General features: G+C 67.4%; 55 protein-coding genes, 1 pseudogene and 1 riboswitch (1 of these 57 running past the window's edge). Of the genes and pseudogenes, 20 read left to right on the top strand and 36 right to left on the bottom strand.

All coding sequences use genetic code 11. The features are described 5' to 3' along the window. On the bottom strand, window positions 1-1543 hold the 5' portion of the coding sequence (locus EJI01_RS20650; RefSeq protein ID WP_126838998.1) for an LPS-assembly protein LptD. Its footprint begins 848 nt before the window's first position; only the first 1543 of its 2391 coding nucleotides appear in the window; it begins with the start codon at window positions 1541-1543; its stop codon lies beyond the left edge, outside the window. Between the two features lie 94 nt (window positions 1544-1637). On the opposite strand from EJI01_RS20650, the gene EJI01_RS20645 reads away from it, so the two are divergent. The 5 genes from EJI01_RS20645 to EJI01_RS20625 are packed head-to-tail and all read left to right on the top strand — an operon-like array spanning window position 1638 to window position 6566. Beyond that, window positions 1638-2732 carry an aminoglycoside phosphotransferase family protein gene (locus EJI01_RS20645; protein ID WP_126838997.1) on the top strand — a complete coding sequence of 365 codons (1095 nt, stop codon included), beginning with the start codon at window positions 1638-1640 and terminating at the stop codon, window positions 2730-2732. Further along, the gene (locus EJI01_RS20640) at window positions 2729-3463 is read left to right on the top strand and encodes a 16S rRNA (uracil(1498)-N(3))-methyltransferase (protein WP_260602554.1); all 735 of its coding nucleotides are present in this window, start codon (window positions 2729-2731) and stop codon (window positions 3461-3463) included. The genes EJI01_RS20645 and EJI01_RS20640 overlap by 4 nt, the downstream gene beginning before the upstream one ends. 47 nt (window positions 3464-3510) lie before the next feature. Beyond that, window positions 3511-4869: a M20/M25/M40 family metallo-hydrolase gene (locus EJI01_RS20635; RefSeq protein ID WP_126838995.1), complete on the top strand. Its 1359-nt coding sequence runs from the start codon at window positions 3511-3513 to the stop codon at window positions 4867-4869. Between the two features lie 31 nt (window positions 4870-4900). Further along, window positions 4901-5380, top strand: coding sequence for a YidB family protein (locus EJI01_RS20630; protein WP_126838994.1), 480 nt, complete (start codon window positions 4901-4903; stop codon window positions 5378-5380). 10 nt (window positions 5381-5390) lie between these two features. Beyond that, on the top strand, window positions 5391-6566 hold the full coding sequence (locus EJI01_RS20625; protein ID WP_126838993.1) for an MFS transporter: 1176 nt from the start codon (window positions 5391-5393) through the stop codon (window positions 6564-6566). Here the strand turns inward: EJI01_RS20625 and EJI01_RS20620 are convergent. Together EJI01_RS20620 and EJI01_RS20615 are read right to left on the bottom strand one after the other, a co-directional pair. Then, entirely contained in the window at window positions 6563-7414 is an 852-nt protein-coding gene (locus EJI01_RS20620; RefSeq protein ID WP_126838992.1) for an alpha/beta hydrolase, read from the bottom strand. The genes EJI01_RS20625 and EJI01_RS20620 overlap by 4 nt on opposite strands. Continuing rightward, the gene (locus tag EJI01_RS20615; protein WP_126838991.1) at window positions 7411-8904 is read right to left on the bottom strand and encodes a M20 family metallopeptidase; all 1494 of its coding nucleotides are present in this window, start codon (window positions 8902-8904) and stop codon (window positions 7411-7413) included. Before EJI01_RS20615 ends, EJI01_RS20620 begins: the two co-directional genes overlap by 4 nt. Before the next feature lie 92 nt (window positions 8905-8996). Here EJI01_RS20615 and EJI01_RS20610 point away from each other — a divergent pair, with 92 nt between their 5' ends. After that, window positions 8997-9830, top strand: a complete 834-nt coding sequence (locus tag EJI01_RS20610; protein WP_409513972.1) for a DUF72 domain-containing protein — start codon at window positions 8997-8999, stop codon at window positions 9828-9830. A 12-nt stretch (window positions 9831-9842) separates the two neighbouring features. Here EJI01_RS20610 and EJI01_RS20605 read toward each other — a convergent pair whose 3' ends face one another. Beyond that, complete coding sequence (locus EJI01_RS20605) at window positions 9843-10382, bottom strand: polymer-forming cytoskeletal protein (RefSeq protein WP_126838990.1); 540 nt, start codon at window positions 10380-10382, stop codon at window positions 9843-9845. A gap of 163 nt (window positions 10383-10545) precedes the next feature. Here EJI01_RS20605 and EJI01_RS20600 point away from each other — a divergent pair, with 163 nt between their 5' ends. Beyond that, window positions 10546-11463 (top strand): ion transporter, encoded by a 918-nt coding sequence (locus EJI01_RS20600; protein ID WP_126838989.1) that lies wholly within the window; start codon window positions 10546-10548, stop codon window positions 11461-11463. On the opposite strand, the gene EJI01_RS20595 is transcribed toward EJI01_RS20600, so the two are convergent. The 4 genes from EJI01_RS20595 to EJI01_RS20580 form a co-directional block, all read right to left on the bottom strand. Continuing rightward, on the bottom strand, window positions 11408-11995 hold the full coding sequence (locus EJI01_RS20595; RefSeq protein ID WP_126838988.1) for an IMPACT family protein: 588 nt from the start codon (window positions 11993-11995) through the stop codon (window positions 11408-11410). The genes EJI01_RS20600 and EJI01_RS20595 overlap by 56 nt on opposite strands. A 10-nt stretch (window positions 11996-12005) precedes the next feature. After that, on the bottom strand, window positions 12006-12593 hold the full coding sequence (metW, locus tag EJI01_RS20590; RefSeq protein WP_126838987.1) for a methionine biosynthesis protein MetW: 588 nt from the start codon (window positions 12591-12593) through the stop codon (window positions 12006-12008). Further along, entirely contained in the window at window positions 12590-13744 is a 1155-nt protein-coding gene (locus EJI01_RS20585) for a homoserine O-acetyltransferase (protein WP_126838986.1), read from the bottom strand. Before EJI01_RS20585 ends, metW begins: the two co-directional genes overlap by 4 nt. A gap of 119 nt (window positions 13745-13863) precedes the next feature. Beyond that, entirely contained in the window at window positions 13864-14430 is a 567-nt protein-coding gene (locus tag EJI01_RS20580) for a TMEM165/GDT1 family protein (RefSeq protein WP_126838985.1), read from the bottom strand. Between the two features lie 9 nt (window positions 14431-14439). Next, window positions 14440-14625: riboswitch (yybP-ykoY riboswitch) on the bottom strand. Between the two features lie 246 nt (window positions 14626-14871). On the opposite strand from EJI01_RS20580, the gene EJI01_RS20575 reads away from it, so the two are divergent. Then, entirely contained in the window at window positions 14872-15402 is a 531-nt protein-coding gene (locus tag EJI01_RS20575) for an RNA recognition motif domain-containing protein (RefSeq protein ID WP_126838984.1), read from the top strand. Window positions 15403-15482: 80 nt separating this feature from the next. Here the strand turns inward: EJI01_RS20575 and EJI01_RS20570 are convergent, their stop codons facing one another. The 4 genes from EJI01_RS20570 to EJI01_RS20555 are packed head-to-tail and all read right to left on the bottom strand — an operon-like array spanning window position 15483 to window position 18446. Beyond that, complete coding sequence (locus tag EJI01_RS20570; protein ID WP_126838983.1) at window positions 15483-16256, bottom strand: SDR family oxidoreductase; 774 nt, start codon at window positions 16254-16256, stop codon at window positions 15483-15485. Further along, window positions 16253-16900, bottom strand: coding sequence for an LPS export ABC transporter periplasmic protein LptC (gene lptC / locus EJI01_RS20565; protein ID WP_126838982.1), 648 nt, complete (start codon window positions 16898-16900; stop codon window positions 16253-16255). Before lptC ends, EJI01_RS20570 begins: the two co-directional genes overlap by 4 nt. Beyond that, window positions 16897-17445: a KdsC family phosphatase gene (locus EJI01_RS20560; RefSeq protein WP_126838981.1), complete on the bottom strand. Its 549-nt coding sequence runs from the start codon at window positions 17443-17445 to the stop codon at window positions 16897-16899. The genes lptC and EJI01_RS20560 overlap by 4 nt, the downstream gene beginning before the upstream one ends. Next, a complete protein-coding gene (locus EJI01_RS20555) occupies window positions 17445-18446 on the bottom strand; it encodes an SIS domain-containing protein (protein WP_126838980.1) in 1002 nt (333 codons plus the stop codon). Before EJI01_RS20555 ends, EJI01_RS20560 begins: the two co-directional genes overlap by 1 nt. A gap of 69 nt (window positions 18447-18515) precedes the next feature. On the opposite strand from EJI01_RS20555, the gene EJI01_RS20550 reads away from it, so the two are divergent. Beyond that, window positions 18516-20501, top strand: coding sequence for a monovalent cation:proton antiporter family protein (locus EJI01_RS20550; RefSeq protein ID WP_126838979.1), 1986 nt, complete (start codon window positions 18516-18518; stop codon window positions 20499-20501). Between the two features lie 24 nt (window positions 20502-20525). On the opposite strand, the gene EJI01_RS20545 is transcribed toward EJI01_RS20550, so the two are convergent. The 8 genes and pseudogenes from EJI01_RS20545 to rpmH all read right to left on the bottom strand — a co-directional run bounded on the left by EJI01_RS20545 (window position 20526) and on the right by rpmH (window position 26059). Further along, the gene (locus EJI01_RS20545; protein WP_185878988.1) at window positions 20526-21101 is read right to left on the bottom strand and encodes a hypothetical protein; all 576 of its coding nucleotides are present in this window, start codon (window positions 21099-21101) and stop codon (window positions 20526-20528) included. A gap of 279 nt (window positions 21102-21380) precedes the next feature. Next, a pseudogene (locus tag EJI01_RS29695) lies at window positions 21381-21452 on the bottom strand (zinc-ribbon domain-containing protein); the annotation flags it as partial. An 18-nt stretch (window positions 21453-21470) separates the two neighbouring features. Beyond that, window positions 21471-21938, bottom strand: a complete 468-nt coding sequence (locus EJI01_RS20540) for a Crp/Fnr family transcriptional regulator (protein ID WP_126838977.1) — start codon at window positions 21936-21938, stop codon at window positions 21471-21473. A gap of 85 nt (window positions 21939-22023) precedes the next feature. Beyond that, on the bottom strand, window positions 22024-23430 hold the full coding sequence (gene mnmE / locus EJI01_RS20535) for a tRNA uridine-5-carboxymethylaminomethyl(34) synthesis GTPase MnmE (protein WP_126838976.1): 1407 nt from the start codon (window positions 23428-23430) through the stop codon (window positions 22024-22026). Window positions 23431-23499: 69 nt separating this feature from the next. Then, complete coding sequence (yidC, locus tag EJI01_RS20530) at window positions 23500-25179, bottom strand: membrane protein insertase YidC (protein WP_126838975.1); 1680 nt, start codon at window positions 25177-25179, stop codon at window positions 23500-23502. Next, window positions 25176-25466 (bottom strand): membrane protein insertion efficiency factor YidD, encoded by a 291-nt coding sequence (gene yidD / locus EJI01_RS20525; RefSeq protein WP_185878987.1) that lies wholly within the window; start codon window positions 25464-25466, stop codon window positions 25176-25178. Before yidD ends, yidC begins: the two co-directional genes overlap by 4 nt. Next, entirely contained in the window at window positions 25463-25849 is a 387-nt protein-coding gene (locus EJI01_RS20520) for a ribonuclease P protein component (RefSeq protein ID WP_126838974.1), read from the bottom strand. Before EJI01_RS20520 ends, yidD begins: the two co-directional genes overlap by 4 nt. A 75-nt stretch (window positions 25850-25924) precedes the next feature. Further along, on the bottom strand, window positions 25925-26059 hold the full coding sequence (rpmH, locus tag EJI01_RS20515; RefSeq protein ID WP_007834827.1) for a 50S ribosomal protein L34: 135 nt from the start codon (window positions 26057-26059) through the stop codon (window positions 25925-25927). Between the two features lie 283 nt (window positions 26060-26342). Here rpmH and dnaA point away from each other — a divergent pair, with 283 nt between their 5' ends. The 7 genes from dnaA to EJI01_RS20480 all read left to right on the top strand — a co-directional run bounded on the left by dnaA (window position 26343) and on the right by EJI01_RS20480 (window position 34648). Then, window positions 26343-27722: a chromosomal replication initiator protein DnaA gene (dnaA, locus tag EJI01_RS20510; protein WP_126838973.1), complete on the top strand. Its 1380-nt coding sequence runs from the start codon at window positions 26343-26345 to the stop codon at window positions 27720-27722. Window positions 27723-27991: 269 nt separating this feature from the next. Next, window positions 27992-29098, top strand: coding sequence for a DNA polymerase III subunit beta (dnaN, locus tag EJI01_RS20505; RefSeq protein ID WP_126838972.1), 1107 nt, complete (start codon window positions 27992-27994; stop codon window positions 29096-29098). Window positions 29099-29209: 111 nt separating this feature from the next. Then, window positions 29210-31828 carry a DNA topoisomerase (ATP-hydrolyzing) subunit B gene (gyrB, locus tag EJI01_RS20500; protein WP_126838971.1) on the top strand — a complete coding sequence of 873 codons (2619 nt, stop codon included), beginning with the start codon at window positions 29210-29212 and terminating at the stop codon, window positions 31826-31828. Between the two features lie 193 nt (window positions 31829-32021). After that, window positions 32022-32489, top strand: coding sequence for a hypothetical protein (locus tag EJI01_RS20495; protein ID WP_260602549.1), 468 nt, complete (start codon window positions 32022-32024; stop codon window positions 32487-32489). 108 nt (window positions 32490-32597) lie between these two features. Continuing rightward, on the top strand, window positions 32598-33062 hold the full coding sequence (locus EJI01_RS20490; RefSeq protein WP_126838969.1) for a carboxypeptidase regulatory-like domain-containing protein: 465 nt from the start codon (window positions 32598-32600) through the stop codon (window positions 33060-33062). Beyond that, complete coding sequence (locus EJI01_RS20485; RefSeq protein WP_260602548.1) at window positions 33059-33370, top strand: hypothetical protein; 312 nt, start codon at window positions 33059-33061, stop codon at window positions 33368-33370. Before EJI01_RS20490 ends, EJI01_RS20485 begins: the two co-directional genes overlap by 4 nt. Before the next feature lie 93 nt (window positions 33371-33463). Then, window positions 33464-34648 (top strand): metallophosphoesterase, encoded by a 1185-nt coding sequence (locus EJI01_RS20480; RefSeq protein WP_126838968.1) that lies wholly within the window; start codon window positions 33464-33466, stop codon window positions 34646-34648. Here EJI01_RS20480 and EJI01_RS20475 read toward each other — a convergent pair. The 7 genes from EJI01_RS20475 to EJI01_RS20445 form a co-directional block, all read right to left on the bottom strand. Next, window positions 34617-35063: a PaaI family thioesterase gene (locus EJI01_RS20475; RefSeq protein ID WP_126838967.1), complete on the bottom strand. Its 447-nt coding sequence runs from the start codon at window positions 35061-35063 to the stop codon at window positions 34617-34619. The two genes, EJI01_RS20480 and EJI01_RS20475, sit on opposite strands and share 32 nt — an antisense overlap. After that, window positions 35060-35473: a MerR family transcriptional regulator gene (locus EJI01_RS20470; RefSeq protein ID WP_126838966.1), complete on the bottom strand. Its 414-nt coding sequence runs from the start codon at window positions 35471-35473 to the stop codon at window positions 35060-35062. The genes EJI01_RS20475 and EJI01_RS20470 overlap by 4 nt, the downstream gene beginning before the upstream one ends. 56 nt (window positions 35474-35529) lie before the next feature. Next, window positions 35530-36018, bottom strand: coding sequence for a polyhydroxyalkanoate granule-associated phasin (locus EJI01_RS20465; RefSeq protein ID WP_126838965.1), 489 nt, complete (start codon window positions 36016-36018; stop codon window positions 35530-35532). 109 nt (window positions 36019-36127) lie between these two features. Beyond that, window positions 36128-36733, bottom strand: a complete 606-nt coding sequence (locus tag EJI01_RS20460) for a UdgX family uracil-DNA binding protein (RefSeq protein ID WP_260602546.1) — start codon at window positions 36731-36733, stop codon at window positions 36128-36130. A gap of 14 nt (window positions 36734-36747) precedes the next feature. After that, the gene (locus tag EJI01_RS20455) at window positions 36748-37710 is read right to left on the bottom strand and encodes a lysylphosphatidylglycerol synthase domain-containing protein (protein ID WP_126838963.1); all 963 of its coding nucleotides are present in this window, start codon (window positions 37708-37710) and stop codon (window positions 36748-36750) included. Beyond that, complete coding sequence (gene clsB, locus EJI01_RS20450; RefSeq protein ID WP_126838962.1) at window positions 37707-38936, bottom strand: cardiolipin synthase ClsB; 1230 nt, start codon at window positions 38934-38936, stop codon at window positions 37707-37709. Before clsB ends, EJI01_RS20455 begins: the two co-directional genes overlap by 4 nt. A gap of 2 nt (window positions 38937-38938) precedes the next feature. Continuing rightward, window positions 38939-39667: an endonuclease/exonuclease/phosphatase family protein gene (locus tag EJI01_RS20445; RefSeq protein WP_126839050.1), complete on the bottom strand. Its 729-nt coding sequence runs from the start codon at window positions 39665-39667 to the stop codon at window positions 38939-38941. 261 nt (window positions 39668-39928) lie between these two features. Between EJI01_RS20445 and EJI01_RS20440 the strand changes: the two genes are divergently transcribed. Continuing rightward, on the top strand, window positions 39929-40357 hold the full coding sequence (locus EJI01_RS20440; protein ID WP_126838961.1) for a serine/threonine protein kinase: 429 nt from the start codon (window positions 39929-39931) through the stop codon (window positions 40355-40357). A 61-nt stretch (window positions 40358-40418) separates the two neighbouring features. Here EJI01_RS20440 and EJI01_RS20435 read toward each other — a convergent pair whose 3' ends face one another. The 7 genes from EJI01_RS20435 to EJI01_RS20405 all read right to left on the bottom strand — a co-directional run bounded on the left by EJI01_RS20435 (window position 40419) and on the right by EJI01_RS20405 (window position 48231). Then, window positions 40419-40973, bottom strand: a complete 555-nt coding sequence (locus EJI01_RS20435) for a Spy/CpxP family protein refolding chaperone (protein ID WP_126838960.1) — start codon at window positions 40971-40973, stop codon at window positions 40419-40421. A gap of 140 nt (window positions 40974-41113) precedes the next feature. Beyond that, window positions 41114-42184, bottom strand: coding sequence for a flavodoxin family protein (locus tag EJI01_RS20430; protein WP_126838959.1), 1071 nt, complete (start codon window positions 42182-42184; stop codon window positions 41114-41116). A 218-nt stretch (window positions 42185-42402) separates the two neighbouring features. Continuing rightward, window positions 42403-43305, bottom strand: a complete 903-nt coding sequence (locus EJI01_RS20425) for a pirin family protein (protein WP_126838958.1) — start codon at window positions 43303-43305, stop codon at window positions 42403-42405. Window positions 43306-43376: 71 nt separating this feature from the next. Then, complete coding sequence (locus tag EJI01_RS20420; protein WP_260602545.1) at window positions 43377-44663, bottom strand: biosynthetic peptidoglycan transglycosylase; 1287 nt, start codon at window positions 44661-44663, stop codon at window positions 43377-43379. Further along, window positions 44660-45235 carry a hypothetical protein gene (locus EJI01_RS20415; RefSeq protein WP_126838957.1) on the bottom strand — a complete coding sequence of 192 codons (576 nt, stop codon included), beginning with the start codon at window positions 45233-45235 and terminating at the stop codon, window positions 44660-44662. Before EJI01_RS20415 ends, EJI01_RS20420 begins: the two co-directional genes overlap by 4 nt. Beyond that, the gene (xrtQ, locus tag EJI01_RS20410; RefSeq protein WP_126838956.1) at window positions 45213-46148 is read right to left on the bottom strand and encodes an exosortase Q; all 936 of its coding nucleotides are present in this window, start codon (window positions 46146-46148) and stop codon (window positions 45213-45215) included. Before xrtQ ends, EJI01_RS20415 begins: the two co-directional genes overlap by 23 nt. A 10-nt stretch (window positions 46149-46158) precedes the next feature. Further along, window positions 46159-48231, bottom strand: a complete 2073-nt coding sequence (locus EJI01_RS20405; protein WP_126838955.1) for a VIT and vWA domain-containing protein — start codon at window positions 48229-48231, stop codon at window positions 46159-46161. Window positions 48232-48425: 194 nt separating this feature from the next. Here EJI01_RS20405 and creD point away from each other — a divergent pair, with 194 nt between their 5' ends. Together creD and EJI01_RS20395 are read left to right on the top strand one after the other, a co-directional pair. Then, window positions 48426-49832: a cell envelope integrity protein CreD gene (creD, locus tag EJI01_RS20400; RefSeq protein ID WP_126838954.1), complete on the top strand. Its 1407-nt coding sequence runs from the start codon at window positions 48426-48428 to the stop codon at window positions 49830-49832. Next, window positions 49829-52171 carry a penicillin-binding protein 1A gene (locus EJI01_RS20395; RefSeq protein ID WP_126838953.1) on the top strand — a complete coding sequence of 781 codons (2343 nt, stop codon included), beginning with the start codon at window positions 49829-49831 and terminating at the stop codon, window positions 52169-52171. Before creD ends, EJI01_RS20395 begins: the two co-directional genes overlap by 4 nt. Before the next feature lie 4 nt (window positions 52172-52175). Here EJI01_RS20395 and creC read toward each other — a convergent pair whose 3' ends face one another. Then, entirely contained in the window at window positions 52176-53612 is a 1437-nt protein-coding gene (gene creC / locus EJI01_RS20390; RefSeq protein WP_126839048.1) for a two-component system sensor histidine kinase CreC, read from the bottom strand. 26 nt (window positions 53613-53638) lie between these two features. After that, window positions 53639-54385, bottom strand: coding sequence for a two-component system response regulator CreB (creB, locus tag EJI01_RS20385; protein WP_126838952.1), 747 nt, complete (start codon window positions 54383-54385; stop codon window positions 53639-53641). A 76-nt stretch (window positions 54386-54461) separates the two neighbouring features. Between creB and EJI01_RS20380 the strand changes: the two genes are divergently transcribed. Beyond that, the gene (locus EJI01_RS20380; RefSeq protein ID WP_126838951.1) at window positions 54462-55403 is read left to right on the top strand and encodes a YcjF family protein; all 942 of its coding nucleotides are present in this window, start codon (window positions 54462-54464) and stop codon (window positions 55401-55403) included. Window positions 55404-55499: the final 96 nt, after the last annotated feature.

The following is a 55499-nucleotide window of genomic DNA, read 5'->3' as shown; positions in this document are numbered from 1 at the left end:
ACGCGCGCGGCTCCAGCGTCTGGCGGAACGCGCGGCCGAAGAAGTTGGCGTCGCGCTCGAAGATCATGCCGCTGTCGAGGCTGAAGGTCGGCACCGTCCTGCTGGCCGAGCTTGCGCCGTTGGCGAGCGGCGCCTCAAACTGGTAGGAAGTCGTATGCAGCTGCACCTTCGGGATGACGAAGGTGCCAGGCGTTAGGAAGGGCCGGCTCAGCGACGCCAGCGCAAAGGCCCGCTCGCCGTTGGGCTGCCGCTGCTGCACCGGGTCGCCGCGGAAACGCGTGTAGTCGGTGTTGAGCGAGAAATCGAAACCGTGCCAGTCGTACTTGTTGTAGTTGGCGGTGATCTGCGGCAGCCGGTCGTAGGGCGGAAGGATCGGCGAAGGCGCGTACTGCAGCGTCTGGTAGCTCAACGTGCGCACGGCGCCGCTCCAGTCGCCCTTGCTCCAGTTGAGCGCAGCGTCGTTGGACAACAGCCGCTGCGTCAGCGAGGGCGTGCGGGTGAAGTCGCGCCAGTAGTCGTCGTCGCTGACCCGGTTGAAGTTGATCGTGGCGCCCAGCGAGTCCAGGCCGTAGGACTTGGCATCGAAGGCCTGCTGGTGGTGCGTCCAGATGCCCCAGCGCTCGCGGTTGCGCAGGGTGTCGGTCGGCATGTAGTCGATGCGGGCCTCGCCGCTGTACGTCTCTTCGAGGTAGCGGAACTCGGTGCCGAGGTTCAGGCCGCGCTTGCTCATCACGTTCGGATAGAAGGTCGCGTCGCGGTTGGGCGCGATATTCCAGTAGTACGGCGCGGTGATATCGACACCGTTCACGCTGTCGATGCCGATGGTCGGTGGCAGGAAGCCGCTCTTGCGGTCGTTGCCGAGCGGAAAGCTCAGCGACGGAAAGGGCGGCGTGCTGACGCCCATGAAGCTCAAGCGCGCATCGGTGGCAACGCCGACGTTCTCTTCGGTGTCGGTGGTGAGGGTCGCGGCGCTCAAAAGCCAGGCAGGCATCCAGCCGGGATAGTCCTCGCGCCGGCAGGTGGTGTAAGTTGCGCGGCGGGCGACCGAGACATTGCTGTCGACGAAGTCGATACGCTCGGCATCGCCTCCCCCGCCCGTCGCCAGGAAGCGGTAGCGCACGTTGTTGAAAAAGCCTTCGAAGGTCTCGAGCTTGAGCTCCAGCTCGGGCCCTTCGTAGACGTTGCCGGCCTGGTTGATGCGGACGTTGCCGCGCGCCTTGGCGAGGTCGTCGGGCTGGTAGTACTCGAGCCGGTCGGCATGGATCACGATCTCGCCGCGGCGCAGCGACGCATTGCCCTCGACCACCGTTTCGAGGTCGGGCCGCCCTGAAATGCGGTCGCCGTCGACAAAGCTCGGCAATTGGCCCCGCTGCGCCTGCGGGATGGTCTCGACGAGTTGCGGCGTGCGCTTGAGCGTGAGCGGCGCGTCCGCACCGGCGTCCTGTGCCGACGCGCTGTGCGCTTGAAGCAGTGCAAGCGACAGCACGGCCAGCGGCAAGGGCGGGCGGCACCGGCGCCAGGCGGCTCGGGTCAGGTCAGGCATCGGTACGGAACGGAGAAAATCTTCGGGGGAATGGCGCCAGCGGCTGGCGGGTTGCGGGGGTCCGCGCCGGGCGGATTTGTAGAATCGATTATCCATGACAGCTTCCCCGCCCCCGGCCAGCGGCGCCGCGACGCCTTCCTACCCATTCAGCTGGAGCGATCCGGAGCGCGCCAAGGCATTCGCGCAATGGCTCGAACGCATCGCAGAGCGGCATCGGCTGTTGCCCGCGACCGTGCGCCTCGCGTCGGCCGACGCGAGCTTCCGGCGCTACTTCAGGATTGACGCCAGCGAGGACGCGCCGACGCGGATCGTGATGGACGCGCCACCTGCCCAGGAGAACAGCGCCCCCTTCGTGCACGTCGCCAAGCTGATGAGCGCGGCCGGCCTCACCGCGCCGCAGGTGCTCGAATGGGATGAGGCCCAGGGCTTCCTGCTGCTCGACGACCTCGGCCGGCAGACCATGCTCGAGATGATCGACCCGGCCGATGCGGATGCGGCACGGCCGCTCTACGCCCAGGCGGTGGATGCGCTGATCCGCTGGCAGCTGGCGTCCAGGCCCGACGTGCTGCCGCCCTACGACCGAGCGCTGCTGGAGCGCGAGCTGGCGCTCTTTCCGGAGTGGTACATCGCGCGGCACCGCGGCGTGCGCGTGGAAGGCCGGCTGCAGGAGCGCCTCGAACGCAGCTTCAACCTGATCGTCGAGAACAACCTGGCTGCACCGCGTGTCTACGTGCATCGCGACTTCATGCCGCGCAATCTGATGATCACGGGCGGGCCGACGCTGGGCGTGCTGGATTTCCAGGACGCGGTCCATGGCCCGATCACCTACGACATCGCGAGCCTGACGCGCGATGCTTTCCTCAGTTGGGACGAGGACTTCGTCCTCGATGTCACGGTGCGGTATTGGGAACAGGCGCGCAAGGCCGGGCTGCCGGTCGACGAGGACTTCGGCGCCTTCTACCGCGCGGTCGAGTGGATGGGCCTGCAGCGCCATCTGAAGGTGGCGGGCATCTTCGCGCGGTTGACGCTGCGCGACGGCAAGCCGAGGTACCTGGCCGACACCCCACGCTTCATTGCCTACATCCGGGCGACTGCCGGCCGCTATCGCGAACTCACGCCGCTGTTGCGCGTGATCGACGAGGTCGAAGGCACGCAGGCCGCCACCGGCTTTGCGTACGGGCGGATGTGACGCCGCGCTTCCACTGCGCCATGGCCTTGGCCGCGCACAGCGCGCTGGCGCTGCCGCCCGGCGCCGCGCGCCATGTGCAGGTGCTGCGCATGCAGCCGGGCGATGAGCTGACGCTGTTCGACGGCAACGGCGGCGAGTACGCCGCCAAGGTGGAGCGCATGGGCCGCAGCGAAGTGACGGTCCAGGTCGAGAACCACCTCGCCGTCGAGCGAGAAGCGCCGCGCGCCGTGCACCTGGCGATCGGCATGCCGGCCAACGAACGCATGGACTGGCTGGTCGAGAAAGCCACCGAACTCGGCGTGGCGAGCATCCAGCCGCTGATGACCGCCCGTGGCGTGTTGCGCCTCGCCGGCGAGCGCGCCGACAAGAAGCGTGCGCACTGGGAAGCGATCGCCATCGCCGCCTGCGAACAATGCGGCCGCAACCGCTTGCCGCTGATCCACCCCGTGCGCGCCCTGGGCGGCTGGATCGATACGCCGCCGATCGACGACGCGGAGCGCTTCGTCCTGAGCCTGGCCGAGCGCAGCTGCAACATGCGCGAGATCCGCGAGCGCGCGTCGACTACCGCGCTTCGCGGCGCATGCGTTCTGAGCGGCCCCGAGGGCGGCCTGAGCGCCGCCGAGGAGCAGGACGCGATCGCGCGCGGCTTCGCGCCGCTCACGCTCGGGCCGCGCGTGCTGCGCGCCGAAACGGCGGCCCTCGCGGCGCTCGCATTGCTTGCGGGCCAGTGACCAGAATCTTCTTTCTTCCATCCCATCGCGCCCAAGGCCCCCAACGCATGTCTCCTCTCCATTTCGTTCCGTCACGCTTCGCGCCTGTCGTGCTCGCCGCCCTTTGCGCTGCGGGCAATGTCCATGCGCAGGCAACGGCCGTGGCGCCGACGCCCGCACAGGTGAAGCCGGCCGTCGACCAGGCCTACGTGCAGCTCCTGGCAGCGCCTGCCGTCAAGCAGCTGCTCGATGCGGTCAAGGCCGACCATGAGCGCTCGATCGAGGACCTCAAGCTGCTCACCGAAATCGAAGCGCCGCCCTTCAAGGAGCAGAAGCGCGCCGAGGCCTTTCTCGCGCGCATGAGGGCGCTGGGGCTCTCGGATGCGCGGATCGACAGCGAAGGCAATGTGGTGGGCCTGCGCAAGGGCACGGGCAACGGTCCCAAGCTCCTGGTCTCGGCCCACCTCGACACAGTCTTTCCCGCCGGCACCGATGTCAAGGTGAAGGAGCGCGACGGCAAGCTCCACGCGCCCGGCATCTCGGACGACACGCGTGGCCTCGCGGTGCTCCTGTCGTGGCTCAAGGTGCTCAACGACAACAAGGTGCAGACCGTGGGTGACCTGCTCTTCGTCGGCAACGTCGGCGAAGAGGAGCTGGGCAACCTGCGCGGCATGAAAGCCATTTTCCGGGACCACCTCGACATCGACGGCATGGTGGGCGTGGAGCCGGCGCCCGACGGCACCGTGCTGGTCCTCGGCACCGCAAGCCATCGCTACGAGGTGAGTTTCAAAGGACCCGGCGGCCACAGCTATGCCGCCTTCGGCCAGGTGCCGAGCGCGATCCACGGCATGGGCCGCGCGATCGCCAAGATCGCCGAGATCAAGACGCCCAGCTTTCCGAAGACCACCTTCACCGTCGGCACCGTCGGCGGCGGAACTTCGGTCAACACCATTGCACCCGACGCGCGCATGGCGGTCGACATCCGCTCCGACGAGATGGGCGCGCTGCTCGACACCGAGAAGAAGGTGCTGGCTGCGATCGAGGAAGCGGTGGCGGAAGAGAACAAGCGTTGGAACGTCACCACCCTGAGCGTTTCCAACAAGCTGATCGGCGACCGGCCGGGCGGGCGCACGCCCTCGGATTCGCCGATCGTCGAAGCGGCAATCCGCTCGAACAGCGCCTTCGGCCACAAGACCCTGCTGACCGGCGCCAGCACCGACGCCAACGTGCCGATGTCGCTCGGCATCCCAGCCATCATCATCGGCGGCGGCGGCAAGACCGGCGGCTTTCACTCGCTCTCTGAATGGATCGACGTGACAGACGGATGGAAGGGCGCGCAGAATGCGCTGCTGACCGTGCTGGGGCTGGTCGGCGTGCAAGGCGTGAGCGAGCCCCTGCTGCCGAAGCGTCCGCCGCGGTCGAAGTAGGCCATCTCCCCCATTACTTCAGGAGCCCGACATGGGATTGCTCGATTCGGTACTCGGACAGGTGCTCGGCGGTACCCAGCCACAGGCCCAGGAGGGCAGCCTCGGCAGCCTCGGCAGCCTCGGCGGCATGGGCGGCGGACTCGGTGATCTCGGCGGTCTCGCGGGTGCGCTCGGCGGGCTGCTCGCCAACAACGGCGATCAGGGCGGTCTGGGCGGCCTGGTCTCGAAGTTCGAGCAGGCCGGCATGGGCGACGTGATCGGCTCCTGGGTTGGCAAGGGCGAGAACGCGCCGATCTCGGGCGGCCAGCTTCAGGACGTGCTTGGCAGCGACGTGATCTCAGGCATCGCGCAAAAACTCGGCATCAATGCCGCGACGCTGCTGCCGATGCTGGCCGCGCTGCTGCCCACGCTGATCGACCAGCTCACGCCGAAGGGCCAGGTGCCGGCCGAGGGCATCGGCAACCGGGACGACCTGCTGGCCTCGCTCAGCGGCCTGCTGCAAAAGGGTTGAAGACTTCTCGATGAAGCGCAATCTCTGGCTGCTCGCCGTTTGCCAGGGCTTGTTCCTGACCAACAACGTCACTTTCATCGCGATCAACGGCCTCGTCGGCCTGGCGCTCGCACCGCGCGGCTGGATGGCCACGCTGCCTGTGATGGGCTACGTGGTCGGCGGCGCACTCGCCACCGGGCTGGTGGCGCACACGCAGCAACGCTTCGGGCGGCGCCACTCGTTCCAGATCGGCCTCGCGGTGGCCTTGGGCTCGACCCTGTTGTGCGCGCAGGCCGCGGTCTGGAAGGACTTCTGGCTGCTGTGCTTCGCCACGGTGGTGGCTGGCTACTACGCTGCGAATGCGAGCCTCTACCGCTTTGCCGCCGCCGAGCTGACCATGCCCGATGGGCGCGAGAAGGCGGTCTCGCTGGTGATGGCCGGCGGACTTCTCGGCGCCGTGGCGGGCCCGAACCTGGCAGCCGTCACGCGCGACTGGTTCCCGGTGCCCTTCGCCGGCGCCTACCTGGCACTCGCGGCGGTGGCGCTGCTCGCAATGGGCCTGATGCACTTCATCGACTTTCCGGCCCCGCCGCCGAAAAGCAGGAGTGCCGGCGGCCGCTCGCTGGCCGAGATCGCACGCCAGCCGGTGTTCATCGTCGCGGCCGTGTCGGGTGCGCTCGGCTTCGGCGTGATGAACCTGCTGATGGCCGCGACGCCCATCGCGATGCAGATCTGCAGCCTGCCCTTCGACGACATCGCGCTGGTGCTCGAATGGCACGTGATCGGCATGTTCGCGCCAGGCTTCTTCACCGGCCACCTGATCCGCCGTTTCGGCGCGCTGCCGGTGATGGGCGTGGGGCTGGCGCTCAACCTCGGCTGCATTGCGGTGGCGCTCTCGGGTGTGGACCTGCATCAATTCCTGATCGCGCTCTTCATGCTCGGCGTGGGCTGGAATTTCCTCTTCACCGGCAGCACGACGCTGTCCTTGTCGGCCTACACGGCTGAAGAAAGGGACCGCGCCCAGGGCGCACTCAACTTCTGCGTATTCGCGACGCTGGCACTGAGTTCATTCGCCTCGGGCGTGCTGGTCACCACGCAGGGCTGGCGGCTGCTGAACTTCGGCTCGCTGGTGCCGGTGGTGCTGACGGGCGCGGCGCTGCTGTGGCTCGCGCGTCGCCAGCGCAGTACAGCGGCTGCGACCGTCTAGAAAGGCGGGAAACGTTCGTCGAGCCAGCGCCTGAGCGTCTCGAACACGAGCGCCGCATCGCGCTCGTTGAAGATCTCGTGATAGAGCGCCGGAAAGCAGGTCGCGCTGAGCACCAAAGCCGGCGCGGCGGCAGCGAAGGCGCGGCTGGCCGCAGGTTTCACTAGGCGATCGTCGCCCGCATAGATCAGGAGAGTCGGCACCTGCCATTGCGGCGCGGCTGCTTGAACGACGGCACCTTCGTCGGCGAGAAAGCGCGCGAGCCGGGCGCCGATGCGATCGTGGCACAGCGGATCGTCGCGGTAGGCCTGCACCACGGCCGGGTCGTGCGAGAGGTAGTTGTCGTCCAGCCCGTTGCCCACGCGCAAATCGGGCGCCAAGCGCGACAGCAGCGCGATCAGCAACTTCTGGATCGCGCCGAGGCCCGGGTCCAGGCCCGGCGACGAAAGCACCAGCGCATCCACCTTGCGCATCGCCCTCGCCACGAAGCTGGCCGCGACCAACCCGCCGAGGCTGTGGCCCAGCAGCACCAGCGGCACGCCGGGATGCGCTCGCCGCGTGTCGTCGACCACAAGCGCGAGATCGTCGACCAGCCGCATCACGCTGGGCAGGCCGCCGCGCGGGCCGCTCGATGCGCCGTGGCCGTGGTGGTCGGCGGCACGCGCCGCAAAGCCCCAGTCGTTGAGCCGCTCGGCCACGTGTCGGTAGCGGCTCGCATGCTCGCCGAGGCCATGCACCAGCACGACGACGGCTCTCTCGGCATGGCCGGAGGGAAGCGGCCACTCGTGCTGGACCAGCGTTTCGCCGTCCGGCGTGCGCAGCGCGCTGTTCTGCGCGGGCTGCGGCTTCAAGCGGCGAGGGCGTGCGCCGCCGGCAGCGCGGCGATCACTTCGGCCACCGCTGCCGTCAGCTTCTTCGCATAGGGCACGTGCAGGAATTCGTTGGGGCCGTGCGCATTGCTCTTGGGTCCGAGCACGCCGCAGACCATCATCTGTGCCTTCGGGAAACCGACGCTCAGCATGTTCATGAGCGGAATGGTGCCGCCCTGGCCGATGTAGCCGCAGTTGGCGCCGAAGTGCGCCTGCGACGCGGCGTTGAGCGCGCGCTCGAACCACGGCGCGGTGCCCGGCGCATTCCAGCCGGTGGCGCCGCCGTTGCTGTCGAAAGTGACCTTGGCCTGGTAGGGCGCGTTGTCCTCGAGCAGAGTCTTGAGCTGCTGCACCGCCTGGTCGGCATCGACCAGCGGCGGCAGGCGCAGCGAAAGCTTGAAGGCGGTGTAGGGACGCAGCACATTCCCGGCATCCTTCAATGCCGGGAAGCCTTCGGCGCCGGTGACCGAGAGCGTCGGCTTCCAGGTGCGGTTGATCAGCGCTTCCACGGGGTCGCTGGTGGTCGGCAACGCGAACGCAGTCGCGCCGCCGCAGTCGTAGTGCGCCCACGGAAAGCGCTTGTAGACCTCGTCGCCGAGGATGGCTGCGGTGGCCCGCGCCTGAGCGAGCCTCTCGGCCGGCACCTCGCAATGGAAGCTCTCCGGCAGCAGGCGGCCGGTCTTGCTGTCCTCGAGACGGTCGAGTACCTGCCGCATGATGCGGAAGCTCGAGGGCACGAGGCCGGAGGCGTCTCCCGAGTGCACGCCCTCGGTCAGGATCTCGACCTTCAGCGTTCCGCTCGCCATGCCGCGCAGCGAGGTGGTGAGCCACAGCTGGTCGTAGTTGCCGGCACCCGAGTCGAGGCAGATCACGAGGCCTACCTCGCCGAGGCGCGAACGCAGCGCATCGACGTAGGGCAGCAGATCGTAGGAGCCGGATTCTTCGCAAGTCTCGATCAGGCCCAAGATGCGGGGATGCGCCACGCCCTGTGCCTTGAGCGCCTGCAGCGCCGCCACGCTCGCATACACCGCGTAGCCGTCGTCGGCGCCGCCGCGGCCGTAGAGCAGGCCGTCTTCGTATTTCGGCGTCCATGGGCCGAGGTCGTTGCGCCAGCCGGTGAACTCGGGCTGCTTGTCGAGGTGGCCGTACATCAGCACGGTGTCCTTCATCTCGGTGCCGGTGGCCGGCACTTCGAAGAAGAGCACCGGGGTGCGGCCTTCGAGCCGCACGATCTCGAGCTTCAGGCCCTCGACCTTCTGCGCCTCCACCCACCTGGCGGCGTTCTGGAGAACGGTTTCGAGATAGCCGTTCTGCACCCAGTCCTTGTCGAAGCCGGGCGATTTCGCCGGGATCGCGATGTAGTCGGCGAGCTGCTTGACGATGTCCTGGTCCCACTTGGACGAGACATCGGACAGGGCGCGCTCGGCGTCGAGCAGGTCCGAGGGGATTTCGCGGTGCAGGGGAGCGTTCATGGGGTCTCCGCGGGTGAGAAGGGGGAGTGGCGAATTATGGGCGCAGCTCGCCAAACCCGCAGCCCTTGGGCTAATCTCGCCGCTGCTTCAAAGTGGCGGCTTTATCGAAAGGCGAGATCTTGAGCAGCACAAACAAGCGCATTCGCGTGGGAATCGGGGGCTGGACCTATGAACCCTGGCGCAACAACTTCTATCCCGCCGGGCTGCCCCAAAGCCAGGAGTTGAGCTACGCCAGCCGGCAGCTCACTGCCATCGAAGTCAACGGCACCTACTACAGCAGCTTCAAGCCGCCGACCTTCAAGAAGTGGCATGACGAGACGCCCGACGATTTCATGTTCTCGCTCAAGGCATCGCGCTTCGCGACCAACCGCAAGCAGCTGTCGGCGGCCAGCGAGTCGATCGCGCGCTTCGTCGAGAGCGGCATCGCCGAGCTGGGCAAAAAGCTGGGCCCGATCGTCTGGCAGTTCATGCCGACCAAGGCGTTCGATGCGGAGGACTTCGAGGGCTTTCTCGCGCTGCTGCCGAAGAAGGAGGGCAGCCGCACGCTGCGCCACGTGCTCGATGTTCGGCACGAGAGCTTCATGACGCCGGAGTACCTGGCGCTCGCGCGCAAGTACGAGGCCGCGACGGTCTTCACCGACGCGGACAAGTTTCCGTCCTTCGCCGACCTGACCGGCGAGTTCGTCTATGCGCGCCTGATGATGAGCGACGCCAAGCTGAAAACCGGCTACGCGCCGAAGGCGCTCGATGCATGGGCCGAGGCCGCCAAGACCTGGGCCGAGGGCGGTTCGCCGGCTGCGTTGCCGCGCGTCGAGAAGGCCGCGCCGAAGGCGGGCGCGGCGCGCGACGTGTTCATCTACTTCATCAACGGCGCAAAAGAAAAGGCACCGGCCGCAGCAGGTGCCTTGATTCAGCGCCTGGGCTGAACTGAAGTCGCGTCAGGCCGCGGCTTGCAGTGCGGGCTTGGCACTGCCGCTGCTGGTGCTGCCGGCGGATGCGCCGAAGCTGATCTCGCCGGACAGTTGGCCGCCTTCTTCGACCACGATCTTGCCGTAGCGGATCTTGCCGGTGACCTTGCCGGTGGAGTGGATGACGAGCTTTTCGCGCACCGTGAGATTGCCGTCGAAGAGGCCGCGGATCTCGGCGATGTCGATTTCGGCCGAGCCTTTGAACGCGCCTTGTTCGGCGATTTGCATGACACGCGAATCCATCGTCGCTTCGACCAGGCCTTCGACCACGAGCGTGTCGCAGTCGGTGATCTCGACGCCCTTGAGCTTGATGTTGGGGCCGACGGTGAGCTTGCTGCCGCCTTCCTTGGCTGTGCTCGCTGCCGCATTGGCCGCTTGAGCCGACAAATTCGAAGGATTGACCGGCGTGCCCGAAAGGTTGGTGCCGGAACCCATCAGCGGCGCGGGACGGGAGGGGAGGGAGTCGGCGTCGCGATCACGCTTGCCGAAGAAGGGGGACTGTGTGGCCAATGGGGAGCTCCTCAAAAGGGCTATCGTAAGAAGGCGCTTACGGCGCTTCGCACTTCATTGCGCAAGAAGCGTAACTGAATACGTCTCGAACACGCATCGTTGGGAACTTTCGTCTGCGTAGGGCCGCATCGACAATGGCAGCGCTCCTCACCTCAGACCCTGAATGATGATCTCAAACACTGCATCTGGTTCCACTGTGTCCGATCCGGTTCACGAGGATGCGCGGTTCGGCAAACCCGCACACGGTTGGCGGCGCGTGCTCTTCGCGGTGATCTTCGAATCCGAATCGCGCGCAGGCCGGCTGTTCGACCTGATCCTGATCGCGGTGATCGTGGCGAGCGTGACGGTCGTGATTCTCGACAGCGTGCAGTCCGTCCGGCAACGCGCGGGTCACGTGTTCGGCGTGCTCGAATTGGTGTTCACCGCGCTCTTCACGCTCGAATATCTGGGTCGGCTGGCCTGCGTGAAGCGGCCGCTGCGCTATGCGGCAAGCTTCTATGGCGTGATCGATCTGCTTGCGCTGCTGCCGACATTCCTGGTGGCGCTCGCGCCGGAGTTCGCTTACCTGATCGATGTGCGCGTGCTGCGTCTTCTGCGCGTATTCCGCATCTTCAAGCTCTCTCGCTATTCGGTCGAGTACCGCGCGCTGGTGACGGCGGTCGCGGCCAGCCGCCGCAAGATCACGGTCTTTGTCGGCTTCGTGATGCTGGTGGTGTTGGTGATGGGCACGCTGATGTACGTGGTGGAGGGACCGACGTACGGCTTCACCAGCATTCCGGTGGCGGTGTACTGGGCGATCTCGACCATGGCGACGGTGGGCTTCGGCGACCTGGTGCCGAAGACCGACCTCGGCCGCGCGATCGCCTCGGTGATGATGCTGCTGGGCTGGGGCGTGCTCGCAGTGCCGACCGGCATCGTCACCGCCGAGATGGCGCGGCGCGGACCGGAGGAGGGGCCGGTCGCGGTCGCACCGCGCGGCGTGTTCGCGATGGCGGTGCCCGAGTCCGCGGCGCCGCGCCGCCGCCTCACGCCTGCTGCCAGACGGCGCGCCCTTGCCCAGCATCATCGACCCTGGCGATGAAGCCGGCAGCTTCGGGCTCGGGGAGCATCAACGAGAAGTGCACCATGCTGTCGTGGCTGACCTGGACGAGCGTCGCACCCGCCGACGCGATCTCGCGGCGCAGCAGCCCTTCGAGCGCGTAGGGCACCGCGCACTGCAGGCTGCGCTGGCGCACCAGCGGCACCAGCACCGCGCCGGCGAGCGCCCGCGCGACGCTATCGGTATAGGCACGCACCAGCCCGCCCGCGCCGAGCTTGATGCCGCCGAAGTAGCGAACCACCGTTGCGAGCACACCTTCGAGTTCGTGATGTCGCAGCACTTCCAGCATCGGCCGGCCGGCGGTGCCACCGGGTTCGCCGTCATCGTTGGCCGCGGACTGCCCTCCGGCCATCAACGCCCAGCAGACATGGGCCGCGCCAGGATGTGCGCTGCGCAGTGCATCGACGACGGCCTGCGCCGCCGCACGGTCGATGACCGGTTGCACGCAGCCGATGAATCGGCTCTTTTTGACGAGCAGCTCGCTGTGCTGCGGCGCGGCGAGCGTGAAGGGCATCGTTCGCCCGCTAGCGTTCGCGTTCGAACTTGAAGACGGCGGTGCTGGCACGTGCATTCGGGAGCCAGCGCACCTCAACGCCCTCCTGCAGGCCGAAGGCATCGAGCACGCGCAAGCGGTTCTTGCGCGCGAGCACCTCGAAGTCCTTGAAGGTACCGACGCGGATGTTGGGTGTGTCGTACCACTGGTAGGGCAGGCGCCGCGTGACCGGCATGCGGCCGCGCGCGATGCTGATGCGGTTCGGCCAGTGCGCGAAATTGGGGAAGGCGACGATGCCGGTACGGCCGACGCGCGCGGTCTCTCGCAGCATCACTTCGGCATTGCGAAGGTGCTGCAGCGTGTCGATCTGGAGCACGACGTCGAAGGAGGCGTCGTCGAACAGCGCGAGGCCTTCGTCGAGGTTGAGCTGGATCACGTCGACGCCGTGCCGTATGCATTGCAGCACGTTGCCGTCGGCGATCTCGACGCCGTAGCCGCTGCAGCCGCGCTCCCGCTGCAGCAGATCGAGCAGCGCGCCGTCGCCGCAGCCGAGGTCGAGCACGCGCGAGCCTTCGGGGACGAGCCGGGCGATCACGCGTTGGGTGTCCAGATCGCTCATGCTGTCGCTCCCTCCTTGGCGATACGTTCGAAGTACGAGCGCACCACGCTCATGTAGCGCACATCGTCGAGCAGGAAGGCATCGTGTCCGTGCGGCGCGTCGATTTCCGCGTAGCTCACGTTGCGGCGGTTGTCGAGCAGGGCCTTCACGATCTCGCGGCTGCGTGCCGGCGCGAAGCGCCAGTCGGTGGTGAAGCTCACCAGCAGGAACTTGGCCGTGGCTTGCGCCAGCGCGGCGCGCAGATCGCCGCCGTGCGCGCGCGCAGGATCGAAGTAGTCGAGCGCGCGCGTGATCAGCAGGTAGGTGTTGGCGTCGAAGTACTCGCTGAACTTGTCGCCGTTGTAGCGCAGGTAGCTTTCGATCTGGAATTCGACCTCCTGGGTCGAGTAGAGAAAATCCGCGCTCGACACGTCGCCCTCGACCGCGCTGCGCAGAGCACGACCGAACTTCTCGTTCATGAGGTCGTCGCTCTGGTAGGTGATGTGACCGATCATGCGGGCGATGCGCAGGCCGCGCTTGGGGATCACGCCACGCTCGTAGAAGTGGCCGCCGTTGAAGTCGGGGTCGGTCACGATGGCGCGGCGAGCGACCTCGTTGAACGCGATGTTCTGCGCCGTCAGGCTGGGCGCACTGGCGATCACCACCGCATGGCGCACGCGTTCGGGGTATTGCAGCGCCCACGACAGCGCCTGCATGCCGCCGAGGCTGCCGCCCATCACCGCCGCGAGCGTCTGGATGCCCATCGCGTCCAGCAGCGCAGCCTGCGCGCGAACCCAATCCTCGACCGTGACCACCGGAAAATCGGCGCCATAGACGCGCCCAGTCGCAGGGTCGACATGCATCGGCCCGGTGGAGCCGAAGCAGGAGCCGAGGTTGTTGACGCCGATCGCGAAGAAACGATCGGTGTCGACGGGCTTGCCGGGGCCGATCATGTTGTCCCACCAGCCCTCGGATTTGTCCTGGCCTGCGTAGACGCCGGCGACATGGTGCGAAGCGTTCAGCGCATGGCAAACGAGCACCGCGTTGCTGCGATCGGCATTGAGCGTGCCGTAGGTTTCGTAGGCCAAGGTGTAGTTGGCAATCGATGCGCCGCTGCTGAGAGGCAGCGGGCCTGCGAACGGCATCGATTGCGAGGAGACGACCAACGACATGAATGATGAAAAAACCCGGCCTCGCCAAAAACGAGCCGGGTCCGGCATCCGTCTTTAGCTGCATTTGTTAAGCGCCCGCAAGCTGGAGCAAATCGGCGCGTCCGGCAAGTATATGCGGCTCAGTCCCAACCGATCAACGCGGCGACGCCGAGCATGAGGAACAGCACGGCAGTGACGCCATGGACCAGGCGGATCGGCACGCGCTTCACGATGCGCTCGCCCAGCCACACGACCGGCGCATTGGCCAGCATCATGCCGAGCGTGGTACCGAGCACCACCCAGACAAAGGCGCTCGCGTAGCGCGCGGCGAGCATGACGGTCGCGATTTGCGTCTTGTCGCCCATCTCGGCCAGGAAGAAGGCGGTCAGGGTGGTGCCGAACACGCCGAAATGCGAAGCCCTCGGCATGTCGTCCTCGTCGAGCTTGTCGGGGATCAGCATCCAAAGCGCCATCGCGATGAACGAAGCACCCAGAATCCAGCGCAGCACGTCGGGTCCGAGCGTGTGCGTGGCCCAGTTGCCCACCGCGCCTGCGAGTGCGTGGTTCAACACGGTCGCGGTGAAGATGCCCAGCACGATCGGCCAGGGCTTGCGGAATCGTGCGGCGAGCACGAGTGAGAGCAATTGGGTCTTGTCGCCCATTTCGGCGAGCGCGACCACGCCGGTCGCAACGAGAAAAGCTTCCATGAGAAAGGGGTTCCTTGGGCCGAAGGACGAAGACGCAATTGACCGTGCAACGCCTTCGGCCAAATCCGAAGTTGCACGGTCAAAGGTCTCGCCAGGTGGAACACTGCCTGCGCCATGTCCTGCACGGGGCACGACAAGTCTGTTGACGCAAACCCTTCTCGCGATGGAAGGCGGCTACTCCCCAATGACGGCGCGATTGTAGTGCGGCATCGAGGATTCTTGTAAGCGTGCGCTAGCTTTCGAAAATTTTTGAGCGCGGCGCGGTTGCGGGCAAATTCCTACTTGCGCTCGAAGCATTTCACACATAATGCACGAGCCTCCCTTCAGATTTCGGGGCGGTGATTCGGTGATCGGACAGTTTCGCGCGGCTCGGCGGATTTCGTTTGGGTGGTGCTCTCGGGACTCCATCGCTTTTCTTGATGTGTTTATAGGAGTCCCTTGATGGGCAACAAACTGTACGTCGGCAACCTGCCTTATTCGGCGCGCGACGATGATCTCCACAATGCCTTCAGCCAGTTCGGCACCGTGGCAAGCGCCAAGGTCATGATGGAGCGCGACTCCAGCCCCCCGCGCTCCAAAGGCTTCGGATTTGTTGAAATGGGCAGCGATGCAGAAGCGCAAGCGGCCATCAAGGGCATGAACGGCCAGGACATGGGCGGCCGCAGCGTCGTCGTGAACGAAGCGCGCCCGATGGAAGCCCGTCCGCCGCGCAGCGGCGGCTACGGCGGTGGCGGTGGCGGCGGATATGGCGGCGGCGGTGGTGGCGGCTATGGTGGCGGCGGCGGCGGCCGCAGCGGTGGGGGCGGCGGCTACGGCGGTGGCGGTGGTGGTGGTGGTTACGGCGGCGGTGGCCGCAGCGGTGGCGGTGGCGGCGATGGCGGTTTCCGCAGCCCGTACGGCGCTGGCCCGCGCGGCGGTGGCCGCGGCGGCTACGGCGGTGGCGGCGGCAACGGCGGCAACAGCGGGTACTGAATTCGCCCCCAGCAAGCATCACAAAAAAGGCTCCCTCGGGAGCCTTTTTTGATGGTGACACGACGCGAACAGCCTGAAGGCTATTCGCCACGCCGCTTCTTGCGCCCGCGGCCCTGCACGGCGCGGTCGAACAGGGAGTTGGGCAGCAAGCGCATGAGCTTGGCGACCACGCCCATCTGCCACGGAATTACCCGGTAGCTGGCGCCGGCCTCGATCGCGCGCAAGGCCCGATCGGCGAAGTCCTCCGCCCGCATCAGGAAGGGCATGCCGTAGCGATTGCCTTGCGTCAGCGGGGTGTCGACATAGCCCGGGCAAAGGGTGACGACCTTGACGCCGCTGGCGCGCAGCTCGCCGCGCAGACTCTCGCAGTACGCCACCACGCCCGCCTTGCTGGCGCAGTACGCACCGTGGCCGGGAAGGCCGCGAATCGACGCGACGCTGCCGATGCCGACCAGCCGGCCGCTGCCGCGCGCCCTCATCGCGGCAACGAAAGGATGGAAAGTCGCGGCCAGGCCGACGTTGTTGATCGCAAAGGTCTGCGCGAGCACGTCGAGATCGCCGCGGTCCTCGGTATCGATGCCCACGCTGATGCCGGCATTCGCGATCACCACGTCCGGGACACCCTGGTGCGCGATGCAGTCGGCGCCCGCCGCGACGATGCTGTCGGTATCGGCAACATCGGCACCGTAGATCCGATAGCGCTGGGCATCGATCTTGGCGGCGCGGGCCCAGGTTTCGATCTCGGCCGTGCGCCGCGCCACCAGCGCGAGGCTGTAGCCAGCTTGGTAGAAGCGCGCCGCCAGCGCCTGGCCGATGCCGCTCGACGCACCGGTGATGAACGCCAGGCGCGTCAATGCTTCGCCCCGGGCGCTGCGGCCGAAGGCATCAGCAGGCCTCGAACGCGGCCTTGGAGGTTGGCGACGCCCGTCAGGTTGTCGTAGTCCAGCGAATCGGCCGTGAACTGGTCGGCGCCGCGTATCAGAGTGACAGGCTTGTGCGACTTGACGCGCTCCGTGTCCAGGAAGGCGTGCAGGAATTCGCCGCGGAATTCCAGGCGCGGCATGATCTTGCCGCCGGCCGAGACGGCAGCTTCGCGTACCACGATCGCGTTGCCGAAAAGCTGGATCTCGCTGCCGTCGCCGTTCGACAAGCCGCGATTGGCGGTCGCGCGGGTCGTCAGTCCCTCCGGAGAAATGGAGCGCAGCCGGACCTGGTCCACCTCCATCGTGTCGTTGTCCGGATAGTGCCGGCCTTCGGTACCGAAGAGCTCGCTGCGCAGTTCGCCGTTGGGCAGGAAGTTCTTGACCACGAAGCCGCGCATGAAAAAGTCGGGCTCGTGCTTGGGCGCCTCCTTGGCCACCGGCTCGAGCAACTTCGGCGCGTTGCGTACCAGCCAGTAGGTGCCGAGCGCCAGCGCGGCCGTCAGGATGATCGGCAGGTAGATGGTGACGCGATCGAAGCCATCCCGCAGCAGATTCCAGACCGCTTTCGCCTTCATGCCGCCGGGCCCCGCGCAACGTCCAGAAGCCGGCGGTAGTGGCCGCCCGCCGTGAGCAGCAGGTCGCAGAATTCGCGCGCCGCACCTTCGCCGCCGCGCGCCGCGGTCACGTGGTGCGCGATGGCGCGCACCTCGGCATGGGCGTTGGCAGGCGCCGCGGCAAATGCGGCGCGGGTCAGCACGGGCAGGTCGGGCCAGTCGTCGCCGATGGCGGCGGTCTGCATCCAGTCGAAGCCGAGCGCTGCGAGCATGGCCTCGGCCGCCGGCAGCTTGTCTTCGGTGCCATAGCGCACGTGCTCGATACCCAGCGCCTGCAGGCGCACGCGCAGCGGCTTCGAGTCGCGTCCCGTGATCACCGCCGGCGTGATACCCGCGACACGCAGCAGCTTGAGGCCGTAACCGTCGAGGATGCTGAAGCGCTTGAGGGTTTCGCCCTGCTCGCTGAAATAGACGCCGCCGTCGGTCAGCACGCCGTCGACGTCGAAGAAGGCGACGCGGATGTCCTGCGCGGCGAGCAAGGCCTCCGCCTTGAATTCGAGCGCCATCAGATGACTTTCGCGCGCATCAGGTCGTTGATGCTGAGCGCGCCGATCAGGACGCCGACGGCATCGACCACCAGCACGCTCGTGATGCGGTGCTGTTCCATCAGCTCGGCAGCCTCGGCCGCCAGCGCATCGGCACGCAGCGTGCGCGGGCCCCGATGCATCACGTCGGCCGCGGTCATGGCGCGCAGGTCCGCGCCGGTCTCGACCTGCCGGCGCAGATCGCCGTCGGTGAAGATGCCGATCGCGCGGCCTTCGGGATCGACCACGGCCGTCGCGCCGAGGCCCTTGGAACTCATCTCGCGCATGATCTCGCTGAGGCTGGCGCCGGGCCCGACGCGCGGCACGTCGTCACCGGAGCGCATGACATCGCTCACATGGGTGAGCAGCTTGCGGCCGAGCGCGCCGCCGGGATGCGAGCGGGCGAAGTCTTCGGTGCCGAAGCCGCGCGCATCGAGCAAGGCGACGGCGAGCGCGTCGCCGAGCGCCATCTGCGCTGTGGTGCTGGCGGTGGGCGCCAGGTTGAGCGGGCAAGCCTCTTTCTCGACGCCGCTGTCCAGCACGATGTCGGCATGGTGCGCCAGCGTCGAATCGGAGCGCCCGGTCATCGCGATCAACGGCACGCCTTGGCGCTTGACCACGGGCAGGATGGTGGTGAGCTCCTCGACTTCACCGCTGTTCGAGATCGCGAGCACGAGGTCGACCGCCTTGATCATGCCGAGATCGCCGTGGCTCGCCTCCGCCGGGTGCACGAACATCGCCGGCGTGCCGGTCGATGCGAGCGTGGCCGCGATCTTGCGGCCGACATGGCCGCTCTTGCCCATGCCCATGACGACCACGCGGCCCCGTACCTCGAGGATTTTCCGAACGGCATCCACGAAACTCGCGCCGACGCGCTGCTTGAGACCGAGCACGGCCTCTGCCTCGATATCGAAAGTCATACGCGCCCGCGCGAGCATTGCGTCGGGTTCGGCCGCGGAGGCCAGGTCGGGGCGGGAGCTCATCGCGGGATTTTATCGGTCAAGGGCTTCGGCAGTCTGAACTGAGGGGTTCACATTCAGTAGCATCGGCCCATGTCGTCGTTCGATCTCACGCTGATGTATCTCCTGGCTGCGGTGATCGGCGTGGTCGTCTGCCGCTACCTCAGGCTGCCGCCGATGCTCGGCTACCTGCTGGCCGGCGTGCTCATCGGACCGCACGCGCTGGCGTTCGCGGAGAACTCCGAAGCCATCAGGCACCTGGGCGAGTTCGGCGTCGTGTTTCTGATGTTCGTGATCGGGCTGGAGTTCAACCTGCCCAAGCTGCGGGCGATGCGCAAGCACGTGTTCGGCCTCGGGCTGCTCCAGGTGATGCTGACGATGGCGATCGCGACGGCGGGCGCGTTGTGGCTCGCCACCTGGCTGCCGCCGGCCTGGCACCTGGGCTGGCAGACGGCGGTGGCGCTTTCGGGCGCGCTCACCATGAGCAGCACCGCGATCGTCGTGAAGCTGATGGCCGAGCGACTCGAACTCGACAGCGAACATGGCAAGCGCGTGATGGGCGTGCTGCTATTCCAGGATCTTGCGGTGGTGCCCTTGCTGGTGCTGATCCCGGCGCTCGGGGCGCCGCCCGAGACGATGCTGAAGGCGCTCGCCTTCGCCTGGCTCAAGGCCAGCTTTCTGATTGCCGTGCTGCTCTACGGCGGTCCGCGCGTGATGCGCTGGTGGCTCACGATCGTCGCGCGCCGGCGCAGCGAAGAGCTGTTCATGCTCAACCTGCTGCTCGTCACGCTGGGCCTGGCATGGCTGACCGAGCTCGCCGGCCTGAGCCTGGCGCTGGGGGCCTTCGTCGCCGGCATGCTGGTGTCGGAAACCGAATTCAAGCACCAGGTCGAAACCGACATCCGGCCCTTTCACGATGTGCTGCTGGGACTGTTCTTCATCTCGATCGGCATGTCGCTCGACTGGCACATCGTGCTGGAGCAATGGGCCCTGGTCGCCGGACTGCTCCTCTTGCCGCTGGCCTTCAAGCTGATCCTGGTCACGTTGCTGGCGCGCGTGCTCGGCGCAACGGCCGGCGTGTCGCTGCGCACCGGCCTCTACCTCGCGCAGGCGGGCGAGTTCGGTTTCGTGCTGCTGACGCTGGCGCAAAACCAAGAGCTCCTGCCGTCGTGGCTCGCAAACCCTGTGCTCGCCTCGATGGTGCTGTCGATGCTCGCGACGCCCTTCATCATCATGTACAGCAATCGCATCGTGCGAAAGCTGGTGGCGAGCGATTGGCTGCAGCAGTCGCTGCAGATGACGACCATCGCGCGCAAGACCATCAACACCGCGAAGCACGTGATCATCTGCGGCTACGGGCGCTGCGGGCAGAACCTGGCGCGCGTGCTGGAACGCGAGGGCATACCGTACCTGGCGCTAGACCTCGACCCGGATCGCGTCCAACAGGCCGCTGCGGCAGGCGACTCGGTGGTCTTCGGCGACGCGGCGCGGCTTCAGGCGCTGATGGCGGCCGGCCTGGCGCGTGCCAGCGCCGTGGTCGTGACTTATCTCGATGTCCCGGGCGCACTCAAGGTGCTGGCCAACACGCGGGCGCATGCACCGCAGGTGCCGGTGATCGTGCGCACGCAGGACGATCGCGATCTCGAAAAGCTGCAGGCCGCCGGCGCGACCGAGGTGGTGCCAGAAGCGATCGAAGGTTCGCTGATGCTGGCAAGCCATGCGCTGGCGCTGGTGGGCGTGCCCATGCGGCGCGTGATCCGCGTGGTGCAGGACCAGCGCGATGCGCGCTACAACCTGCTGCGCGGCTATTTCCACGGCGCCGACGACGACAACGCCGACGAACTCGACCACGAGCGGCTCAACAGCTTCACGCTCACCACCGGCGCGCGTGCAGTGGGCCAGCAGCTGGACCGGGCCGCGCTGCTGGCGGTGGGCGTTCGAGTGGCCAGCTTGCGCAGGCGCAACGGCAAGGCCGAGGAAGTGCGCGACGACACGCTGCTGGCGGACGGCGACACGCTGGTGCTCTCGGGCAAGCCGGGTGCGCTCGCCCTGGCGATCGACATGCTTCAGAAGGGCTGAGGACGCCGCCGTACAGGGCGCCCTTCAGTTGAGCAGGCTGGGATTGCGCTTCTCTTCGTCGATCTGCTGCTGGCGCCGCACGGCCGCGCATTGGGCGCTCGCCCTGAATTCCGCCTTGGCGCACTGCGCGACCATGCAGCGCGCGCGGCCGAAGAAGCCCTGGCTTGCGCATGCCGCTTCCGGACTCGCAGGTGCGGCGGGTTCCACCGGGGCAGCCGCCACGACCGGTGCAGGCGGCGCGACGGCAGCGGGCGGCGGTGCAGCCACCGGCGCGGCCGGCGCAGCTTTGCGTGCCCGGGGTGCAGCGGCGACCGTGGGCTTGGCCGGTCCGGCCCGCGGGGGCGGCGCGGCTTGCTCGGCCCGCGGCGGCGGAACCGGCTCGGCCGGCGGCGGGGGTTCGGCCGCCGGCGCCTCGGCGACGGGCGCGGACACAGGCGGGGGCGCAGGCGCGGACGTGGGCGCGGGGGACGGCACGACGACCGGCGCAGGCGCGGCGGCGGCCTGCTGCGTCGCAGGCGGCGAACTGGCGCTTCGTTGGCCGTACGCGTACCACCCGCCTGCCGCAAGCACGGCCGCCATCAGCACAGCGAAGACACTCATTCGGGCGGCATTCGATTTGCGTGCAGCGGGGAGCGCGGCTGCATGCAGCGCAGCTTTCGGCGCGCGTGCCCGAGCGGCGGGTCGTGCTCGTGGTCGCGGGACAGGCTCGGGCCTGGGCGCAGGCGGCGGCGGAGAGGCCGCCGCGCTTATCACGACCGTGACTTCATCCGCCGCGGGCCCGTGCGACAGCGGCATGCGCTCGGTGATAGGCCACCCGTCACCGCCGGTGGCGCGCTCCTCGGCGGGCGCACTGGACGCCGGCGGCGGCGAGATCAGCCTGCGGCCGCAACCCTTGCAGAATTTCGCGCCGTCACGGTTTTCCGTCTGACAGGAAGCGCACACCACGGCCATCTGTAGCGACTCCGGGCTTCAGGTCACCGCGACGCGCTTGGGCCGGTTGACCATTCGCTTGGCAATCACGGCGCCAAGCGCCAATGCCATTTCCAGCGCCAGATTGGGCTGGCGGTTCGACATTTCCGAGAAGCGAATGGGCGTCAGGCGCCAGACGCGCGCGGCGCCCGTGGCCACCACGTTGGCCGAGCGCGGCAGCCTGGAGAAGAAGGCTCCCTCGCCGACCACCGACCCCGGATTGAGGATCGCGAGCCGCATCTGGCCCCCCTCACCGATCAGGTGCACGCTGAGCGCGCCGCTCTCGATGAAGAAAATCGTGCGGTCGTTGGCGCCCTGGTCGATCAGCACCTGGCCGGCCGCCAGGTCGAAGGGCTGCAGATAGCTGGCCAGCGTTTCCCACTGCTGCGGATTGAAGGCCGGCGCAAAAGCGTCGTAACTCGTGTTCTGCGCGATGGCGCGGCAAAGATCCTGGATGTTCGATGACATGTTGCAAATCCTGCTGTGCGGGCTGAAGTATCTTCTATCGCTCTAAACTTCGCTGACAGAAGTCACAAGCCATAACACTTTTCGTTTACTTTCCGATACAGAAACGGGAAAAAATCACGCCCAGCAGGTCGTCCGCCCCAAATTCCCCCGTAATTTCGTTGAGCGCATTCTGCGCAAGGCGCAGCTCTTCAGCCAGAAGATCCAGCGCCTGCGCCCGCGCCGCGAGATGCTCCGCCGCCACGGCAACATGTTCTTCGACGCGCGACAGCGCCTGCACGTGGCGGGCCCGCGCGAGGTAGACGCCTTCCGGCACCGCCTGCCAACCCGCCACCTCGAGCAGGCGGCGCCGGAGCGTCTCGATGCCGAACCCTGTCCGGGCAGAAAGGCCGATGCCGGTATGCGGAGCGGCTGAAGGCGCCGCGTCCTGTTTGCTCCATACATCGAGCACCGGTACGCTCTCAGGCAGCTTCTCGCTCAGCAAGCGCATGATTTCGGCGTCCGCGTCCGCGTATTCCGGCCGCTCGGCGCGCGTCAGGTCATGCAGGAAGAGCACGGCATCGGCGCCCTCGATCTGACCCCATGCGCGCGCGACGCCGATCTGCTCGACCTCGTCGGCGCTGTCGCGCAGCCCGGCGGTGTCGGCCACATGCAGCGGCACACCATGGATCTGGATGGTTTGCGACACCACGTCGCGCGTGGTGCCCGGGATCGGGCTCACGATGGCGAGTTCGGCCCCGGCCAAGGCATTGAGCAGCGAGCTCTTGCCTGCGTTGGGCTGACCCGCGATGACGACCTTGATCCCCTCGCGCAGCAACGCACCCTGGCGTGCGCGCTGCTGGACCGCGCCCAGTTGGACCTGCAGCGACGCCAACTGGCCCTGGGCATCGGCCTTTTGCAGGAAGTCGACCTCTTCCTCCGGAAAGTCGAGCGTGGCTTCGACCAGCATGCGCAGGCGGATCAATGCGTCGCGCAGCGTGTGGATTTCCTGCGAGAACGCGCCCGAGAGCGAGCGCCCGGCACTGCGCGCCGCCGCCTCGGTGCTCGCATCGATCAGATCGGCGATCGCCTCGGCCTGCGCGAGGTCGATCTTTCCATTGAGGAAGGCGCGCTGGCTGAACTCGCCCGGTTCGGCCACCCGAAGGCCGGCGAGCCGCGGCCGGCCGGTTGCCGGATCGGTTTCGGCGGCGGCTTCCAGGCAGCGCGCGAGCAGCAGCTGCAGCACCACCGGTCCGCCATGCGCCTGCAGTTCGAGCACGTCTTCGCCGGTGAAGGAATGTGGCGCCGGAAAGTGGATGGCCAGCCCGTGATCGATGGCTGCCCCGCCGGCATCGCGAAAGGGCAGGTAGGTAGCTTCGCGCGGCTTGAGGTTTTTCGCGCAGACGGCCTCGATCAGTGGCGCCATCCGCGCGCCGGACACGCGCACGATGCCGACCGCGCCGCGGCCCGAAGCCGTGGCGACGGCGACGATCGGATCGGTGGTGCGGGCAAGCATGGGTGAGGATTCTTTCAGCAAAAAGGGCCGCTTCCGCGGCCCTTGTTCGAAATCGGCGCTCGGCGGCCGCTATTTGCCCAGCACGCCCAGGCGCTTGTTGATGAACCACTGCTGCGCGATCGACAGCACGTTGTTCGTGATCCAGTACAGCACCAAGCCGGCCGGGAAGAAGACGAACATCACGCTGAACGCGAGCGGCATGATCCACATCAGCTTGGCCTGCATCGGATCGGGCGGCGTCGGGTTGAGCCAGGTCTGGAACAGCGACGTGGCGGTCATCACGATCGGCAGGATGAACCAGGGGTCCGGCGCCGACAGATCCTTGATCCAGCCGATCCACGGCGCGTGGCGCATCTCGACGGAGGACAGCAGCACCCAGTAGAGCGCGATGAACACCGGGATCTGGACCAGGATCGGGAAGCAGCCGCCCATCGGGTTGACCTTTTCCTCGCGGTAGATGCGCATCATCTCCTGCTGCATCTCCTGCGGCTTGTCCTTGAGCCGCTCGCGCATCTCCATCACCTTGGGATTGATGGCCTTCATCTTCGCCATGCTGGCGTAGGCCTTGGCGTTGAGCCAATAGAACGCGGCCTTGAGCAGCACCACCAGCGCGACGATCGCCCAACCCCAGTTGCCGAGCATGCCGTGCAGCTTGTCGAGCAGCCAGTAGAGCGGCTTGGAGATGATCGTGAAGATGCCGTAGTCCTTGACCAGTTCCAGGCCCGGAGCGACGGCTTCGAGCGTCTTCTCCGCCTGGGGACCGACGAAGAGCTCGGCGTCGATCGCCTTGCTGGCGCCCGGCGCGAGCGGGCCGGTCGAAGTGATCATGCCGACCGCATAGAGGTTGGTGTCGACCTTGCGCGCGAAGAGGTCGCGCGGGATGCCGTCCTTTAGCAGCCACGCGCTGGCGAAGTAGTGCTGCACCATCGCCACGTAGCCGTTGGTCGATTCCTTGACGAAGTCCGCCTTGTTGTTCTCGATGTCCTTGAACTCGATCTTCTGGAACTTCTTGGCCTCGGTATAGACGGCCGGACCGGTGAAGGTCGAATAGAAGGACGACTCGCCCGGCGGCTTGTTGCCGTCGCGCACGAGCTGCAGATAGAGCTGCGGCGACACCGGTGCCGAGCCGGTGTTGACGATCTCGTGGCGCACTGCCATGTCGTAGGAGCCGCGCTTGAGCGTCCAGGTCTTGACCAGCTTGACGCCGCCCAGGTCGGGCGATTCGAAGCGCAGCACCAGTTCGTTGGCGCCGTCCTTCAGAGCGCGCTCGCCGGTGAAGGTCATCGGCGTCTTGTGCGTGGGGAAGGCGCCGCCGATCAGGCCGGTCTGCGCCACATAGAAGCGGTTCGGGCTCTGGTCGAGCAGGATGAAGGGCTTGTCCTTCTCGGTCAGGTCGTCGTGCTGGATGAATTCGCTCTGCACCAGCGAGCCGCCTTCGGTATCGAAGGTGAGCTTGAGCACGTCGGTGCTGACCACCACCTTCTCGCCTGCCGCAGGCGCCGTCGTCGTGCCGCCCGGAACGGCCGCGGCGCCGGTGCTGTTGCCGGCAGTGGCCGCGACGCTGGCCGGCGGCACCGCGCCCGGAGCGGCGCCGGCCGGTGCGGCTGCCGGTGCCGTCGCTGTCACCGGAGGCTTGGTCGACGGCAGGAAGGTGGGGTTCTTGCCGTTGTAGACCTGCCATTGGTCCCACAGCAGCACCAGCGAGAAGCCAAAAATCACCCACAGGATGGTGCGGCGGATATCGTTCATGAAGAAGACTTCTTGTCGTCGGAAGAGAGAAAGGAGAACAGCGAGCCCGAAGCCGGGGTCTGGCGCTGCGCCTTGGGGGGAACCGGATCGTGGCCGCCCTGGCACCAGGGCTGGCAGCGGGCGAGACGGCGTAGGGTGAGATAGCTGCCGGCGGCGGCGCCATGCTGCTCCAGCGCCTCGATCGCGTAGACGGAACAGGTGGGCTCGAAGCGGCAGGACGACCCCAGCCACGGACTCAGCAACAGGCGGTAGGCCTTCACGAGGCCGATCAGCAGGCGCCGCATCATGCGCGCGCCGCCGCAGCCCGCTCCAGCAGTTGCTGGAGCTCGGCGCGGACGGCGGCCTTGAGCTTGTCGGAGCTCGCGCTTACGAATTCCTTGCGATCGAAAGCAGAACGCAGGCGCACGACGTGCGCCGCGGGCGGCAAGAAAGCTTCGGAGGCGGCGCTCACTTGATAGATCTGGCGCTTGATGGCGTTGCGGGTGACCGCGCGGCGGGCCCAGCGTTTGGGGACCATTGCGCCGAGCCACACGTCCTGCGTTTCAAACAGTGGCGTGGCATCGGACTGCGCAGCGAGCGCGCAGCGGTGCAATGCGAAGTGGGCGGTGCGCGCCACGGTGGCACCTGCGAGTACGGCCTGGAATTGCGCGCGGGTCTTGAGCCGCTGCATGGGAGCCAACCGCAAAGCGCCGATGAACGAGAACGGCGGCAGCGGTACGACTGGCAACGGTAACTACAGCCGCCGTTAGACGGCGAGGCGCTTGCGGCCCTTGGCGCGGCGCGCGTTGATCACGGCACGGCCGCCGCGGGTCTTCATGCGGACCAGAAAGCCGTGGGTACGGGCGCGGCGGACTTTGGATGCTTGATAAGTGCGTTTCATGATGATTTTCCTGATTGACCCGGAGGCCGATTTTCCGACCCAGGGGCCCCGGGGGATTGCTGACTACCCCGAAACACACAAAGAGGTTTTCAGGGAAACCCGCGATTATCGCAAACATTCTGTGGAACAACAATCCGCGGCCGGTCTCACGCCGTTTTCGCGCTCGCCGCAACGGTGTGGATAAGGTTTTGACAAGTTAGAATCGACGGCCCATCACGGGTGCGACTATCCACAACACCAAAACGAAAAATGGCCGAGGGACACACCACATTTCAGAGCGCCCATGCCGAGTGACGGCGTCGGTGACAGCCTTTGGCAGGCCTGCGTCGACCAACTCGCGCAGGAGCTGTCCGAGCAGCAGTTCAATACCTGGATCAAGCCGCTGACCGCGAGGGTCGCGGACGATCTTTCGCGCGTCACTGTCTTCGTTGCCAACCGCTTCAAGCTCGACTGGATCCGGGCCCAGTACGCCGGCAAGATCGCTTCCATGGCCGAGAAGCTCTACGGCCAGCCGGTGATCATCGAGTTAGCGCTTGCTCCTCGAGAAATCGTTACCAGGCCTGTCTCGATGGCAATCGTCTCCGAGACCGACGTGCCACGCGACGTGGCCGGTCCGGGCGAGGACCTGAGCAGCACCGCCTTCAAGAACAGGCTGAACTCCGGGCTGACTTTCGATACGCTGGTCGAAGGCACTGCCAATCGGATGGCGCGCGCGGCGGCGATGCACGTGTCCGGCATGCCGGGCCATCTTTACAACCCGCTCTTCATCTACGGCGGGGTCGGCCTGGGCAAGACGCACCTGATGCATGCGGTGGGCAACCGGCTCCTTTCCGACCGGCCGGACGCCAAAGTTCTCTACATCCATGCCGAGCAATTCGTTTCGGATGTGGTCAAAGCCTATCAGCGCAAGACTTTCGACGAGTTCAAGGAGCGCTATCACTCGCTCGACCTGCTCCTGATCGACGACGTCCAGTTCTTCGCCAACAAGGATCGGACGCAGGAAGAATTCTTCAACGCTTTCGAGGCCCTGCTCGCCAAGAAGTCGCACATCGTGATGACCAGCGACACTTATCCCAAGGGCTTGGCGGACATCCACGAGCGGCTGGTCTCGCGCTTCGATTCCGGGCTCACGGTCGCGATCGAGCCGCCCGAGCTCGAGATGCGCGTGGCGATCCTGATCAACAAGGCGCGCGCCGAAAGTGCCGAGATGCCCGAGGAAGTGGCCTTCTTCGTCGCCAAGAACGTGCGCTCCAACGTGCGCGAGCTCGAAGGCGCGCTGCGCAAGATCCTCGCCTACTCGCGCTTCAACCAGAAAGAGATTTCGATCGCGCTCGCACGCGAAGCATTGCGTGACTTGCTCTCGATCCAGAATCGGCAGATCTCGGTCGAGAACATCCAGAAGACGGTGGCCGATTACTACAAGATCAAGGTCGCCGACATGTATTCGAAGAAGCGCCCGGCATCGATCGCCCGGCCACGCCAGATCGCCATGTATCTGGCCAAGGAGCTGACACAGAAGAGCCTGCCGGAGATCGGCGAGCTGTTCGGCGGCCGCGACCACACGACGGTGCTGCACGCGGTGCGAAAGATCTCGGGCGAGCGCCAGCAGCTTACCGAGCTCAATCAGCAGCTGCACGTGCTCGAGCAAACCCTCAAGGGCTGAGGAATGAGCGTCATCGCAGATTCACGAAAGCCTGTCAAAGGACAACTCTGGGGACAGTTCCGGCACAAGCAGCGGCTTGTCCACAGCCGTGGTGCGCAACCCGAAGTTGTTCGCCTTGGCGCGACAGCAGCAAAGCGCGGCTGCGCACAGCCAGCCGGCTCACCCAAGTGGCTGTCGGGAAAGCGGAAAATCGCCCTGTCCACAGCTCGGGGCGTCCCTTATCTACTACTACTAAGTTGAATTAAAGAAATAAGGAAGAGGTAAGACACATGATCGTTTTGAAGGCAACACAAGATAAAGTCCTCGCCGCGCTGCAGTCGGTAGCGGGCATCGTGGAGCGGCGCCACACGCTGCCGATCCTGGCCAACGTGCTGATCCGCAAGACCGGCGGCAACCTGCAGCTGACCACCAGCGACCTCGAGATCCAGATCCGCACGAACGCCGAGCTCGGCGGCGACGAAGGCAACTTCACCACGACCATCGGCGCACGCAAGCTGATCGACATCCTGCGCACCATGCCGGCCGACCAGACGGTGAGTCTCGAGTCGAGCGCCAGCAAGCTGGTGCTCAAGGGCGGCAAGAGCCGCTTCACGCTGCAGTCGCTGCCGGCCGAAGACTTCCCGCTGGTGCAGGAATCCGCCAATTTCGGCCCGGTGTTCAGCGTGCCGCAGAAGACGCTGAAAGACCTGCTGAGCCAGGTTTCGTTCGCGATGGCGGTGCACGACATCCGCTACTACCTCAACGGCATCCTCTTCGTGGCCGAGGGCAAGCAGCTGAGCCTGGTGGCCACCGACGGCCATCGCCTGGCCTTCGCATCGGCCATGCTCGACGTCGAGGTGCCGCGCCAGGAAGTGATCCTGCCGCGCAAGACAGTGCTCGAGATGCAGCGCCTGCTGTCGGACGCCGAGGGCGCGATCGAAATGCAGTTCGCCAACAACCAGGCCAAGTTCAGCTTCGGCGGCATGGAATTCGTCACCAAGCTGGTCGAAGGCAAGTTCCCCGACTACAACCGCGTGATCCCCAAGACCCACAAGAACAGCGTAACCTTGGGCCGCGCGCCGCTCCTGGCCAGCCTGCAGCGCACCGCGATCCTAACGAGCGAGAAATTCAAGGGTGTGCGGCTCAACATCGAGCCCGGCACCCTGCGCATCGCTTCGAACAACGCCGAACAGGAAGAAGCGCAGGATGAGCTCGATATCGACTACGGCGGCGACGCCATCGAAATCGGCTTCAACGTGACCTACCTGATCGATGCGCTGGCCAACATGAGCCAGGACATGGTGAAGCTGGACTTGGCCGATTCCAACAGCTCGGTGCTGATGACCATCCCCGATAACGCGTCGTTCAAGTACGTCGTGATGCCGATGAGGATTTGAAGCGCGAGCCCGAGAAAGACGGCGCCTGGCGCAGACAGCCCGCGGCATTCCGCGGGTTTGGTCTTTCAAGAGACGTAGAAAACCTGGTTCCCGAGAGAGAGAAAGATCCTGATGAGCGAAGAAAACAAGCCGGAAGTGCCGCACACCGAGCCGGTTTACACCCCCGAGATCGATAGCGCGATCCCGATCGAAGTGACACCGGCCGCGGACACCTACGGCGAAGGCTCCATCACGATCCTCGAAGGCCTGGAGGCCGTGCGCAAGCGTCCCGGCATGTACATCGGCGACACCTCCGACGGCACCGGCCTGCACCATCTCGTGTTCGAAGTGGTCGACAACTCGATCGACGAGGCGCTGGCGGGCTATTGCGACGACATCGTCGTGACCATCCACACCGACAATTCGATCTCCGTCACCGACAACGGCCGCGGCATCCCAACCGGCGTCAAGATGGACGACAAGCACGAGCCGAAGCGCTCGGCTGCGGAAATCGCGCTCACCGAACTGCATGCCGGGGGCAAGTTCAACCAGAACAGCTACAAGGTCTCGGGCGGCCTGCACGGCGTGGGCGTGAGCTGCGTGAACGCGCTCAGCAAGATGCTGCGCCTCACGGTGCGCCGCGAAGGCAAGGTGCACACGCTGGAGTTCAGCAAGGGCTTCGTCCAGAACCGCATCGTCGAAGTGGTGGGCGGCGTCGAGGTGTCGCCGATGAAGATCACCGGCGAAACGGAGAAGCGCGGCACCGAAGTGCACTTCCTGCCCGACGACGAAATCTTCAAGGAAAACGCCGATTTCCACTACGAGATCCTCAGCAAGCGCCTGCGCGAACTGAGCTTCCTGAACAACGGCGTGCGCATCCGCCTGCTCGACGAGCGCACCGGCAAGGAAGACGATTTCTCCGGTGCCGGCGGCGTCAAGGGCTTTGTCGAGTTCATCAACAAGGGCAAGACGGTCCTGCATCCGAACGTGTTCTATGCGATGGGCGAGAAGCCGGCCGACACCTACGGCGGCATTCCGGGCACGCACATCGGCGTCGAGGTCGCGATGCAGTGGAACAGCGGCTACAACGAGCAGGTGCTGTGCTTCACCAACAACATCCCGCAGCGGGACGGCGGCACCCACCTGACCGGCCTGCGCGCCGCGATGACGCGTGTCATCAACAAGTACATCGAAGAAAACGAGTTCGCCAAGAAGGCCAAGGTCGAGGTCACCGGCGACGACATGCGCGAAGGCCTGTGCTGCGTGCTCAGCGTGAAGGTGCCCGAGCCCAAGTTCTCGAGCCAGACCAAGGACAAGCTGGTGTCGAGCGAGGTGCGCGCGCCGGTGGAAGACATCGTCGGGCGGCTCCTCACCGACTACCTGCAGGAACGCCCGAACGACGCCAAGATCATCTGCGGCAAGATCGTCGACGCTGCGCGCGCGCGCGAGGCCGCGCGCAAGGCGCGCGAGATGACGCGCCGCAAGGGCGTGCTAGACGGCATGGGCCTGCCCGGCAAGCTGGCCGATTGCCAGGAAAAGGACCCGGCGCTGTGCGAGGTGTACCTGGTGGAGGGCGACTCCGCCGGCGGCTCCGCCAAGCAGGGCCGCGACCGGAAGTTCCAGGCCATCCTGCCCCTGCGCGGCAAGATCCTGAACGTCGAGAAGGCTCGCTACGAGAAGTTGCTGACCAGCAACGAAATCCTGACCATGATCACCGCGCTCGGCACCGGCATCGGCCGCGCGGGCGCGACCACGGCGGGCGGCGGCGCCGACGACTTCAACGTCGCGAAGCTGCGCTACCACCGCATCATCATCATGACCGACGCCGACGTCGACGGCGCCCACATCCGCACGCTGCTCTTGACCTTCTTCTATCGGCAGATGCCGGAGCTGGTCGAGCGCGGCCACATCTACATCGCGCAGCCGCCGCTCTACAAGGTGAAGGTCGGCAAGGAGGAGCAGTACCTGAAGGACGGGCCGGCGCTCGACGCCTTCCTGCTCAAGGTCGCGCTCAAGGATGCCAGCGTCGAAACCGGCGGCGACAAGTCGACCACGCTCGGCGGCGAAACCCTGGCCGAGCTGGCACGCAAGCACCAGCTGGCGGAGGCCGTCATCGCACGGCTGGGCGTGTTCCTCGATGCGGCCGCCCTGCGCGCGATCGCCGATGGCGTGTCGCTCGACCTCGACACCACGGCCAGCGCCGAAGCCTCGGCCGTCGCGCTGCAGAATAAGCTGCGCGAGCTCGACGCCGCAGGCGTTCCCGCCGAAGTGGCCAGCGAGTTCGACGTGCGCACCGACAAGCCGCTGCTGCGCATCAGCCGCCGCCATCACGGCAACATCAAGAGCAGCGTGATCACGCAGGATTTCGTGCACGGCGCCGACTATGCGGCGCTGGCCGCGGCCGCCCAGACTTTCCGTGGCCTACTGAGCGAAGGCGCCGTCGTCAAGCGCGGCGAGGGCGACCGGGCGAAGGAAGAAAAGGTCAACGACTTCCGCGAGGCCATGCGCTGGCTGATCGGCCAGGCCGAGAACGCCACCGCCCGCCAGCGCTACAAGGGCCTGGGCGAGATGAATCCCGCGCAGTTGTGGGAAACCACCATGGACCCCGCCGTGCGCCGTCTGCTGCGCGTGCAGATCGACGACGCGATCGAAGCCGACCGCGTGTTCACGATGCTGATGGGCGACGAGGTCGAGCCGCGCCGCGAGTTCATCGAGCAGAACGCGCTGCGGGCATCGAACATCGACGTGTGATTGCGAACCCGGCCCAGGGCCTGGTTCGTGAAATACCGCATGCCGTGCCGCCCGCCGATGCCGCTTCACGGCGCCAATCCTCGTAAACGCTATACCTAGCGCGACTCTTGCTAAGCACAATTCCGGCGGATTGGCGCCGTTTTTGGAGCGAGGACAGCAAGCGATGAAAGCAACCCGGTTTTGGTGGCCCCCTGTGGCCCTGGCTTTCCTTGGCGCATGGACTTCGGCGCACGCACTGACGACCAACCCGCCCATCCGCATGGCGCAGGGCATCGAATACATGTGCGGCGGAAAGAGCAGCGCCGAGGCGGCGTTCATGCGCATGGTCTCGCCGCGCTGGGCGGCGACGCTGGAGTTCTCGGTCAACCGCGCCAAACCGGGCGAGGTACCGGCCGACGTGAAGGTGGTGGTGCGCGAACGCTATTCGGGCCGGCCGGTAATGGAGGCCGTTTCGGGCGCTCCCTTCATGCTGGCGCGGCTCGACCCCGGCGCCTACGAGGTCGAGGCCACGCTGGCCGGGATCACGTTGCAGCAGCAGCTGGTCGTGTTCAACGGAATGGCGTCTCGCGCTGCCTTCGTCTGGCCATCCAACGTCGATTTTGCCGCCGCGACCGGGCAGCTCATGCCGGAGCAACAAGCCGCGGCGCGCACCAGCGACTGAGCGGTCTCGCGGATTCAGCTTCGCCTAAGTCTTGCCGCCCATAGTCCGGGCGTGGAGTGCACATGCCTGGCCTCCACCGATCTCATCAACCGGAGCAAGGAAACGGCAATGAAGAACACAACCCGGATCTGGCGGCCCGTGGCCGCCCTGGCAATCGGTGGCGCGTCGCTTTTCGGTGCGCTGGCGGCGCATGCGGCCTACAACCCGCCGATCCACATGACCAATGGCGTCGAGTACATGAGCGGCGGCATCAGCAGCGACGAAGCGGCACTGATGCAGAGCGTCGCTCCGCGATGGCCGGCGACCTTCGAATTCGCGATCAAGGACGGCACGCGCGCGGATTTCGCCGCCGACGTCTCAGTGACCGTGCGCGATGCCGCCGGCCGCGACGTGCTGGCGCACGTGACGGCGGAAGGCCCGTTCATGGTGGCGCGCCTCGAGCCCGGCCGCTATGAGGTGCAAGCCACGCTGGCCGGCCAGACCTTGAAGCAGGCGGTCGAGGTCCGCGCCGGCAGTCCGACCCGGACGCTCTTCCTGTGGCCAGCCGGCACGGACGTGAGCGCGCATTCGTGATTCCGCGGATCCTCGACGGCCGCGGCCTTTCGGCCCACATCCTGCCGACCTCGGCCACGATGATCGGCGTCTGCATGACGGTGCTGTCGATCGGCCACCTGCGTCCCGACGGCCACTCGCGCGTGCTGATCGACAAACTGCTCGCTTTCGACGCGCTGATCTTCCTGGCGAGCGCGGTGCTGTCCTTCGTGTCGATGCGTTCCCGGCATGAAGGATCGCGCCATGAGCGCCGAGCGGAACTGTTGTTTCTGGCCGGCCTCGCGATCCTGGCACTGGGTGCGGTCGCGATCGCCTTCGCCATCGACTGAGGCGCCATTTTCTTTGCTGGCACGCGCCTTGAATGTGAAGGCGGCGGCGCCCACATGCGGTGTCTGCACTGTGCGTCATTCTTCAAGGCCTCGATGCGGCTCCCGCCCCTGATTCTTCTCACCACGCTGCTGCACGCCTACATGGGCCTGCGGCTGCTGCCTGCGCTGGCGACGCTCACCGGCGCCTGGCCGCTGCTGCTGGCGGCGCTGGTGCTCTCGGCCGCCACCATGCCGCTGCCCTTTGTCGGTGCACGCTCCGCAGGCCGGCCGCCACTGGCCGATGGGTGGAAATGGCTCGGTCTCCTGAGCATGGGATGGTTCTCGTCGATGTTCGTGCTGACGCTGGCGCGCGACGCCGGCTTGCTGCTGACCTGGCTCGCCACCCTTCTCGGCGGCTGGACGATCGACTGGGCGCGCGGGCAGGCTTGGAGCGCGGCGGCGGTGCCGCTGCTGGCGACGCTGATCTCGCTGATCGGCTTCTTCAATGCGCGGCGCACCGCCGGCGTGGTGCGAGTCGATGTGCCGATCCGTGACCTGCCCGCCGGGCTGGACGGCTTCACGATCGCGCAGCTCAGCGACATCCATGTCGGGCCTACCATCCGGCGCGGCTACATCCAGCGCATCGTCGACGCGGTCAACGCGCTGGGCGCCGACATGATCGCGATCACGGGCGACCTGGTCGACGGCACCGTGGCCGAGCTGCGCGATCATGTCGCGCCGCTCGCGGGGCTGCGCGCGCGGCACGGCACATTCGTGGTGACCGGCAACCACGAGTACTACGCCGGTGCGCACGCATGGATCGACGAACTGCGCCGGCTCGGCTTGCGGGTGCTGCTCAACGAGCACGTGGTGCTGCAGACGCGCAACGTGAGGGGAGCGCAGACCGACGAGGAGGTGCTCGACAGCGCGTTGGTGGTCGCAGGCGTGACCGACTACACGGCAGCGCATTTCGATGCCGCGCATGCCAGCGATCCCCAGCGCGCGCTGCACGATGCGCCGCCGCTGGTGCGCACGCGCCTCTTGCTCGCGCACCAGCCGCGCAGCGCGCCGGCGGCGGCCGAAGCCGGCTACCAGTTGCAGCTCTCGGGCCACACGCATGGCGGCCAGTTCTTTCCGTGGAACCTCTTCGTGCCGCTGCAGCAGCCCTTCACGGCCGGGCTGCACAAGCTGCACGAGATGTGGGTCTACACGAGCCGCGGCACCGGCTACTGGGGGCCGCCCAAGCGCTTCGGCGCGCCTTCCGAAATTACCCTGCTGCGGCTAGTGCCGGCGGCTTGACGTTGCGCGCGGTGCCCAGGAGCGTGGCGCAGATGCGTTCCTCCCCGTTCTCGGCGATGGCGTAGACCTCCGCCGCGCAGACGGTGAGCAGCTGGCCGGCGCTCACCACGCGGCCGCGTGCGCGCACCGCGCGGCCCACGGCAGGTGCCACGAGCTTCAGCGTGGCGTCGACGGTCGCGTTGCTCCAGCCGTCGGGCAACACGGAGCCGGCGGCGGACACCGCGGCGAAATCGGCGACCGCGAAGATCGGTGTTGCCTGAAGCTGGCCCGGCCTGAAGGTGAGCGGCTCGGCGATCGGCAGTTCGATCTCGACCTGTCCCGGCGCGAGCTGCGTGAAGCGCAGGCCCAGCGTGCGCGCCATCGGCATCGCGAGCACGGCCTGTTCGATTCGTTGAAGCTGAGGGGTGCGGTTCATCTCTTGTCCTTCGAAGAGGGTGTGGTGGGGGCCTTCGGCCAGCGTGTCTTCCTCGGCGGCTTGCGCCGCTGGGCGCGCAGCCACGCCGCGTGTTCGATCACCTGCGCGCGCAGGGCCTGCAGCTCGGCGATCTGCGCGTCCAGCGCGGCCACGCGTTCTTCCAGGGCATCGGTCATGCGCGTGATGCTGAGACGGCCCGCGCGGTAGGCCGGCAGCAGCTCGCCGATCGCCGGCAGCGAGAAACCGATGCGGCGCGCCATCGCGATGAACACCACTTCGCGCCGCATCGACTCGGGATAGTCGCGGTAGCCCGATGCGGTGCGCGCCGGCAGCAGGAGGCCGAGCCGCTCGTAGTGGCGCAGCGCATGCACCGTGACGCCGGCGCGTTGGGCGAGTTCCGAGATCCGCATCGGCCCAAGGCTAGCAAGCCTCGCGTTGCGCGAAGCTTGAAGCGGGCCGAATTTCTTCAGCCGGCGAGCCGCCGCGCGTTCGAGGTGGCCTTGGCATGGATCGGCTTGAGCCCGCGCTGCGCGATGCGCGCGCCGGCGCTCGACAGCTGGGTCATCGTGGCGACCGATCGGGTGGCGGCACCGGCGAGCGCCCTGCCGTGCGCCTCGAACTCCGTCGGCGTGGTGCTGGTGCTGAGCGAAAAGAGCGCGATGGCGCCGCCCAGCCAGTGCTTCACCGCGCGGTTGACGAGCGCGAACTGGGTGCTGTGCAGCTGGTTCGCCATCGCCGCGCCCGATTCGCTCGCCGCCGCCAGTTTCTCGTGGCCCATCAGCTGCATCTCCGCCAGGTCCTCGGCGTTCGGCGAGAGGCCGGCCCGCGCAATGCGCTCGGTGCGCAGCTGGATCACCGAGCCTGAAGACAGCAGCATCTCGTGGGTCTTGAAGGCGACATCCACCCACAGCACGAGCGGATTGAAGAAGCGGGAAGAAGAGAAGCTGGGGGCCATGGGCGTTCTACGTGGAAAAGGTTCATCGACTATAGGCCTACCGATCACCCCTGTGCTGCACTGCAGCAATTCTTGCGCGATTATTTCTACCGCCTGAGCGGCGTCTTTCTTACGCAAGATACTTGCCGGCCAGCGCGAGATCGGCCAGCCACTGCGCGTAGGCCGATTCGCGTTCGGCCGGATCGCCGCGCAGCAGCGCCGACGGATGCAGCGAGACCAGCACCGGAAGCCCGCGCAGGCCGGTGTGCCAGCGGCCGCGTTCGCTCACGACGGCCACGGGGCGGCCGAGCAGCGCCCGCGCGGCGGTGCCGCCGAGCGCGATGAAGGCCTGCGGCCGCACTTGGTCGATCTCGCTTTCGAGCCATTGCAGGCAAGCTGCCACCTCGCGCTGCGCCGGCGTCTTGTGCATGCGGCGCTTGCCGCGCAGCTCGAACTTGAAATGCTTGACCGCGTTGGTGACGTAGAGCCGTTCACGCGCCCAGCCCAGCTGTTCGGCCGCCCGGTCGAACAGGCGGCCCGCCGGTCCGACGAAGGGGCGGCCCTGAAGATCTTCCTGGTCGCCGGGCTGCTCGCCGACCACCATCAGCATGGCGCCGACGGGCCCTTCGCCGAACACCGACTGCGTCGCGTTCCAGCCGATCGGACATTCCCGGCAGACGTCGGTGGCCTGGCGCAGCGCGGCGAGCGCCTTGGCCGGATCCGCCGGCAATTGCATTGGGCGTGGTCCGTTCATGCCGCTCCTCTTCGCCGTTGCGTACGCAGGCGCTTGGCGCGCACCTCGGTGAGCGCATAGGCCACGGTGGCGATGGCGAGCGGCAGCAGGTAGTAGATGGCGCGATAGGCCAGCAGCGCGGCGAGCAGCCGACTCTGCGGCAACTGGTGCGCGAGCAGCGCGACGAACACGGCTTCGAGCACGCCCAGGCCGGCCGGCACATGGGTGATCACGCCTGCCACGGCGCCGACCAGCAGCACGGAGAGCACATCCGAATAGGGCAGCTCCCGCTGCAGCAGGAACCAGATCACGCCGCCGATCAGCGACCAGTTGATGCAGGACACCAGCATCTGCAGCAACGCCATGCCCAGCGCGGGCGTCTCCAGCTCATGGCCGCGGATGTTCCAGACGTGCTCGCGCGCGATCGCGCACAGCGCCAGATAGGCCGCGGCCAGCAACAGCAGGCTCGCGCCGAGGATGCGCAGGCCGCCGCCTCCGATCTTCCAGTCGGGCGGCAGCGTCATCGGCCAGAAGCAGAACGCGGCGCCCGCGACCACCAGGTAGCCGAGCCAGTTGGTCAGCATGCTGAAGCCGAGCACCCGCGTGATGGTGAGGCCGCCCAGGCCCAGCCGCGAATACAGGCGGTAGCGGAAGGCCACGCCGCCGATCAGCGCGCCGAGGTTGAGGTTGAAGGCATAGCTGATGAAGGTCACGCCCATTACCGCGCCGGTGCCCAGCGTGTGGCCCGTCATGTGGCGCCCCAGCAAGTCGTAGCTGCTGTACAGCGCGAAGCTGCAGGCGGCGAGGGCGGCCGCGGCGAGCAGCATCGGCAGCGGGATCTGGCCGACCGATTCGAAGACCTCGCCCCAGTCGATGGAGCGCGCCTGCCGCAGCAGCAGCCAGGCGACGAGGCCGAGAAAAACCCAGGTGCCGATCCGCTTCGTCCAGATCCACCAGGCGTGGCGTTGCGAGCGGTTCACGCCGTGTCCGTCTGCGTCGCGCCGCCGCCGCGCGGCGCGGGCGCTTCGAGTGGGTGCAGCCGCGGGGCGTGGCGCGGCAGCCAGCCGATCCACGATGGATACCAGCGCAGCAGGTGGAAGAGGAAGAAGCTGCGCACCAGCCGCCAGCCGCTCCATTCGGTGAGATCCGAGGTCTGGATCTGCTGGCAGTGCTCGCGCGTCAGCCGATCGAGCCGCTCGCTCATCACCTGGTTGAAGGCGCGGTCGCGCACGACCACATTCGCTTCCAGGTTCAGCGACAGGCTCAATGGATCAAGATTGCTGGAGCCCACTGTGCTCCACTGTTCGTCCGCCAGCGCGACCTTGCCGTGCAGCGGGCGCTCGCAGTATTCGTAGATGCGCACGCCGGCGTGCAGCAAGTGGTGGTAGAGCATGCTGGCCGCCGTCTTGACGATCGGCATGTCCGGCTCGCCTTGCAGAATCAGCCGCACGTCGACCCCGCGGCGCGCCGCGCGCCGCATCTCCTTGATCAGCCGGTAGCCGGGGAAGAAATAGGCATTGGCGATCACGATGCGCTGCCGCGCGCTGCGGATGGCGGCGCGATAGTGGCGCTCGATGTCGTTGGTGTGGCGGCGGTTGTCGCGCGTGACGAACTGCACCTCGGCATCGCCGGCCGGCGCGTTGGCTTGCGGCGGTGCCGCGCGCAGGCGGCGCCTGAACCAGCCGCGCCCCTTGCCGCCGATCGCGATCGCGCGCAGCACGAAGCGGTGGATCTCGGTGACGATCGGGCCCGCGAGCTCGACGGCGTAGTCCTGCTTGGCCTTGGGGCCGAAGTCCATCAGGTGGTCGGCGGAGAAGTTGATGCCGCCGACGAAGGCGCGCGTGCCGTCGACCACCGTGATCTTGCGGTGCATGCGCCGGAAGACGTTGAGCCGCTGGCCGAGAAAGCGCTGGCCCGGATCGAAGACGCGCACCTTGACGCCCGCCGAGGTCAGCCCCTCGATGAATTCGGGCGACAGGTCCGGCGAGCCGAAGCCGTCGACCATCAGATCCACCTTCACTCCGCGCAGGGCCGCGGCGCGCATGGCGCCATGAAGCTCCTTGCCCACCTTGTCCTCGAACAGGATGAAGGTCTCGACGATCACCTCGCGCTGCGCGTGGCGGATGGCGTCGACCACGCGCGGGAAGAACTGCTCGCCGTTCTCGAGCAACTCGACGCGATTGCCCGCAATCCAGCGATTGGCCATGGCTACAACTCGATCTCTGCCACCAGCGGCGCATGGTCCGACAGGTGCGACCAGGGCCTGCGCGGCAGCACGACCGGCGCGTGCACGCCGGCATTGCGCACGTAGATACGGTCCAGCTGAAGCAGCGGAAAGCGCGCCGGGAAGGTCTTCGCCGCGCTGCCGTTGGCCTGCACGAACACCTCCCGCAGCGATGCGCCCTGTTCGAGGATCTCGTGCGCGCGGGCGCGCCAGTCGTTGAAGTCGCCGGCCACGATCAGCGGCGCATCGGCCGGCACCTCGTCGCGCACGATGTGGCAGAGCAGCTCGAGCTGCTGCAGCCGATGAGGCTCGGCCAAGCCCAGGTGGGCGCAGATCACGTGCACGTCGACCGGCCTGCCGGGCAGGCGCAGCACGCAATGCAGGAGCCCGCGCTTCTCGGGGCCCGCGATCGACACGTCGTGGTTCTTGAAGTGGACGATCGGAAACTTCGACAGCACGGCATTGCCATGATGCCCCTTGGGATAGACCGCGTTGCGGCCATAGGCGAACTGAGGCCACATGGTGTCGGCCAGGAATTCGTAGTGCGGCGCCTCCGGCCAGTTGTCGACCTTGCGTGAATGGCGCGAATGAGTCCCGAGCACCTCTTGCAGGAACACGACGTCGGCGCCTACCGTGCGCACCGCCTCACGCAACTCCGGCAGGATGAACCTGCGGTTGAGCGCAGTGAAGCCCTTGTGGGTGTTCACGGTCATGACCTTGAGCGAGGTGGGCAAGGCCGTCACGCCGGCCGAAGGAGAGGAGGGCTTCACGTACCTGGTTGTAAGCCGAGGCGTGCCACCCGGCTGTAGGAGCGTGCCACCTCCTTTGCCGGCCTGCGCAGTGCGGCGGCGAGTTCCTACAGGCGGGCCTGTCCCATCCCCACATCGGCGGGATGTCCGGGCTCCTACGGTGAATTCAGAGTCCGGAGAAAGGGCTCATGTTTTTGTTGAACTCACCGAGACAAGGACCTCACCATGAAGCATGGTTTCATTGCCGCCACGGCACTCGCCGGCCTGATGGGCTTCGCGGGCGCCACCATCGCACAGACTACCTCGATACCGGCCCAGCCCGACCCGGCCAAGGGCGGCCAGGCCAGCACCAAGACGCCGGCAGGCGTCGCCAATCCGACCCAGCGGCCCGACGGCAGCGATCCGGCATCGCGTGACGCCGTGAAGTCCGAGGCACGCGCCCACAACCGCAACAACGCCAACAACCCGGTGCCGAAAGGCGAGGCGACCACGACGGTGAACAGCCAGCCCAACGCAATGCCGAGGCCGACCGGCGAACAGTCGCGCACGGACGTGAGCCAGCAGGCGCGCAAGGTCAAGCCCCGCTTCGGCGAAAAGGGCGAGCGTCCGGAAGTCCCAACCAACCCGACGAACAAGACCGGAACGCCGCAATAGGTGCGAGCCGAGCACAAAAAAAGCCCGCAGCGATGCGGGCTTTTTCGTGTGCGTGGATCGCCTAGCTCTTGGCAGGCTCGCCATGGCCATGGCCATGGTGGCGGTGGCCGTGTCCGCGATGGCCGAAGCGCATGCCTTCCGCATCGAAGGTCTTCTGCTGCTCGGGCGTGAGCGCCGCATAGAAGCTGCGCGTGGCATCGATGCGCTTGGCGAACCTCGCGCTGCGTTCCGCGTGGCGCGTCTGCATCAGATCCAGGCGCTGCGGCGTCGTCATCTTGGCCAGCTCGGCGCGGTCCGGGCGGCCTTGGCCGGCGGCGCGGGCCGGCGGCTGTTGCGCCGTCGCGAAGTTGCTCCACGCGCCTTCCTGGGCCGGGGTGAGCTGCAGCTTCTGCTTCAGCGCGGCCAGGCGCTCGGCGCGATGGGCTTGCATGCGCTCGAAGCGCTTGGCGCGGTCCATGCGCTTGGCTTGCGCCGGGGCCTTGGAGGCGCCCACCTGTGCCTCGGCGGCCGGCGGCGCCGGCGCCGTGAGGGGCGCCTGGGCGAAAGCACCGGACGAGGCGAAAGTGGCAGAGGCGAGCAGGCCGGCCAGGAGAAGCCTTTGACGAGACGAAATCATGAGAGTGCTTCCTTTCGAAGAAGCCCGCCGCCGATGGGCAGCAGGTGAGAGGAAGTGTCGAAGCGCTCTGTATCCCGGCCGTACGCTCTGCGTTGTGCCCGCGTAAAGAAAGATTTCGGCGCGTAGCAGCCCGGGGCGCGCTACTTCGGCCGCGGCGGCGCCAGGCCGGCATCGGGCACCTCGAGCCGGCCCGCGCGCAACTGGCCCACCGCGCGGGCAACCGCACGCGCGACGTTGCGCACTTCTTCCTGCACCCCAGTGTCCTCGTCGAGTGCGTTGTGGCTGGTCGCGTAAGGGGCGTAGTAGCCGATGTAGCGGTCCAGCCGCGCTTGGGTGCCGGCATCGACCAGGCCCATCCAGTCGAGCCAGTCGCTGAGATTGCGGCGCAGGTTCTCGACGCCGGCGACGTCGCCGTGCACCACGAGGCCGTAGGCGCGGCCCGCCAGGTGCTTGGGATAGTCCCAGCCCTTGAGTTCGATCGCCTTGGCCTCGTCCGGCTTCTTGCCATGGGTCGAGGTGGGGTCTGGATTGCCGCCGTCGGCGCAGACCAGTCGATCGGCCATGAGCTTGAGCGGGCTGCTTGCCTGGTACCAGTGCGTCGGGGTGAAGAGGATCACGCCGTGCGCGGCCACCCAGCGTTCGTAGATCTCGTTCATCCAGTCGCCGGTCTGCCGCAGCGAATGATTGGGGTAGCAGCTGCAGGGCCAGTGGCACAGCGGCATGGCGGTCGAGACGCAGCCTTTGCAGGGGTGGATCTGGCGTCCGTACTCGGAGGTGAGCAGGCTCAGGTCGAGCACATCGCAATCGATCTGCTCGTCTTCGAGCACCGGCCTGGCGAGCTGCAGCAGGCGATGCGTCTTCGAGATCTCGCCGGGGCAGGTGCCGTCGTTGCGCGGCGAGCCGTTGACGAGCAGCACGCGCGATCTTGTCTCCGGCCTGCTCCATGCGGCCTGTGCGCGCTCGATGCGCGCCTTGGCCTCGAGCCAGTCGACCGAGAGCTCGTAGTCGGGGTCCGCATAGCCGGGGCCGGCCTTGCGCGTCACCGGCGCCTTGCGGCTTTCCTGGTAGGCCTCCCACGCGATGACTTCGATGCGATCGAGCGCTTCGGCCTCGGCCTGGAAAGCGGGGTCCCGGTAGGACTGCATGAAGCGCTCGTGGAATTCGGCGCGTTCGAGCGTGGGCGGCGCCTGGCCCTTGCGGACTTCGGTCATTGATGCCATCTAAGCAGAGCGGTTGCCCCGCGCAGCACCGTGCCGAACGCGAGCTGCCGTAGGCGCACGACTACAAGTCCGTGCAGCGGCAAACCGCGGCGCGCGTAGCGCGGCCCGTTCGTGGAACACCGCGGAACCGGCTTCGCCGGGCCGCTGGTGGTGCCCCCGGGCGAGGGGGTTGGCGGACCACACGAAGTGGGGGGAGCCTGGGGGGAGAGCTACAACTTGCCGCTCTGGAAGTCGTGCACGGCCTGCGTCAGCTGCTCGCGCGTGTTCATGACGAAAGGGCCGTATTGCGCGATCGGCTCGTGCAGGGGCTTGCCCGCGATCAGCAGCACGCGCGCCGGACTGTGGTTGGAAGCGGGCGCATGCAGCAGCACGCCGTCGCTTTCGGAATCGTTGGCGAGGATCGCCATGCGCTTGGTCGGGATCTCGCTGCTCCCGATGAAGAGCGATTCGCGAAACACGTAGAGCAGCGCATTGCGGTCGGGCGACAGCGGCTGGGCGAACTCGGCACCGGGCGGCAGCGTGAGATCGAGGTAGAGCGGCTCGGTGTGCTCGCGCTGTACCGCGCCCTGGATGCCGTGGCTTTCGCCCGCGATCACGCGCACGTGCACGCCGGCCGGTGTGCGGAACTCGGGAATCTCGTCGCTCTGGACGTCGCGATACCAGGGTTTGCGCATCTTGTCCTTGGCGGGCAGATTGAGCCAGAGCTGGAAGCCTTCCATCAGTCCCTCTTCCTGTTCGGGCACCTCGCTGTGCACGAGGCCGCGGCCGGCCGTCATCCACTGCACGCCGCCGCTTTCCAGCAGGCCTTCGTGGCCTTCGCTGTCGCGGTGTCGCATGCGGCCCGCGATCATGTAAGTCACTGTTTCGAAGCCGCGGTGCGGATGGCTCGGAAAGCCGCCGATGTACTCGCCCGGGTTGTCGCTGCCGAAGGCGTCGAGCATCAGGTAGGGGTCGAGCCGCTGCTGCAGCGTCTGCTGCAACACGCGCGTGAGCTTGACGCCGTCGCCGTCGCTGGTGGAGACACCGGCGACGATCTGGTCGATGCCGCGCGGCTGGGCCAGCGTCACGGGCTCGACATGGTGAGGGGTGCGTGAGGTATTCGAAGTGCTCATGCAGCCCATGGTGGCACGGAGCGGAGACCGCGTCAGGGGTGGGGCTGCCGGCCGGCGCCCGGCTGCTCGCTTCAGGGTGGCGCGAAGCGCGCGTTGGCCACGTTCTTGATCAGCGCCTCGCGCTGGTACCGCGTGATGCCCCGCATGCCCTCGGCCACCGACCTGGCGCGCTCGCTGTCGATCTTGCCCTCGCGCTGCCACTTCTCGACCGCCAGGCCCGGATTGGTCAGCATCGCGGCCAGCCAGACCGCCTGGGCCGGCTCGAGGTTGCGCGCGCTGCGCTTGAAGTAGCGGCGCGCCGCGGCCTCGGCGCCGCAGAGATCGCGGCCCCAGGGCGCGTTGTCGAGGTAGAGCTGCAGGATGCGCGCCTTGCCCAGGGTCTGCTCCATCTCGACCGCATAGAGCAATTCGCGCAGCTTGCGATCGGCGCTGCGTTCGCTGCCGGCCGCGAGCAGCCGCGCGAGCTGCTGCGTGAGCGTGCTGCCGCCGCGCTCCACCTGGCCGGCCTTCTGGTTGGTGTCGATCGAGGCGGTGAGCTCGGCCAGGTCGTAGCCGGGGTGGCTGAAGAAGCGCTGGTCTTCGGCCGCGATCACGGCGCGCGCGAGCCAGCTGTCGTTGGCCAGCCGGGCGGGCGCACCGCAGCTGCTGCGGGTGTTGAGCATGGCCTCGGTGCCCAGGCCCTCGACCGTGAACTGCGCGATGCGGGGGTGCAGCGAGAAGCTGCCGGCCGGCAGATCGACCTGCGCGCGCAGGCTCAGCGTGCCGCCGATGCGTGCCTTCTGCAGCTCGGGCAGCTCGGGCGCCAGCACTGTGTACCAGCGCGCGATCGGGGCCTCGGGCGCATCGATGTGCAGCTGCAGGGTCTTCTGCGTGAGCCGGCCGTCCCAGCGTGCGCGCAGCACGTTGTCGCCCGCCACCGTGGACACCGTGGTCGCGGCCGGTGCGACTTCGATCGTGCCGTTGAGCGAGCCGGCGTCGCGCCGCGCCGTGACCAGCAGGCTGTCGAGCCGGATCGGCGCGCTGCCGAGCGCCGGCACCGAGGCGCTGCAGGGCGCGCAGCGAAGTTCGAGCGTGGCGGCGGGCTCGTTCCAGCCGAAGCGGACGACGCCATGGCGCGTGGCCAGCGAGTGGCCGTCGAGCCAGGGCGCGAACCACGAGGAGGTGGCGAGGCGGATCGCCGTGGGAACGCCGACGTCGAGGCTGAAGGGGCCGGTCTTGACGCGGGTCGGCCACTCGTCGGGGCCGGGCGCGAGCGCCAGTTTCACGACCAGGTAGATGGCCACCACGGTTGTCAGAACCAGGGCCAGAACCGCAAAAAGCAGGTAGAGCAGCGCCTTCTTCAAAAAAATGTCTCTCACTCGATCGGTCTTGCCAGGGTCACAGCCTGCCACGGGCCGCGGGATCGGCCGCTCGCTGCGGCCCAGTACCAAGCTGAAGTGTCGGTGAAAGCCGCACCTTCGGCGTCGACGATGCGCTCGCAAACGCGCAACTTTTGCGCACCGGGGCCTTCGGTGATGAAACAACGCCACAGTCGGCCCTGGGCATCGCGCGAAAGGTGCTCGCGCTCGATGCGATAGCCGAGAGCGCGGTAGCAGTCGGCGGCCGGATGCAGCATGCGGGTGGGCGCGTTGACCTCGCGCAGCACCAGCGTCTGCCGGCCGTCGGTCAGGCGCGCGATCGCGCCGGGAAAGCGCTCGGCGAAACGCCGCTCGACTTCGCTCAGGGCCAGCGGGCGCAGCGCGGCGCCGTCCCATTGGCTGGGCCATTCGTGAAAGCTCGCGGTCCTGGCCGGCGCGGCTTGCGGGCGCAGCGCGAAGGCAGCCGACCAGACGAGGCACAGCCCCATGACCAAGGCGAAGACCGCCTTGTGCGCAATGCGGTTGACGAATCGGTTGGCAAAGAAGCGTTCAAGAAAGAGCGGTGTCGACACGGCGAGCTCCTGCGGAAGTGATCAGGCCGGGGATGGCGGCGGAGACGAAGCGCGCCTGCGGCCGGCGCGCCGGCGCCATCACCCCAGCGATGCCGCCGCACACCAGCGCGAGCACGGCCAGGCCGAGCGCCTCGTGCAGCCAGGGCGCGAGCGCGAGGCCCGCGCCTTCGAAGCCGACCAGCACGCTGTTGCGCGCGATATTGCCGCCCAGTACCAGCAGCCCCACGGCGGGCAGCCGGGCCAGGAAGCTGCGGTCGCCGCGCCGTGCCCAGAGCGCGACGGCACAGGCCGTGAAGTAGCCGAGCCAGACCATCTGCACGCCGGAGCAGGGCGCGTCGACGATCACCAGCCGGCCGTCGACCAGCAGGCTGGTGCCTTCGCGCGCCACGCTGAAGCCCGGCGCCAGCAGCCAGCGGCTGGCCTCGGCCGTGATCACGCGCAGCGGATAGCCGGCATAAAACTGCAGCGAGGAGAGCAGCGGCAGCGCGAGCACCGCCAGGCCGACAACCGGCAGCACCGCCACGCGCCTGGGCAAGAAGGCCAGCAGGCCGGCGGCCAGCGCCAGGACCGCGATCAAGCCGGCGGCGAGCGGCGGCAGCGCGGGCACCACGCCGGACCCGGTGCGCAGCAAGGTCGCGGCCAGCGTGCCGGCGCTCGCCAGCGCGAGCCAGCCGAGCCGGGGCGCGGCGCGCAGCGAATGCCGCAGCTTCCAGGCCAACACGGCCAGCGCCGCGAGCGCGAGCAGGCCGAGTGGATCGTCGGAGCCGTCGCGCAGGCGCCGGGCCATCCAGAGCCAGGTCGGCATCAGCGCGGCGGCCTGCAGCGCCAGCCAGGCGGTGGCCGGTGCGCGGTCGAGCCGGATGCCCCAGTCGAAGACGCGGGGATGGGTTTGGGCGAGTCGAGCCAGCGTCATCTCGCGGTCCTCAAGCCGTGAGGCGCCGGCTGTCATGGCGCCGGGCGCGGCGGCGCAGCATGGCCAGCATCGACAGCACGATCGCGATCGCGCCCAGGGTTTCGGGCTCGGGCGTGCTCGGCACTGCGACGCCCAGGCTCTGGCCTTCGCCCAGCGCGAGCTCGCCCACGCCCTTGGGCAGCGGCTGCGGCTGGTCGACACTCGTGCTCGCCTGCGGCGCCACGTTGCGCACCACCTTGTCGACCGCAATGAAGCTGGTGTATTGCGTGAGCAGGCCGTAGCGCAGGCCGAGCTCGGTGATGCGCTGCTTGAAGGCATCGCCGCCTTCCAGCGCTTCTTGATCGCTCAGGCTCGCGATGCGGTGGCGGGCCCAGAGGCTGCGCAGCGCGGCCGCGTCCTGCCGCGTCGCATTGTCGATGCGCAGTTCCTGGCGGTATGGGCCTTCGGCGCTCTGGCCTTCGATGATGACGCGGCCCTTGGCTTCGCCGCGCCACTTGCCGAACACGATCACCGGACGTTCGCCGAGCACATCGGGCAGCACCTGCGGCTCCACGTCGTACACGTCGAGGCCGCCGAAGGTGGCTTTCACGTTGGTGAGCACGGGCGACTCGACCATGCGCTTGAAGCGCGCCGCCTGCTCGGGCGCCTGTACCGGATCGGTGATGATGAAGGGCTCGCCCATGCCGGCGCGGGCCAGGCCTTCCATCAGGTGGCGGTTGACCGAGCTGCCGATGCCGAAGGCGAAGACGTTGGCGCGGCCGAGGTTCTTGCGCACCAGCTCGAAGGCTTCGCGCTCGACCGTCACGTAGCCGTCGGTCACGACCACCACGGTGCGCGACACGTTCTCGGCCTTGGGCTCGGCATAGACGCGCTTCAGCGCCGGGATCAGCTCGGTGCTGCCGCTGCCGTTGTACTTCCTGATGGTGGACAAGGCCTGCTCGATGTTGGCGTGGGTCGCCGGCACCGATTGCGGCGAGAGCATCTTGTTGCTGCCCGAGAACAGCAGGACGTTGAAGGTGTCGCTCGGACGCAGGCCGCCGATCAGTCTTTCGAGGACGGCCTTGGCCGTGTCGAGCGGAAAGCCGTGCATCGAGCCCGAGATGTCGACCACGAAGATGTAGTCGCGCCCGAGAATCGTGTTGGCCGCGACCGACTTGGGCGGCTCGACCATCGCGAGGAAGAAGTTCTCGGCGTTCTCGCCCTGGCCCTTGTAGAGCATCAGGCCGGATTCGATCTTCTCGCCGGCGAGACGGTAGTCGAGCACGAAGTCGCGGTTGTTGGCGGGCTCGCCGCTCTGCGTCAGCGCCACGTCGGCATGCTGATCCTCGTTGGTCTTCCGGATGTCGATCGCATGCGTCGCCGAGCGGATTTCCTTGATGCCGAGCGGCGTGTCGAGCGCCATCTTGAGCTTGAAGGCGGCGTTCGGCGCCACGCCGTCGCGCAGCGTCGGCTGCGCCACCCACTTCGCGTCCTTGTTCGCCGACTGCGGGCTGTTGTAGCGCGGGCCGACGACCGTCGGAAACACGAACTGGTAGTTGCCTGCCTGCGGCACCAGCAGCTCGGTGTAGCGCAGCTCGACCTTGACGTCATCGCCCGGCAGGATGTTCGCGACGTTCATCTGGAACACATTGGGCAGGTGCTGCTCCAGCAGCGCGGCGGTCTTGCCTTCCTTCTTCGCGGCGTCGTAGTCGATGCGCGCCTGCTGCTTCTCGCGGATCTGCGCGGTGATCAGGCGGTCGGCGAGCCGCACGTTGAGGCCGCCGACCGCGGCCCTGGTCGAACCCGGGAACACGTACTTCGCCTCGATCGCACGCGAGCCCTCGTTGCGGTAGGTCTGCGTGACCCGGACGTCGGCGATCACGCCCGAAATCTTCACGTCGACCTCGGTGCTCTTGAGCGGCAGCCGGTCGACCGAAGGATCGTCGCTCTTGACGAAGAAGTAGGGGCTCTCGGTCGCGAGGCGCGGGCCGGTCGCTTGCTGCGCGTGCAGCGGCCGGGCGACGAGCAGCAAGAAGCAGCTGCTTGCGAGACCCAGCGTCGCGAGCCAGAGCCAGCGGCCGGGGCGGGGTGTGGTGGCTTCCATGGTGGTGATCCGGTGGTCGTGCAACGGTGCACGGCAGCCACTGTCGAGCGCGGACTCGAAGTCAGTGGGAAGCCTGTTTGAAGCGAATCGCGCTGTGTGAAGTCCGTGTGAAGTGCGCGGGAGGCCGCACTTCACATGCGCTTCGGATGGCGGCGCGAGCATCGCCGCATCGTCATCGACGAAGAGAGATTCCCATGCTTCAGACACTTAGAAATTCCGTGCTGCTCAAGGTCTTCGGCCTGCTGGCCCTGACCGTGCTGCTGTGCATACCGCTCGGCCAGATCGAGTCGCTCAACCGCGAGCGCGGACGCAGCCAGCAGGAGGCGGCGCGGGAGCTCGCCGCCACCTATGCCGGTGCGCAGACCGTGATAGGCCCATTGCTGGTCGTGCCCTACGTGGAGCGCTGGATGGAGCCGCTGCGCGATGCGCAGGGCCGGATCGTCGGCCAGGAAGCGCGCAGCAAGGAGATGGCGCACCTGGTGTTCCCCGACAAGCTGCACATCGAGGGCAGCCTGGCGCCGCAGGAGCGCTACCGCGGGATCTTCAGGATTCCGTTCTACACGCTGAATGCGTCACTGGCCGGCGCCTTCGGGGCCTTCGATCCGGCCACGCTGCCTTCGAGCGAGAAGGGCTCGACGATCGAGCTCAAGCCGCCTTACATCGCCTTCAGCGTCAGCGACCTGCGCGGGCTCGACGGTTCCCCGGCGCTGCAGGTCGGCGCCGAGACGCTGCGCTTCCAGCAGCGCCTGCCGGGCCTGGCCGACGAGGCCTGGCTCGCGAGCGGCATTCATGCGCCGCTTGCGGGCAGCGCGCTTGCGGCCTGGCAGGCGAAGCAGCCGCTGCCCTTCCAGCTCGAACTCGGGCTGGTCGGGCAGGAGAAGTTGTCGATGGTGCCGATCGGCGAGGAAACCACCGCGCACCTGACATCGCCCTGGGCGCATCCGAGCTTCGGCGGCCGCTTCCTGGCTTCGGAGCGCACCGTGACGGATCGGGGTTTCGATGCGCGCTGGCGCGTCTCCGCGCTCGTGACTTCGGCGCGCGAGGAAGTGCGCAGCGGCATGAAGGGTGCCAATGCGCCTGCAGCGCTGCAGAGCTTCGATGTCTCGCTCGCGCAGCCGCTCAACGTCTATTCGATGTCGACGCGAGCGACCAAATACGGCCTGCTGTTCATCGGCCTGGTGCTGATGGCGGCTTTCATGTTCGAGCTGTTCCGCAAGCTGCGTCTGCATCCGGTGCAGTACGGACTGGTCGGTCTCTCGATCGCGCTGTTCTTCCTGCTGCTCCTGGCGCTGTCGGAGAAGGTGGCGTTCTGGCTCGCCTATGCCGGCGCGGCGGGTGCCAGCGTGCTGCTGCTTGCGGTGTACTTCAGCGCGGTGCTGGGCGGCTGGCAGCGCGGCGCCTCCTTCGGCGCCTTCGTGGCGCTGCTGTACGGCGCGCTGTACGGGCTGCTCGCGTCGGAAAGCAATGCGCTGCTGCTCGGGGCCTTGCTGATCTTCGGCATGCTTGCCGTGCTGATGCTGGCGACGCGCAAGGTCGACTGGTATGCCTTGTCGACGGGAAGCGGCAAGCCCGCTGCCGCTGCTGCCGGAGCGCAGCCATGAAGGCCGGCTTGCGACGCGTCCTGTTCTGGGGCGCCATGGTAGCGGCAGGCGGCGCGGCCGCGCTGGTGTGCGCCGCCGGCATCGCCGTGGCGGTGATCTATCCGAATCTGCCGGATGTCTCGGAACTTTCCGACTACCGGCCCAAGCTGCCGCTGCGGGTCTTCACTTCCGACGGCGTGCTGATCGGGGAGTTCGGCGAGGAACGGCGCCAGCTTGTTCCGATCGCCGAGATGCCGGAGGCGCTGAAGAACGCGGTGGTCGCAGTCGAGGATGCGCGCTTCTACGAGCATGGCGGCGTCGATGCCAAGGGCCTGCTGCGCGCGGTGCTCGCGAACCTGCTGCACGGCACGCGCCAGGGCGCCTCCACCATCACGCAGCAGGTGGCGCGCAACGTCTACCTGAGTTCGGAGCGCACGCTGACGCGCAAGGCCTACGAGGCGCTGCTCGCGTTCCGGCTCGAAGAGCGGCTCAGCAAGGACCAGATCCTCGAGATCTACCTGAACCAGATCTTCCTCGGCCATCGCGCGTACGGCTTCGCGGCGGCTGCGGAGGTTTATTTCGGCAAACCGCTCGCGGACATCACGCTCGCCGAAGCCGCCATGCTGGCGGGCCTGCCGAAGGCGCCCGATGCGAACAATCCGGTGAAGAATCCCCGCCGCGCGCGCGCCCGCCAGTTGTACGTGCTCGATCGCATGCAGCAGGTCGGCGCCATCACCGCCGCGCAGGCGGCGGAAGCGAAAAAGGAGGCGCTGCATCTGCGCGACCCCTCCGAGCCGAAGCGCCTGCATGCGGAATACGTGGCCGAGACGGTGCGCCAGCTGATGTATGCGCAGTACGGCAGCAGCACCTACACGCGCGGCCTGGAGGTCCATACCTCGCTGGTCGCGGCCGACCAGGCGGCCGCGTACAAGGCATTGCGCCGCGGCATCATGGACTACGAACGGCGCCAGCCCTATCGCGGGCCCGAGCGCTTCGTCGATCTGCCTGCCGATCCGGCCGAGCTCGACGATGCCGTCGATGAGGCCCTGGCCGAGCATCCCGACAACGACGATGTTCTCTCCGCTGTGGTGCTGCAGGCTGGCGCGAAGGAGGTCACGGCGGTGCGCGCCAACGGCGACGAACTGCGGATCGCGGGCGAGGGCCTGCGCCTCGTGCAGGCCGGCCTGTCGCAGCGCGCTGCCCCGAACGTGCGCGTTCGGCGCGGTGCGGTGATTCGCGTCGCGAAGACGCCCAGGGGCGCGTGGGAGATCGTCCAGATGCCGCAAGTCGAAGGCGCCTTCGTGGCCCTCGACCCGCGCGACGGCGCCGTCAAGGCCCTGGTGGGCGGCTTCGACTTCGGCAGGAACAAGTTCAACCATGTGACGCAGGCCTGGCGCCAGCCGGGGTCGAGCTTCAAGCCTTTCATCTATTCGGCCGCGCTCGAGAAGGGCTTCACGCCGGGCACCATCGTCAACGATGCGCCGCTGTTCTTCGACCGCGCAGCGACCGGAAGCCAGCCCTGGGAGCCGAAGAACTACGACGGCAGTTTCGGTGGGCCGATGTCGCTGCGCCATGCGCTCGAGCAATCGAAGAACATGGTCACGATCCGTGTGCTGGAGTCGATCGGTCCGCGCTACGCACAGGACTGGATCGGCAACTTCGGCTTCGAGCGTGCGAAGCATCCGGCCTACCTGCCGATGGCACTTGGCGCGGGCTCGGTCACGCCGATGCAGTTGGCGGCTGCCTACGGGGTGTTCGCCAATGGCGGCTATCGCGTCAGCCCCTGGCTTGTGACGCGCATCACCGACCCCAGGGGCCAGCTGCTGTTCGAGGCCGAGCCGCCTGTACGCGACGAGAGCGTACGCGCCATCCCGGAGCGCAATGCCTTCGTCATGGCTTCGCTGCTGCAAAGCGTGGTCACGAACGGCACCGGCTTCAAGGCCCACCAGGCGCTCAAGCGCGGCGACCTGTACGGCAAGACCGGCACCACCAACGATTCGATCGACACCTGGTTCGCCGGCTTCCAGCCGAGCCGCGTCGGCATCGCCTGGATCGGCTACGACACGCCGCGCCAGCTCGGCGTTCGCGGCGAGACCGGCGGCAGCCTGAGCCTGCCGATCTGGACCGGCTACATGCAGGCGGCGCTGCAGGGCGTGCCGGTGGCCGAGCTGCCGGTGCCCGAGGGCCTGGTGAAGCTTGACGGCGAGTGGTACTACGACGACTATGCGCCGGGCCGCGGCATCACCAGCCTGGGTATCGACACGGGCCCGACGCCGCCGGCCGAAGCGCTCGCCGCGATGCCGGTCAGCGCGATGCCGGCGCCGGAGGAGCGCAACCGCATCCTCGACTTTTTCAGATAGCGCCTCAGTGCGACGCCAGCGGCAGCGTGAGCGTCGCAAGCGCGCCGCCGCGCGGAGCGTTCGCGAGCTCGATGCGGCCGCGGTGCAGCGCCGCGATCTCCTTCACGAAGGCCAGGCCCAAGCCGGTGCTCTTCTTCTGGCTGTGCGGACGCGCAAGCGAATAGAACTTTTCGAACACCTTGTCTTTCGCGTAGTCGGGAATGCCGCGGCCGTGGTCGCGCACCGTGACGCGGGCCTCGCGCGCGCCGGCATGCAGCGCCAGCGCCACCTCGGCGCCCGGCGGCGAGAAGTCGATCGCGTTGTCGAGCAGGTTGCTGACCGCGCGGCGCAGCAGGAAGGGGTCACCCTCTACGCGGGCTTCGGTGTCGATCGCGATGTGCAGCCGGATCTCGCGCGCGGCCGCCGCGCCCTGTGCGCTTGCGGCCACTTCGCGCAAGAGCGGCGCCAGGGCGACCAGCTCGCTGCGCTCCAGCGCGCGCTGGGTTTCGAGCGCCGTGAGTTCCATCATGCGGTCGACGATCTCCTGGATGCGCTCGGTTTCGCTCGCGATGTTGGCGAGGAAGCGTTCGCGCTCGGCCTCGCGCATGGAGGGCTCCTGCAGGAGCTCGGCCGCGCCGCGGATCGCCGACAGCGGGCTCTTGATCTCGTGCGTGAAGGTCTGCACGTAGTCGGCCACGTAGTTGCGGCCGGTCAGCGCGTCGCGGATCTCTCCGGCGCCGCTGCGCAGCGTGTCGACCGCGCGGCGAACCATGCGCCCGAGGCTCCAGCTGCGCTGGCTGCGCAGCCAGCGCAGGTAGTCGGAGATCAGCCCGAAGGGCCGCACCAGCCAGACCGACATGATGAGCGCCAGCAACAGCAGCGCGAAGGCCGAGCCGACGCCGACCGCCAGCGTGCGCGCGCGTGCGTCTTCGACGAACTGGCCGAAGCTCTGCACCGGCTTGCCGACGCTGACCACGCCGACGATCTCGTTGTTCCAGCGGATCGGCGCGGCCGCATACATCACCGAGGTCATCGGGTCGCCTTCGATGTCGCGCGAGGTGCGTGCGCCGTAGACGCCGGCCAGCGTGCGGCTCACGTCGCTCCATTTCGAGAAGTCGGCGCCGACGCTGCGGCCCAGCGAGTCGAAGAGCACGCGGCCGCTGCGGTCGGTGACGTAGATGCGCAGCTCGACGCGGCTCTTGTGCAGGTTGTAGATCTGGGCCGAGAACTGGCGCGCATAGGCCGAACGGAACAGCGGCTCCAGCCGCGCGGTGTTGATGGCGCCGGCGATTACGTCCTGCTCGATCAGGCTGGCCATCAGCTGCGAGATCTCGACCAGCGATTCTTCGGCCGACTCGCGGTAGCGCGGGTCGATGTCGGACACCACGCGGTAGAGCAGGAAGGCGATGCCCGCCGTGTAGATCAGCAGGATGCCGATAAAAATGCGGGTTCTGGTGCTGATGCGGCCCGGTGCCGGCCTGGCACGCTTCATCGCGGCGGCAGCTCGTCGTTGAGCGCGTAGCCCGTGCCGCGCAGGGTGCGGATGGCCTCGACCTCGGGCGCGATGGCGCGCAGCTTGGCGCGCAGGGTCTTGATGTGCGCGTCGACCGTGCGGTCGAAGCTGTCGCTGGCATCGTCCCAGACCAGCTGCAGCAGCTCGTCGCGCGTGAACACGCGGCCGGGGCGCTGGATCATGAGGCGCAGCAGCCCGTACTCGTAGCGCGAGAGTTCGAGCAGGCGGCCGTAGTAGCGGATCTGCATGCGCTCCGCGTCGAGCATGAAGGGCGTGGCGGGCGCGCTCGTTGCCGGCGCTGCAGGCGCGGGTGGCGCCGAGCCGCCGTTGCCGCGCCCGCTGCGCCGCAGGATCGTGCGCACGCGCGCCACCAGCTCGCGCGGGGAAAAAGGCTTGGCGATGTAGTCGTCGGCGCCGAGCTCGAGGCCGACCACCCGGTCGATCTCATCGCTGCGCGCGGTAAGAAAGAGCATCGGCACCTCGGGGCCGCCGGCTTCGCGGCTCAGGGCCTGCAGGCGCTTGAAGAGCTCGAAGCCGTTCATGTCGGGCAGGCCGACGTCCAGGATCGCGAGCGCCGGCGGCTCGGCGGCGAACTGCGCGATCGCCTCCTCGGCCGTGGCGCACCAGACGGGCACGAAGCCGTCGGTCTTGAGCACGTACTGCAAGGTGTCGGCGATGCCCGACTCGTCTTCGGCGATCAGGATCCGGGGGTTGAAGGGCATGGCCGGATGGTAGCGGGCCGGAACCTTTGCGCGCGAGCTCGAACGAACAGGGCCTTGCATTCTGGAGAACCGCATCGTGACCCCATCCGAAACCCGGGCCATCGTCACCCTCAGCCTGTTGGCGGCTTTCGTCGACGGCGACAAGCATGAGCGCGAACGCGCCGAGATCAAGCGCATTGCCGAAGGGCTCTCGCAGGCCGATGGCGTACAGCTGCCGATGCTCTATCAAGACGTGCTGATGAAGCGCGTTTCGCTCCCCGCCGTGGCGGCCGAATTGAAGAGTTCCGAATCGAGGCAGCTCGCCTACGAGATGGCGGTCTGCGTCTGCGATGCCGACGGCACGCAGTCGGAGGCCGAGCGCATGTTCCTCGCCGACGTGCGCACCTCGCTAGGACTCGATGCGCCGGCGGCGCAGCAGTTCGCCAAGGAGGCCGAGGAGATCGCCGCGGTGCCGCTCGCAACGGGTGCGGCTACGGTGTCCGCAGCGCCCGCCGCGACGGTCGACAACGCCGAGCTCGACAAGGCCATCCTCAACGCCGCGATCCTGAACGGCGCGCTCGAGCTGCTGCCCGAGACGCTCTCGACCATGGCCATCATCCCGCTGCAGATGAAGCTGGTCTACCGCATCGGCCGCGCACACGGCTACGAGCTCGACAGCGGCCATGTGAAGGACTTCCTCGCCACGGTCGGTGTCGGCCTGACTTCGCAGTACCTCGAGCAGGCCGGGCGCAAGCTGCTCGGCGGCCTGCTCGGCAAGGTCGGCGGCGGAATGCTGCGCGGCATCGGCAAGCAAGCGGTGAGCTCGGGCATGAGCTTCGCCGCCACCTATGCGCTCGGCCATGTCGCCAAGCGCTACTACGCAGGCGGCCGCACGCTGTCGACGCAGATGCTGAAGGAGGCCTATGCCAGCGTGACGCAGGAAGCCCAGGGCCTGCAGACGCGCTACCTGCCGGCGATGCAGGAGAAGGCGCGCACGCTCGATGCCGGAAAAATACTGTCGATGGTGCGCGGGGCCTAGTGCAGGTCGAAGCAGCAACCCGCGTAGTAGGGCTTGTCGCCGCCGTCGACGAAAGGCACCTCGATCGGCTTGCCCTCGTTGCGCCAGGCGTCGCGT

It is taken from the genome of Variovorax sp. MHTC-1, assembly GCF_003984645.1.
Taxonomy (GTDB): Bacteria; Pseudomonadota; Gammaproteobacteria; order Burkholderiales; family Burkholderiaceae_C; genus Variovorax.
The sequence above is the reverse complement of the archived record's forward strand: the minus strand, read 5'-3'. Positions and strand labels throughout refer to the sequence as shown.

Bases quoted from the DNA above. Each gene is read 5' to 3' on its own strand.
- EJI01_RS20645 (WP_126838997.1), top strand. From the start codon at position 1,638: ATGACAGCTTCCCCGCCCCCGGCCAGCGGCGCCGCGACGCCTTCCTAC.
- EJI01_RS20635 (WP_126838995.1), top strand. From the start codon at position 3,511: ATGTCTCCTCTCCATTTCGTTCCGTCACGCTTCGCGCCTGTCGTGCTC.
- EJI01_RS20630 (WP_126838994.1), top strand. From the start codon at position 4,901: ATGGGATTGCTCGATTCGGTACTCGGACAGGTGCTCGGCGGTACCCAG.
- EJI01_RS20625 (WP_126838993.1), top strand. From the start codon at position 5,391: ATGAAGCGCAATCTCTGGCTGCTCGCCGTTTGCCAGGGCTTGTTCCTG.
- EJI01_RS20615 (WP_126838991.1), bottom strand. From the start codon at position 8,904: ATGAACGCTCCCCTGCACCGCGAAATCCCCTCGGACCTGCTCGACGCC.
- EJI01_RS20600 (WP_126838989.1), top strand. From the start codon at position 10,546: ATGATGATCTCAAACACTGCATCTGGTTCCACTGTGTCCGATCCGGTT.
- EJI01_RS20595 (WP_126838988.1), bottom strand. From the start codon at position 11,995: ATGCCCTTCACGCTCGCCGCGCCGCAGCACAGCGAGCTGCTCGTCAAA.
- metW (WP_126838987.1), bottom strand. From the start codon at position 12,593: ATGAGCGATCTGGACACCCAACGCGTGATCGCCCGGCTCGTCCCCGAA.
- EJI01_RS20585 (WP_126838986.1), bottom strand. From the start codon at position 13,744: ATGTCGTTGGTCGTCTCCTCGCAATCGATGCCGTTCGCAGGCCCGCTG.
- EJI01_RS20580 (WP_126838985.1), bottom strand. From the start codon at position 14,430: ATGGAAGCTTTTCTCGTTGCGACCGGCGTGGTCGCGCTCGCCGAAATG.
- EJI01_RS20575 (WP_126838984.1), top strand. From the start codon at position 14,872: ATGGGCAACAAACTGTACGTCGGCAACCTGCCTTATTCGGCGCGCGAC.
- lptC (WP_126838982.1), bottom strand. From the start codon at position 16,900: ATGAAGGCGAAAGCGGTCTGGAATCTGCTGCGGGATGGCTTCGATCGC.
- EJI01_RS20560 (WP_126838981.1), bottom strand. From the start codon at position 17,445: ATGGCGCTCGAATTCAAGGCGGAGGCCTTGCTCGCCGCGCAGGACATC.
- EJI01_RS20555 (WP_126838980.1), bottom strand. From the start codon at position 18,446: ATGAGCTCCCGCCCCGACCTGGCCTCCGCGGCCGAACCCGACGCAATG.
- EJI01_RS20550 (WP_126838979.1), top strand. From the start codon at position 18,516: ATGTCGTCGTTCGATCTCACGCTGATGTATCTCCTGGCTGCGGTGATC.
- EJI01_RS20545 (WP_185878988.1), bottom strand. From the start codon at position 21,101: ATGAGTGTCTTCGCTGTGCTGATGGCGGCCGTGCTTGCGGCAGGCGGG.
- EJI01_RS20540 (WP_126838977.1), bottom strand. From the start codon at position 21,938: ATGTCATCGAACATCCAGGATCTTTGCCGCGCCATCGCGCAGAACACG.
- mnmE (WP_126838976.1), bottom strand. From the start codon at position 23,430: ATGCTTGCCCGCACCACCGATCCGATCGTCGCCGTCGCCACGGCTTCG.
- yidC (WP_126838975.1), bottom strand. From the start codon at position 25,179: ATGAACGATATCCGCCGCACCATCCTGTGGGTGATTTTTGGCTTCTCG.
- yidD (WP_185878987.1), bottom strand. From the start codon at position 25,466: ATGATGCGGCGCCTGCTGATCGGCCTCGTGAAGGCCTACCGCCTGTTG.
- EJI01_RS20520 (WP_126838974.1), bottom strand. From the start codon at position 25,849: ATGCAGCGGCTCAAGACCCGCGCGCAATTCCAGGCCGTACTCGCAGGT.
- rpmH (WP_007834827.1), bottom strand. From the start codon at position 26,059: ATGAAACGCACTTATCAAGCATCCAAAGTCCGCCGCGCCCGTACCCAC.
- dnaA (WP_126838973.1), top strand. From the start codon at position 26,343: ATGCCGAGTGACGGCGTCGGTGACAGCCTTTGGCAGGCCTGCGTCGAC.
- dnaN (WP_126838972.1), top strand. From the start codon at position 27,992: ATGATCGTTTTGAAGGCAACACAAGATAAAGTCCTCGCCGCGCTGCAG.
- gyrB (WP_126838971.1), top strand. From the start codon at position 29,210: ATGAGCGAAGAAAACAAGCCGGAAGTGCCGCACACCGAGCCGGTTTAC.
- EJI01_RS20490 (WP_126838969.1), top strand. From the start codon at position 32,598: ATGAAGAACACAACCCGGATCTGGCGGCCCGTGGCCGCCCTGGCAATC.
- EJI01_RS20480 (WP_126838968.1), top strand. From the start codon at position 33,464: ATGCGGCTCCCGCCCCTGATTCTTCTCACCACGCTGCTGCACGCCTAC.
- EJI01_RS20475 (WP_126838967.1), bottom strand. From the start codon at position 35,063: ATGAACCGCACCCCTCAGCTTCAACGAATCGAACAGGCCGTGCTCGCG.
- EJI01_RS20470 (WP_126838966.1), bottom strand. From the start codon at position 35,473: ATGCGGATCTCGGAACTCGCCCAACGCGCCGGCGTCACGGTGCATGCG.
- EJI01_RS20465 (WP_126838965.1), bottom strand. From the start codon at position 36,018: ATGGCCCCCAGCTTCTCTTCTTCCCGCTTCTTCAATCCGCTCGTGCTG.
- EJI01_RS20460 (WP_260602546.1), bottom strand. From the start codon at position 36,733: ATGCAATTGCCGGCGGATCCGGCCAAGGCGCTCGCCGCGCTGCGCCAG.
- clsB (WP_126838962.1), bottom strand. From the start codon at position 38,936: ATGGCCAATCGCTGGATTGCGGGCAATCGCGTCGAGTTGCTCGAGAAC.
- EJI01_RS20445 (WP_126839050.1), bottom strand. From the start codon at position 39,667: ATGACCGTGAACACCCACAAGGGCTTCACTGCGCTCAACCGCAGGTTC.
- EJI01_RS20440 (WP_126838961.1), top strand. From the start codon at position 39,929: ATGAAGCATGGTTTCATTGCCGCCACGGCACTCGCCGGCCTGATGGGC.
- EJI01_RS20435 (WP_126838960.1), bottom strand. From the start codon at position 40,973: ATGATTTCGTCTCGTCAAAGGCTTCTCCTGGCCGGCCTGCTCGCCTCT.
- EJI01_RS20430 (WP_126838959.1), bottom strand. From the start codon at position 42,184: ATGACCGAAGTCCGCAAGGGCCAGGCGCCGCCCACGCTCGAACGCGCC.
- EJI01_RS20425 (WP_126838958.1), bottom strand. From the start codon at position 43,305: ATGAGCACTTCGAATACCTCACGCACCCCTCACCATGTCGAGCCCGTG.
- xrtQ (WP_126838956.1), bottom strand. From the start codon at position 46,148: ATGACGCTGGCTCGACTCGCCCAAACCCATCCCCGCGTCTTCGACTGG.
- EJI01_RS20405 (WP_126838955.1), bottom strand. From the start codon at position 48,231: ATGGAAGCCACCACACCCCGCCCCGGCCGCTGGCTCTGGCTCGCGACG.
- creD (WP_126838954.1), top strand. From the start codon at position 48,426: ATGCTTCAGACACTTAGAAATTCCGTGCTGCTCAAGGTCTTCGGCCTG.
- EJI01_RS20395 (WP_126838953.1), top strand. From the start codon at position 49,829: ATGAAGGCCGGCTTGCGACGCGTCCTGTTCTGGGGCGCCATGGTAGCG.
- creB (WP_126838952.1), bottom strand. From the start codon at position 54,385: ATGCCCTTCAACCCCCGGATCCTGATCGCCGAAGACGAGTCGGGCATC.